The organism is Myxococcus sp. AM009 (genome assembly GCF_013372605.1).
In the GTDB taxonomy this organism is placed as follows: domain Bacteria; phylum Myxococcota; class Myxococcia; order Myxococcales; family Myxococcaceae; genus Myxococcus; species Myxococcus vastator.
Genome location: NZ_JABXEP010000053.1, coordinates 1 through 49,465, shown reverse-complemented (window position 1 = coordinate 49,465; position 49,465 = coordinate 1). Strand labels below are relative to the sequence as shown.

Genomic DNA, 49,465 nt, shown 5'->3' with positions numbered 1-49,465 from the left:
GCTGACGGGCCCACCCATCCCCGTCCCGACCTGCAAGTCCACCCCGCAGACGAGCGCGACCACCATTCCCTGGAGCAGCAGCTCGGTTCCCGCGAAGACGCCCGCCGCGCAGCATCCGGCCCAGGGAACGCCTCCAAGCTCCCGCCGGAGCGCCGACGCCAGGTCATTCGCGTCATATTGGTCCGTGCAGAAGACCAAGGCGAAGGTGGGCGCGTCCGCGCCTCGCAGCGCCTCCGCGCTCGCCTCCCGGACGGCGACTTCGCCATCGGGCGAGCTGCTCTTTCCAATCCGCATCCGCATCCCACTGGAATCGATATCCACGCGCGTGCTGGCGTGCAGGTGGCGCTGGCTTCGTTCGGCCGAAGCGGGCGCCTTGTGGGCCTGCCTCGGTTGACACCCCCTCGTTCGCCCGGTTGTATCCGCGTGCTCATCGAGTCAATGCCGTGTGTGCTTGAAAAGGGGGACCTCGTGAGAAACGGAACCGTCATCTTCGCTCTGGCCGTCGTGATTTCCGTGGGGTGTGGCGATGCCGCGGACCCGGACCCCGGCGGGTGCCCCGAGACGGGCACGGGGACGTTGGAGTTGTCGATTGAGGGACTGCCGGCCTCCGCCAGCCCTCACGTCCTCCTCCGCCGAGGCAGTGAGTCCCGGGAGGTTCGCGCGGGTGGCCGGCTGGCGGGGCTCGCGGCGGGCATGTGGACGCTCTCCCCGGAGCCGGTGGCGGTGAGCGGCGGCCGGGTTCGCGCCGCCTATGATGCGCCGGCGCGCCAGCTCTGCGTCTTGGATGGAGAGGTGGCGAACGCGGCCCTCCAATACGCGCTCATCCCCAGCAGCCAGCGGCTGTGGCTGTCCACGAGCAATGGGGCGGCCGAGGTGGAGGCCTTCGCCGCCGTGGACCTGGAGACCACGGGCGCGCCGTCGGCCGCCGTCCAGCTCGGTTCGAGCCCGGGCATTCCCCGGGCTTCAGGGCTCGCGTTCGACAGGCGTGGCAACCTCTGGGTGGCGCTGGGGTCGGGGGAGCTGCGGCGCTACCCCGCCAGCGACCTGGGCGCGTCTGGCGTCAAGAGCCCCGATGTCATCATGCGCGGCGGCGTGTTGAGCGCTGGGAGCCCGGGCCCCATCGCCATTGCATTCGATGCCGCTGGCGACCTCTGGACCTCCATCGGGTTCAGCGACACCGTCATCCGGTTTGGCGCGGCCCAGCTTGTCTCCGGCACCGCTCCGGCGCCGCAGGTCGTGCTGAGCGGGCTGGGAGCCCCCTCCACGCTCGCGTTCGACGCCACGGGCAACCTCTGGGTGGGAGACGTGACGGCCGGGGCGTCCCGCGTCCACAAGGTGGCCGCATCGAGCCTCCAGGCGTCGGGCGCCGTGACGCCCGTTGTGAGCATCGACGTGATGGAAGCCTCTCCGGGCAGGAGCTTCGCGGGCCCCGCGGGGCTCGCCTTCGATGGGGAGCGGAACCTGTGGGTGTCCTATGGCGCGAGCGGCGTCGTCGTGCGGCTCACGCCCGCTGACCAGGAGGGCTCCGGCGCGGTGAGCGTCGTCCCGAGCATCCAGATTGACGCGGGCGGCCCCAAGGAAGTCGCCTTCGACGAAGGCGGGGGCCTGTGGATGGCCTACGACTCCGGGAGGATTTCCCGGCTGAGCCCGAGCCAGCTCAGCGTCTCTGGCGCGCCCACGCCTGACGTCGTCATCTCCAGCCCCGACCTGGGGGCCACGCATGGCGTCGCGGTGTATCCGGCCCCCGCGAACCTGCCCTTGTTTCACCGGCTGCCGTGACACGGCGCGGGGAGGGCAGGGGGCTCGGCAACTTCCCGCGCGGAATCGATTTGGGAGCTGACGTCAGTGTAGGGGACGCGACGGCGATGGGGATGCAGGGAGTCCGTATAGAAGTCCAAGACGCCGCGTCGTTGTTGCGGGAAGGCGACGTCTTCGTCATCACCGGGCTGGTGCTGCTTCCCCAAAGCCACTTCCAGGAACGCTTCGCGAGGCCCCGGGCTGAGGAGGGGCATCGGCGGCAGACGGTGCAGTCGCGGTGGGGCTACGCCCGTGTTTCGGGATGACGCACTGTTGTTGTAACTAAGCAACGATTGCCCCTGCCCAGACCAACGCAGCGCGGACGCAATGGAACAGCATGCGCCCCGACTTCCGGCGCCACTGGGCAAATCGATTTGGCGCGTGGCCCACCGACACCACTGGGACACCCTACGAGGGGCATCACGTTCAGGACCTCTGGCACGGAGGCAATCCCACCGACTGGGACAACATCATTCCGTTTCCGCAGGACCTGCACCAGCAACTCCCGTCCGCGTACAAGCAGTGTTACGCGAACAACCCACCGTGGACCAGGACCGGGGTGGACTATCCCAATGGAGAATGCCCTTCCATGAAGGACCTTCTCGCGGAGGTGTCGCGCCTCCACTTCCCGAACCCTCCTGCGACGCCCGAGCAAATTGAAGCGTTCGAGCACAGCGCAGGTTGGCGTCTGGACCCGGACTTGCGCGCCTTCTATCTGCACTGCAACGGTGCGCGCCTCTTTGACCGCATGGACCCTGCCTTCGCCTTCGCTCCGCTGGCGGAGCTTCGTCGTGCCCGGCTCGTCATGCGTAACGACGACAGCGAAGATGCCGGGCCCGCGTCTTGGTATGCCCTCTGCCGTGTGCGGGATAGCAACTTCATCCTGCTTGACGTGAGCGAGCAGCATGACGGCCGCTCCCCCCTTCGTGACGGCTACAACGAGGCGTTTCCAGACCCGGGCTACTGCCCCAAGATTGCCAGGTCGTTTCGGGAGTTCTTGATGGGGGCGCTCAGGTCGGAGGAGCGGTGGTTCTGGCTGTCAACCGAAGATTAGCTGTGGATGGGTCGGAAACCGCATGGCCTGGGCCAGCCGCGCCACGGCCGTCTTGAACTCGCGCCGCTCCACCTCCTGAGCGGCCCTGACAGACGGCTCTCGCCATGCGTGCCCAGTGGCATGCCAGCGACGAGGGTAGCAGGGCTGAGCGTCTTCCGTGCGCTTCGCTCATGACGCGCAACGAACCGTTGAGTGGCCGGGCGGGGGGCTTCCGTCCCCCGTTGCCAGGACGGTAGCGTTGCCCGCATGGCATCGGGCACCGTCTTGCTGCGACTGGGTGTGTTGGGAGGGCTGCTCGCGGGTTCCGGCTCGCAGGCGGCGGAGGCCACGGAGGCTCCCCGCGCCGAGGAGGCTCCCGAGGCCTACGAGTCCTCCTCCGTGCAGTGGCAGCTCCTGGTGGGCGGCCTCACCTCGCTGGACGGCTACGCCTCAACGGGCTACCAGGGATGGTTGCTCGGGGCCGGCTGGGAGTTTCCCCGGCTGCGCATCCGCTTCCAGTACCTGGCGGGCCTCCCGTCGAGCATGGTGGACACCCGCACCGAGGTGAAGCTGGAGCAGTATGTCTTCGGCTTCTGGCTGGACACGCCCGTGCTCCGCTCGGGTGAGTGGCGTTGGAGCGTGGGCGCGGGGGCGGGCTTCCTCCTCTTCGGCCGGACGGCTTTTGCCCGCGTGGGCGGGCTGGACACCGCGGGCCCCCGCTTCCTCCCCGCGTTCCTCACGGGGCCGGATACCTCCCTGCGCTGGCGCTTCTCCCGGTACCTCGCCGTGGAGGGCTCGCTGGCGATGGACGTCGCCTTCGGCCGCCCCCTCATCGGCTTCCAAGGTCCGCAGGGCTTCGAACCGCTCTATGAGGGCTGGGCCATCCGGCCACGGCTGAGCGTCGCGCTGATGGTCTTCCCGTGAAAGGTGGCCGTCCGATGAACAACCGTACTGACCTCGCATCGCACACGCTTCGCGGGCCCTTCCGGCACCTGCTCGTCCTGGCGCTGCTGGCCTGGAGCGGAGGCTGCGCCGTGGAGGACCCGATTGCACGACTGCGCGGCGCGGACAGTGGCACGGGCACCTTCTCCACCGACGACGAGGCCCTGCTCTTGGGTGAGGACAGCCTGGAGCTGGCGCTGCCGGATTGCGTGGAGGCCGAGCCAGCGGGGGACGCGGGCGTGGCCTGCGAGGACGCGGGGACGCCAGACGTTCCGTAGTCGCCTGGTGGCCAGCGTGGGTGGACCTCCCACGCGGTGGGACCCGACAGTGAATCGCACGCCCCGAGGTCCAGGAACTGGCGCGGCCGGAGTCTCGTGTCCATGTTGCGCGCGTCCATCCGGTGAACAGGAAGGTGCGCGTGTTCCAGCCAGCTCCTCGCGATGCGCGGGCCCAAGACGGGAGCTGGCCCGTGTTGCTGTGGGAGCCTGCTTCCACGCGGCCCCGCGCTGGGACGTCCCGGTCAGCGGAGAAGGCATCGACGCCCTGCGCCACGGCGCCCGTGGTGCTGGAGGTGCGCCCGCGGCTGCGCCCGGCGGATGGCGACGTGACGGTGGGCAGCGGCGCCGAGTGCGACATCGTCCTGGCCGAGCCCACGGTGTCCCGCCTGCATGCGCGCCTTCGTCGTGAGCCGCACACCGGGCTGTGGTGCGTGACGGACCTGGAGAGTGAGCGAGGGACGTACCAGGACGGGGTGCTCATCCTCCCGGGCCGCCCGGCGCCGCTGCTGTGCCGTTCCCGGCTCACGCTGGGGAACGTGGAGCTCCTGTTCCTCCGGACGTATGCCTTCGAGCAGTCCGTGCGCGCGTCCTCGCTGACGCCCCCGGTGCGCTTGACCCGCCGGAGGTGACCTCCTAGAAAGGGCGCGCCCTTGGGTGCCCATGCCGGGCTTTCAAGAGGGAAGCCGGTGTGAGTCCGGCGCGGTCCCGCCACTGTGAACGGGCAGCCCTGAGGTCAGGGCCGGGGGCTTCGGTTTGTCGCCACTCCAGCCGCGGCCGAGCGCCGCTCCGGGGGAAGGCGGAAGTCCTCTTCTGGCATGACGCAGCGTGCGCCAGCCGCCAGAGCCCGTCAGCCAGGAGACCTGCCCAGGGGTGCGGCCGAGCCTTTCGCGGGCCCGGGCGGTTGGCCTTCTCTCTTCGTCGGAGGGAGCGGAAGGCGGAGCATGCGGTGGAACTTCCTCGCCGGGCCTGTCGTGTGCCTGGCGCTCAGCCTTCCATGTCCCGCCGGGGCGCAGCCCTCCGAGGCCGAGCCCGCCCCCACGCGCACCACCGTGGTTCGCGGCAGGACACCGCCTCCGCCTGAGTCTCCAGAGCGGAGGGACCCGACGGGCGCCATCACCGTCATCGACGCGCGAGAGCGCGCGGGCGAGGCGCGCGACACGGCGGAGCTGCTCGTGGGCTCGGTGGGGCTCGCGGTGCAGGACTCCGGTGGCTACGGCCAGAGCAAGAGCCTGGTGGTGCGGGGCGCGTCATCCAACGGCGTGCTCGTGTTCCTGGATGGGATTCCGCTCAACGGCGCGGGCGGCCTGTCGGACCTGTCGCTCATCCCCTCCGCGCTGGTGGAGCGCTTCGAGGTGCTGCGAGGTGGCGCGGGCGCGCGCTATGGCTCCGGCGGCCTGGGCGGCGCCATCAACATCATCACTCGCGCGCCAGGGCCGAACCTGCGCACGAGCGGCGAGGTGACCTACGGGAGCTGGAACACGGCGCTGGGCCACGTCGCCGCCACGGGGCCGCTGCTGGGCGGGCAGGCGCTGCTGCTGGTGCACGCGGGCCGCTCGGATGGCGACTTCGCCTACGACGTGGACGACCTGCCCGCCGTGGACGGCAACCCCCAGGTCTCCGAGCGGCGTGCCCGCAACGACGCGCGGGGAGGGGGCGCGCTCCTGCGCTACCGGCGACGGCTGGCGGGAGGCTCGCGGCTGGATGCGCTCGCGGAGCTGTCCCTGGAGGACCGCGCCATTCCGGGCACCGTGCAGAATCCCCAGTCCACCGGAGACCAGGCGCTGGGGCGGCTGGCGCTGGGCCTCCGCTGGTCGGGCGTGCTCGACGGGCTGGGGCAGGGGAGCGCGCGAGGCTTCTTCCGGCGTGATGGCCTGGAGGTGACGGGGCGCATTCCCGGCGCGGGCGGCGCGCAGCGGCACTCGGTGGGCGGCGTGGAGCTGGAGGGCCGCGGGCCGCTGGGAGCGCGCCAGTCGCTGACCGTCACGGTGGCGACCTCGGGTGAGACGGTGACGCAGGAGGAGGGCGCGCAGGCCGCCTCGTGGTGGCGCGCCAGCGTCATGGCCATGGATGAGGTGCGGCTCTTCGGCGGCGCGCTGGACGTGGTGCCTTCGATGCGGTTGGAGCGGGTGGGGCCGTACTGGCTGCTGTCGCCGAAGCTGGGCGCCTCCGTCGAGCTGGGGCGCGGCTTCGGGCTGCGCGCCAACGCCGGTCAGTCCCACCGCGCGCCGTCCTTCCTGGAGCTGTACATCCGGCAGGGCACGCTGCTGCCCAACCCCGGATTGAAACCCGAGCGCGCCCTGTACGCGGACGCGGCGGTGAGGTGGCGCTCCGGCCCGGAAGACGGCGAGGACGCGGCGCCGCGCTGGGGCTTCACGCTGGGCGGCTTCGCGGCGCTGTATGAGAACCTCATCGCCTATGAGCTGTACCCGCCGCTGATGGCGCGCCCGTACAACTTCGACGCCGCGCGCGTGTGGGGCCTGGAGCTGGAGGGCGAGGCGCGGCCCCTTCCCTGGCTGCTGGCCAGCACGGGCTACACGTATCTGCGCACGGAGAACCGCTACGGGGACCCGCGCTTCTTCGGCAAGGACCTGCCGAACCGTCCCAGGCACAAGTGGGTGGGGCGGGTGCGCGCGGGGCCGGACTGGCTCAACGCCCGCGCGGAGGTGCTCTACCAGTCCGCGCAGCGCATCAACCGCACCGGCTCGCTCGACTTGCCCTCGCGCACGTGGGTGAGCGCGGGCGCGTCCAGCACCTTCCTTCACGGGCCGGACCTCACCCTGTCCGTCGAGCTGAAGAACCTCCTCGACGTCCGGACCTTCGACTTCACGGGCTTCCCGCTGCCGGGACGCGCCGTCTACGTGACGCTCGCGGTGGCGCTCGAGCCAGGCGCGTCACCGTCTTCCTCCTCTCCTCGGGAGCTCCATGACTCGCCCGCGTCCCCTGTCCCCTGAGCCGTCCCTTCCGACCTTGCTGCTGGCGGCCGTGGCGGCGCTGCTGCTCACCGGGTGCCCGGAGGAGGGCGCGGTGTGCACCTCCGGCCTGTCCGTCTGCGGCGAAGCTTGCGTGGACCTGGGCGGCGATGCCGCGAACTGCGGCGCCTGTGGCAACGCGTGCGGTGACGGGCAGACGTGTCAGGCCAGCGTCTGTGGCTGCCGCCCGGGGACGGAGTCCTGCGGTGGCGCGTGCGTGGCCACGGCGAGCGATGTCGCCCACTGCGGCGCCTGTGGCAACGCGTGCGCCGCAGGGCTCGTGTGCGAAGCCAGCGTGTGTCGCGAGGGCTGCTCAGAAGGCAGCTTGCGGTGCGGGGGCTCGTGCGTGGACGTGCGCGCGGACGTGCTCAACTGCGGCGCCTGCGGCAACGTGTGCCCGGACGTACAGACGTGTCACGAGGGCCGCTGCGGCTACGACGTGGTGGCGGCCTGCTACACCAACGGGCAGCTCGTGGGCATCCAGGCGGGGACGGACCAGCTCGGGCCTCGGCGTCAGTTCGGTTCGGGGGTGCAGACGCTCGCGTCCTGGGACGGCTACGTGCTGGCCGCGGACGCCACGGCGTCGAAGCTGCTCCAGGCGGCGGGCGGCGCGCTGGGGACGGTGGTGGAGGAGGACTCGCTGGGCGGGGTGTCGGGCTCGCCCAACGACATCCTGGTGGACCCGCCTTATGTCTACGTCGTGGACTCGGTGAACAACACCTTGCAGGTGCTCAAGCAAGAGGGCCCCTCCCAGGGCGCGGGGCTGGGGCTGCGCACCGTGACGCAGGTGAACCTGGGGGCGAACACCAGCCCGCAGGCGGTGGCGAAGTGGGGCACCACGCTGTACATCCCCTTGTTCGGCACGGGCGGCTCCATGTTCCAGTTTGGCAACGCCGTCGCGCGCGTGGACATCTCCAACCCCGAGCAGCCGCGCAAGGTGGACACGATTTCGCTCACCGGGCTGGACCTGAAGCCCTTCGACGGCGGCACGGTGTTGCCGCTGCCCTACTCCGTCGCGGCGACGGAGGCGGGGGTGTACGTGAGCCTCACCAACCTGAATCCCTACAACGGCTACAAGCCCAATGGCCCGGGCATGCTCGCGAAGATCGACCCCGCGAGCGGCGGCGTGAGCGCCATCGACCTGGGCGCGGCGGACTGCCTCAACGCGGGCTACGTGGAGGCCGTGGGTGACCAGCTCGTGGTGGCCTGCCTGGGCGAGGCCGAGTACGACGAGGCCAACGGGCACAGCGCCAGCGCCGTGCGCGCCTCCGGGTTGGTGCTGGTGAAGAACGACGCGCCCGTGGCGGCGTACGCGCTCACGGCGGGGTGTGCGCCCGGAGCGCCGGGCTGCAACCTCTCCGTGGCCAGCCGCTTCGCGGTGTCGGAGGGCGCGGTGTACCTGGCGGATACGAACGCGGGCCGCGTCTTCGTGGTGGCGGTGGAGGACGGGCGGTTGGTGGAGCGCCGCGGCTTCTCTTCGCCCCAGGCGCTGGGGCCCGCGCTGGAGGCGTGCCCCGTGGACCCGCGCCGGCCCGTGTCCAATGCCATTGACGTCACCGCCCTGCACTGAGGAAGCGCACGCCATGCCCATGAACCTGACTTCCACTTCGCGTCCCCGCTCGGGCACGTCCGTCCTGCTCGCCACGGTGCTGTGCCTGCTCTCCGGTACGGTGAGCGCGGCGGAGACCTCGAGGCTGAGGACGCTGGGACCGCCCGTGCCTTCCAAGGTGCGGCGCGTGGTGACGCTGGCGCCCTCGCTGTCGGCGATGGTGCTGTCCCTGGGCGCGGGGAGCACGCTGGTGGGCGTGTCCCGCTTCGACGAGGCGAAGGACGTGGCGAAGCTGCCCCGCGTGGGCGGCTTCACGGACCCTTCCGTGGAGGCGGTGATTGCGCTCAAGCCGGACCTCGTCCTGGTGCAGCCCGGGCCGGGCAACCAGCGTCCGGTGGAGAAGATGGCGGAGCTGGGCGTACCCGTGTTGCTCCTGCCGCTGCACTCCGTGGCGGACGTGCTCGCGGCCATGCGCGCGGTGGGGAAGGCGCTCGGACGGGAGAAGGCGGCGGAGGCGGTGGTGGTGGGCATCGAGGCCACGCGCGCGCGCATCCAGGAGGCGGCGAAGAAGCTGCCCGCGCCGCGGGTGCTGTTCGTCTATGGCTTCACGCCGCTCGTGGTGGCGGGGCCTGGCTCCTTCGCGGATGAGCTGCTCCGGGACGCGGGCGGCGTCAACGTGGCGGCGGACGCGGGCTCCGCGTACCCGGTGTACTCGGTGGAGCGCGTGGTGCGCGCCCGGGCCTCCGTGGTGGTGGATGCCGCGGACGTGGACGTGGGCAAGGACAAGCTGCGGGCACTGCCCGGCCTGTCCAGCGCGCGCTGGGTGGACCTGCCCTCCATGGCGCTGCTGCAGCCGGGACCTTCGCTGGGGCGGGGGCTGGAGGAGCTCTTCCGTTTGCTGCATCCGGAAGGAACGGGTAAGGCCGCGCCGTGAGCGAGCCGGCGACATCCCAGCGTGCACAGGGCGGAGCGGGAGGTTTTCGCGCCTCGCGCGCGGTGATGTTGTTCGGGGGCTTCCTCGTGGTGGCGGTGGGGTGCATGGCCGTGGCGGTGCGCTTCGGTGAGCAGTCCATCTCCCTCACCGCCGCGCTGACGGAGCCCACGTCCACGGATGCCGTCATCTTCTGGTCGCTGCGGCTGCCGCGCGCGCTGCTGGGGGCCATCGTGGGCGCGGGGCTGGCGGCCTCGGGCGCCACGCTCCAGGGGCTCTTGCGCAATCCGCTGGCGGACCCGTTCGTGCTCGGCGTGTCCGGCGGAGCGGCGATGGGGGCGACGCTGGCGCTCGCGGTGGGGCTCGGCACCGTGGGGGACGTGGCACCGGGCCTGGGCGGCGCCATGGCGCGGCTGTCCGCGCCCGCGCTCTTCTCCTTCCTGGGCGCGGGGGCCGCCATCCTCTTCGTCCTCTCCGCCAGCCGGGGCTCCGCGTCGCGCGCGCCCTATGCAGCGCTGCTCACCGGCGTGGTGTTCAACGCGTTCGCCTCTGCGGCCATCACCCTGGTGAAGACGCTGTCCGACCCCGACCGGCTGGGGGAAATCCTCTACTGGCTCGCCGGCGCGCTGGGGTACGAGCGCGGCGGTACGCTGGTGCTCTCCGCGCTGCTCCAGGCCGGCGCGATTGGCGTCATGTGGGTGCTCTCCGCACGGTTGAACCTGCTGTCGCTGGGGGACGATGACGCGGCGTCCCTCGGTGTGCCGGTGGCGGCGACGCGCCGCTGGCTGCTGCTGGCCACCAGCGCGAGCGTCGCGGGCGCGGTGGCGCTCACGGGGTTGATTGGCTTCGTGGGGCTCATCGTGCCGCACCTGCTGCGGCTGGCCTTCGGGCCGGACCAGCGGCTGCTGGTGCCCCTGTCGGCGCTGGGCGGCGCGGCCTTCCTCGTCCTGTCGGATTTGCTGGCGCGGCTGGCCTTCCCCTTGTTTGGGGCCGAGCCTCCCGTGGGCGTCGTCACCGCGCTGCTGGGCGGCCCGCTGTTCCTCGCGCTGCTGCGGCGGCGGGTGCGGCTGGGGGCCAGTCATTGACAATGGCTTGCACCCGCCATATCCCCGCCCGCGTCCTCGGTGTCGCCGTGATTCCACGGTGACTCAAGGGAACCCGGTGTGAATCCGGGACTGCCCCGCAGCGGTGAGCAGGAACGAACGCCGTCACGTGAAGCACTGGCCCGAAGCGGGCTGGGAAGCGACGGCAAGTAGGTGGGTGCTCCGTGCACCCGCGCCTGCGAGTCCGAAAACCTGCCGAAGACCCGTGCCTCTGGCACGGACATCACCGAGGCCTCCGAGGGGAGGCGGCGGGGGCGGTGCCGTCCGGCGCGTGTGATGTGCGCCGGGGCTCTGCCTTCGACCGTGTCCTCCTGGAAGCCCATCCGCCCGTGGGGGCGGAAGAGGGAGCGAGGACACCATGAAGTACGCCGATGTGAAGCGCGCGGGAGCCCGCACGAAGTCCCTGATGTTCGTCACGGCCAGCCTGGTGCTGGCGGTGACCACGGGCTGCGGCTCCGAATGCGTGGACGCCTTCGACTGCCGCAGTGAGAACGGCCCCGCGCCGGAGGGCCAGGCGTGGACGTGCGCCGCGGAGAAGTGTGAGACGCGGCCCATCCAGCAGGTCCCCGAGCCCGACGCGGGCACCGAGCCCGACGCGGGCACGGAGCCGGACGCTGGCACGGAGCCGGACGCGGGCACGGAGCCGGACGCTGGCACGGAGCCGGACGCGGGCACGGAGCAGACGTGTGAGACGGCGCCGCACGACCCCGTGCTCGGCACGCTCCAGCTCCAGACGGGCTTCGAGGCCACGGGCTCCGCGCCGCTGCCGGACGACGTGCTGGCGCTGGCCGCCTCGCCGGGCCCCACGTATACGGTCTACGCCGTGCGTGGCAGTGGCATGGGCATCGACGTCGGCATGTACTCGCTGGGCATCTGGCCCGACCTCCAGCCGGACGACACGAAGCTCTTCGACGTCGTCTCGCCCGCGGACCGCGCGGGGACGGCGACGGTGTTCTCGAACGGCTTCCTGGTGAACGACAGCCGGTATCTCTTCGCGGGCTACACCACGTCCGCGACGGGCGCGCTGGGCTCGGTGGCCGCGTATGACCTGGCGTCGCCCGCCGCGTCCTCCTACATCGATGCGCAGGCCAACTTCACCGCGGCCAGCTTCACCTCGGGGGAGGACTCCGTGCTGCTCGTCAACAGCGTGAGCCTGGGCAACGCGGGGGGCGGCCTGGGCGTCTTCGGCCTGGTGACCTCCGAGACCCCCTTCCAGACGGTGCGCCTGGCCAACTTCCCGGCGGGCGAAGCGGGCGCCAGTGGCTTCACGGCGGTGACGGACAATGGAATCGCGATGCTGGGCTTCTCCAGCAGCGTGGACTTCAGCAACAAGGCCCGCGTGGTGGCGCCGTCGGTGCTCGCGGCTGCGCTGCGCGGCGGAGCTCCCGTGGACCTGGGCACGCAGGCCGAGCTCGTGGTGGACAGCGACTTCAACGGGGCCTCCACCTTCGGTGAGGGCGTCGCCGTCAAGCGCGGCGGCTACAACGAGAACTGGCAGTTCGTCTCCACCGATGTGTCTCGCTACGCCCTGTCCCTGGGCATTGAGCCTGGCGCGGTCGTCATTGGCGAGCGCACGCCGGTGCTGTCGTTCGTGGACGCGTGCACCTCCGTGACGCAGCTGGCGCACCTGGGCTCGGACCTGCTGGTGGGCGTGGATGACAAGAACGGCCAGCGGCTGGTGCGCATCCAGGTGGCCCGGTGAGCCATCGCGGCCTCCAGCGCTTCGCCTGGGGCACGGCGCTCGCCGTGCTCCTGGGCGCCGCCGCGTGCGGTGACGCGTCCTCCAGCGTCGACGAAGACGCGGGAGCGCCGGATGGCTCCACGCCGCTGGAGCCCGATGCCGGACTGCCGCCCGAGGACCCCTACGCGGACGAGGTCGTCCTCTTCGAGCCGGGTGACAGCGCGGGCTTCGGGCAGGACCGCTTCCCGGACGTCGTGCTCGGGCCTCCTTCGGGGCTGGGGCCGGACAACGGCTCTCTGGACGTGCTCTCGCTGGGGCGGGGCGGCACCATCGTCCTGCGCTTCACCGACCTCGCGGTGGTGGATGGGCCGGGCGTGGACCTGCTCGTGTTCGAGAACACCTTCCTCGTCGCGGGCGGACCGGCCACGTACTCCGAGCGGGGCATCGTCTCCGTCAGCGACGACGGCGTCACCTGGTACGACTTCCCGTGCGCCACCACGGACGCCGCGGGCGGCTACCCAGGGTGCGCGGGCGTCGCCACCGTCCAGGCCAATCCGGCCAACGGCGTCAGCGCCACGGACCCCGCCGTGGCGGGGGGGGACGGGTTCGACTTGGCGACGGTGGGCCTGGAGCGCGCGCGGTACGTGCGCATCGTCGACGCGGGCAACAACCGCTACGGCGGCACCTCCGGGGGCTTCGACCTGGACGCCGTCGCGGTGGTGAACGGTGAGTCGCTTCGGAGCGGCACCCCGTGAAGCGGCTCCCGCCACGGCCATGTCCCCTGTCCATGACGGGGGAGGTGGATCGCCGCGCCGCGCTCGGCACGCTGCTCAAGGGCACCTGTGCCCTGGCGGCGCTCGGGGCGGGGTGCGGTGACGGGTGGCGGGAAGCCGTGGTGCTCGACCCTCCCGATTCGGGAGGGCCGGGCCCGTCCTGTGCGCCGCGGGCGTCCGAGGGCCCGCCCGGAGAGGACTGGGTGGAGGTTTCCTTGGTGGATCACCCCTCGCTGGAGGTCCCCGGCGGCGCCGCGGAGGTCCGTGTTCCCCAGGCGCTGCTGGACGTGGTGGTGGTCCACACGTCACCTGGCTGTTACGCGGCGCTCTGGCGCATCTGCACGCACGGTGATTGCGCCGTGGACTGGGTGCCGGCCGACGGCGTCATGGAGTGCCCCTGCCATGGCTCCCGCTTCAGCCAGGAGGGGCAGGTGCTGAATGGCCCGGCGTCCCGGCCGCTCGCGGCCTTCCCCGTGGTGAGGCAGGGCGCCTCCCTCTTCATCCACCGGCCCCGCTGAGCAGCCGCTCGAAGCAGCCGCACCGCAGGTGAAATGACGCGGTGCGGGGCGCCACGCCCTGGCGCCGGGTTGCGGAATACCCGCACTGAGTCAGTGTCTCCTTCTCTCAACAGACGGGAGAGTCGTGTAAGGTCGCGCCCTCGATGTGGCAGATCATCATCAATGGGCCCGGCTACTTCGACACGTCGTACGATCTGCCTGAGGGCGTGACGAGCCTCGGCCGTGCGGACGAGAACGATATCGTCCTGGGCGGCGACCTCGTGTCACGCCGGCATGCGCGGCTGTACGTCGACGGCGACGTGCTGCGAATCGAAGACCTGGGCAGTCGCAACGGCAGCCGCATCAACGGCGCGCCCTTGCAGGGCTCTCGGCAGCTCGTCGCCGGAGACTCGGTGGCGCTGGGCGAGAATGTCCTCGCCGTGCGCCAGCCCAACACCGTGGAGAACGCGGCCACGGAGATGGTGGACCTGGGCGCGGGCGGCGTCGTGCGCTTTGGCCACGGCCAGGACGTGGGCCCCTCCGTCCTGCTGGCGAAGAACGTGCGCGACGCGGACGTGCTGCGGCTCCTGGACAACGTGGGCCCGGTCTCCTTCGACGACAGCTTCTCCGCGTCCGCGCCGCTGCCCGCCGCGAGCCCGCGCGTGGGGCAGGAGACGCTGGTGCTGTTGTTCCGCACCGCGGAGGCGCTCTCGTCGGCCACCACGCTGTCGTCGTTCCTGGACACCACCATGGACCGGCTGCTGGAGGTCACGGACGCGACCACGGCGGTGGTGCTGCTCAAGCACGCCACGGGCGCCATGGTGCCCGCCGCCGTGCGCCACCGCGGCCGGCTGGCCCAGGGCGAGGTGCCTGTCTCGGATGCCATCGTCGAGGAGGCCCTGCGCCAGGGCCGCGCGCTCGCCGTGGGCGACGTGCGCGATGACCGCCGCTTCGCGGGCCGGGAGAGCGTCATCCTCTACGGCGTGGACCGCGTGCTGTGCATCCCCATCGGCGCCGAGCCGCCCTACGCGGGCGTGCTCTACGTCAACCTGTCCGCCAAGGGCGACGCCAGCGTGGAGTCGATGCTGGATACCTGCACCGCGGTGGCGCATCTGGTGGCCACCGGCGTGCAGAAGTTCTCCCCGCGCGAGGACAGCCCCGCGGCGGACAGGCTGCGGCGCAACCTGGAGCGCTTCCATCCGCCGGACGTCGCCGAGCGCCGCGCCGCCGAGGCCCAGAAGCAGGGTGGCAAGCTGCCCGGCCTGGAGGAGCGCAACCTCACCATCCTGCACGCGGAGCTCGTGGGCTTCTCCGTGTTGTGCATGCGCATTGGCGCCGCGCGCGCCACGCAGATGCTCAACGACTTCCACGCGCGGATGAGCGGCATCGTCTTCAGCTTCGAGGCCACCGTGGAGGGCTTCCGGGGCGAGTCCCTGCGCGCCCTCTTTGGCGTCCCCTACGTGAAGGGCGAGGACTCGGTCCGGGCCGTCCGGGCCGCCCTGGCGCTGCGCTCCGAGTGGGAGCGCTCCATGGCGCGCCGGCCCCTGGACGAGCGCTGCGAGCTGCGAATCGCCCTGCACAGCACCCGGGCCCTGGTGGGGCTGATCGGCACCGAGGTGCGTCCGGACTACACCGTGGTGGGGGACGGCGTCGGGGTGGCGGGGTGGCTCGCCGGCACCGCCAGCCCGGGCCAGGTGCTCATCACCGGCAAGGTCCTGGCCACGGTGGGGGCCCGCTTCGACGTCCAGCCGCTGGGCGAGCGCCTCATCCGTCCCCCGAAGGACAAGGTAGCGGCCTTCGAGGTGCTGGAAGAGGATGTAGGCCAGTTGACCAATCCCGGCTTCCGCTGAGGGGGGCGCGTCCGGTTGACGGGTTGCTGCGACGTACCGGGACAGGGTTCAATGTGGACCCCGTCGTGGTGAACCCCCGCACCGCATGAACTCGTCAACCCAACCCGCCCGGTTGAGACCTTTCCGGCCCCAGCCGTTTGGCCGGTACACGCTCCTGTCCCATCTGGCGACGGGGGGCATGGGAGAGATCTACCTCGCGCGGTTGGAGGGGGCGCAGGGGTTCGAGAAGCTCTGCGTCATCAAGAAAATCCTCCCGCAGCTCGCCGCGGACACGGACTTCGTCGAGCGCTTCGTGGGCGAGGCCCGCACCCTGGTCCGCCTGAGCCACGGCTCCATCGCCCAGGTGCTGGACATGGGCCTCCACGAGGACGAGGCCTACATGGCGCTCGAGCACGTGGACGGCAAGGACCTGCGCAAGGTGGCCGCGCGCGTCAGAGACAGGCAGATGCCGCTGCCCGTCACGTTCATCCTCTACACCATGGGCCGGGTGCTGGACGCGCTGGCCTATGCGCACCGCAAGACGGACGACGACGGGGAGGACCTGCGGCTCGTCCACCGGGACATCTCGCCGCAGAACATCCTCATCTCCTACGAAGGGGAGGTGAAGGTCATCGACTTCGGGCTCGCCAAGAGCCGGTTGTCGGCGGCGAAGACGAACCCCAGCATCATCCTGGGCAAGTTCCTCTACATGTCGCCGGAGCAGGCGCGGCACCAGCCGGTGGACCGCCGCAGCGACCTGTACGCGGTGGGGCTTTGCCTCTACGAGCTCATCTGCGGGAAGAACCCGTTCGACGGGGTCCACCCGGGTGAGCTCATGTCCCTGGTGGCGAACCCGCGAATCGCGCCGCTGGACCAGGTGGAGCCGCTCACGCCGCCCGCGGTGACGGCGCTGGTGGCCAAGGCGCTGGCGGTGGACCCGTCGCAGCGCTTCCAGACGGCGGAGGAGTTCCGCGGGCGACTCCACGCCTGCCTGATGGAGATTGATTCGAGCGCGGGCCCGGAGAGCGTCAGCCGCTTCATGCGCGAGCTGTTCGCGGCGGACTTCCAGTCCGAGCGGCGCCTCCTGGCGAGCCTCAAGGACGTGCCGCGCCTGTCCACGGAAGAGGTCCGCGCGCAGGCCTCGTTGTCGGAGGACCCGCTGGCGCCGAAGCTGACGCACGCGATGCTGCCGGCGAAGACCATCCGCCTGGATGGCCCGGTGGAGCCGCTGTCGTTCTTCCCCACGCCCCGCAGCCGCGAGGGCGGTGGTCCGGTGACGGACGGTGAGACGCGCCCGGGCGTCCCGATTGACGAGGCCACCCGCCCCGCGTTCCCCATCGAGGCGCTGGAGGAGGCGGCTCGGGCGCGGAGCGTGCGCCAGGACTCGGCGCCCTCGGTGGAGGTGGGGCCCGAGGCCTTCGTTCGCGGCGGCGGGGTGAGTCCTTCGGCTGCTCCGATGCCTCGCGCGCCAGCGATGACGCGCGAGGTCCAGATGACGTCGATGCCGCCCGAGGCGGTGCCGCCTGGCGTGGCCGCCGCGCGTGCGCTGCTTCCGTCGCACCTGCGGCCGACCGAGCTGGCGATGCCGAGCCTGGGCGGGCTGTCTTCTTCCGCGGCCGCGTCCGTCCAGGTGGAGTCGACGGACGCGAAGGCCGAGTCGCTTCGGGGCAGGGCGTCCGAGGCGAGCCCGAGCGTGATTGCCTCGCTGGGGGCGTCCACGCCCGCGGTGCCGCCGCGTGGGGCGCCGCGTCCGCCGCCGCCAGGGGCCGAGCCGCACGTGCCCGGAGCGGCGCTGCAGCGCACCGGCGTGGTGGTGATGCCCGCGGTCAACGTGCCCGCTCCCGCGCCGTTGCCGCGCACTTCGGCGCAGGCGTCGATGCCCGCCGTTGAGGTCTCGGAAGGGGCTGACGGATACGCGGATGATGACCTCGCGCTGTCCGAAGACGAGGACGCCGCTTCGGCGCGAGAGGACGCGTCCGGGAGCGCGGCCCCGGTCGAGGCGCTGTCGTCGCGGGAGGACGAGGCGGCATTCAGCGAGTCGCATCCTTCTGGCCCGATGCCTCGAACGGCTTCGGTGGTGATGGAGGCCGTCCAGCCGCCTCCGCCGGGCTCGACACCGTCTCGCGCCATTTCCTCCGTGGAAGTGCCTGCGTTGGATGCGCAGGACGAGGCGGCTTCGGGTCCGGTCTCTTCCGTGGACATGTCCTCGGAGGACGGGATGGCATCGCGCACGGAGATGCCCGCGGTGGACGGGCAGCTCGGTGATTCACCCTCGCTGGGCATGTCCTCGCTGGGGGCGCCTCAACCTCCGAAGGGGGCAACGCCCTCGCGAGCCATCCCCGCCGCACCTGCGCCGGGAGCGCTGGCTTCCCGCTCCGAGCCCGCGGTGGACGAGCCTGTCGTGGACGCCACGCCCGCTCATGGCGGGCAGGCCCTCTCCCCCGAGGACGACGCCGCGGCCGCGCACGCGTCCGACGCGGGCGTGTCCGAGGAGGAAGCCGGCCTTTCTTCGGCCGAAGCGCAGGCCCAGGCGGACGCCTCGTCGGAGCTGCCCGTGCTCTCCCCCGAGGAGGTGGGGCACGAGGACTCCGCGGCGCGCATCGCTGACGCCGACACGCATCCGCGCATCCACCGTCCGACGCGAACCGAGCGTCACGACGACACCCAGCCCCGCGTCGCGCATCACGCCGACACGGACCCTCGCGTCACCCGCCATGACGACACGCAGCCGCGCGTGGTGCTGGACGCGGGCCTCTTCAACGACGTGGAAGGCGCCGAGGACGAGGAGCGGTCCGGCGTCTCCCGACCCAAATCACGGCGTACCCGGTCGTCTTCCCCGGGGATGGCGCCGGTCAGCGCCGCGCGCAGGACAGGCTCCGTCTCCGCCGTGCGTCCCCCCGCGCCTATCCCCGTCGTGACGGACGAAGAAGACGACGAGAGCGACGACGATGTCCGCGTCTCCCTCACGCCCAACGAGGAGACGCGGCGCACGACGATGCCCGTCCGCCCGGAGACGCGCTCGGCCGAGCGCATCGCGAAAGAGGACACCCGCCGCACGGCGATGCCCGAGCGCCCCGAGCGCCGCCGTAAGGGCCCCCTCGTGTTCGTGCTGGTGTTGCTGCTCATCAGCCTGGCCGTGGCCGGCGCCTTCTTCCTGGGGCCCCCGGCGCTTCGCGCCCAGTTGCTGAGCCAGTTCATGCCGGAGCAGCCCGAAGGGCCCCCGCCCGCGCAGCCCCTGCGGCCCTCCGCTCCCGGCGAAGCGCAGGCGGGCAAGGCCGCCAACGAGGCCGGCCAGCCCCCCGAGGGCAACGCGGCGCAGGCGGGGCCCTCGACTCCGGGGGCGCCCGCGCCAACCGGGGCCACGCCTGGAACTCCCGCGCCCAACGCCGCGCCGCCCGCCGGTGCCACGGAAGGCGGGCTCGACGACTCCTTCCTCGCGCCGCTGGACGCGCAGCCGAACACCGTGGCTCCCGCGAAGCGCGCGCCGTCGGTCCGCAAGACTCGCTCCGCCCGCGCCCGTCCGCTCACCACGCTGGAGAAGGAGTGGCGCGACACGAACGCGCTCTTCAACCAGCTCAACGCGGAGCACTCGTGCGTGGTGCTCGGCCTCTGGTGTACGCGGTACGCCGAGGTGAAGAGCGAGGTGGAGGCCGCGGGCAGCAGCAACAACCCGGAAGCGCTGCGCAAGGTCCGGGCGATGAAGCGCTATCTGCTGCAGAAGCAGCGGGAGCTGTATTAGTCCCGTGGAGCCCCTGCTCGTCACCCGGGCGCTGGTCGCGGGCTACGGTCCTCGTCCCATCCTGCGAGGGGTGGCGTGCGAGGTCCGGCCCGGTGAGCTGTGGGCGGTGCTCGGCCCCAACGGGACGGGCAAGAGCACGCTGCTGCGCGCGGTGCTGGGCATGGGGCCCTGGACGCGCGGAGACGTCCGCCTGCTGGGCCGGGAGCGCGCCGCCTGGGAGCCCCGAGCGCTCGCCCGCAAGGTGGCGTGGGTGCCTCAGACGTTCGAATCCGCGGAGGGCTTCAGCGGCCTGGAGCTGGTGTTGATGGGCCGCAGCCCGCACCTGGGCCTCTGGGGCCTGCCGTCCGCGGGCGACGTGGCGCTCGCGCGGGAGGTGATGACGGAGCTCGGCATCGCGCACCTGGCCGAGCGGCCATCGGAGGCGCTCTCTGGCGGCGAGCGCCGGATGTTGATGCTGGCGCGAGGACTGGTGCAGCAGCCGGAGCTGTTGCTGCTGGATGAGCCCACCGCCTTCCTGGACGTGGCCCATCAAGTGGGTTCGCTCGACCGCGTGCGCGCGCGCGTGGACGCGGGGCTGGGCGCGGTGGCGGTGCTGCACGATGTGAACCTCACCGCCGCCTTCGCCACCCATGTGCTGCTCCTCCGGGACGGCCAGGTGCTCGCGCGGGGGACGGCGAGCGAGGTGCTGGAGCGTGCCTCCCTGGAAGCGCTCTACGGGGTGCCCATGGAGACCGCGCTGGCTCCGTCCGGCGCCCGGCTCTTCGCGCCCCGAGCACCCTCGCGCTGAACCTTCTTCCTGGACCGACAACATGTCCCGCTACGCCATCGCCATCTTCGCCAGCGCGTTCCTCCTGTTCGGCGTGCAACCCCTGGTGGGGCGCTATTCCTTGCCGTGGTACGGCGGAACGCCCGGCGTGTGGACGGCGTGCATGTTGTTCTTCCAGGCGGTGTTGCTGGGGGGCTACGCGTACGCGCACGGACTCGCCTCGCGGCTGGCGCCTCGCACGCAGGCCCGCGTCCACCTGGGACTCTTGACGGTGGCGGTGCTGCTGCTGGGCGCGCGCGCGTTGCTGGCGGGCTCCCCGGTGGCGCCCGGGCCTGAATGGCGCCCGGAGGGCACCGCGCTGGCCGTGCCCCGGCTGCTGGCGATGCTGGCGGCCACCATCGGCCTGCCTTTCTTCGTGCTGAGCACCACCGGCCCGCTGCTCCAGTCATGGTTCGCCCGCGCGAGGCCGGGCCGCTCGCCCTATCCGCTGTACGCGCTGTCCAACGCGGGCTCGCTGCTGGCGCTGCTCGGCTATCCCTTCCTGGTGGAGCCGTGGGTGGGGCGTGGCGCCCAGGCGTGGAGCTGGGGCGTGGGCTTCGTCTTCTTCGCCGTGGCCTGCGCGGTGTGCGCATGGGACGTGATGAAGCAGCCGGACACGGCGACTGTCGCCACGGCCGCGCCCGTGACGGCCACGCCGCTGACGGAAGCTCTCACGGCGGAGGTCGGCGCCGAGGTGGCCCGTCCCACCGTGCGCGCCACGATGTCGTGGCTGGGGCTGAGCACCTGCGCGTCGGTGCTGCTGCTGGCGACGACGAACCAGCTCTCCCAGGACGTGGCGGCCGGCCCCTTCCTCTGGGTGCTGCCCCTGGCCGTCTACCTGCTGACCTTCATCCTCGCCTTCTCCCGCGAGTCCTTCTACTCGCGGACCGTCTACGCGGTGCTGCTCATCGCCTCGGGCGCGGGCGTGGCGCACGCGCAGACGCAGGGGCCACAGTCGTCGCTCGCGCTCCAGTTGGCCGCGTATTCCGTGGCCCTCTTCGCGGGCGCCATGGTGTGCCACGGCGAGCTGTACCGGCTGCGTCCTCCGCCGCGCCACCTCAGCGCCTTCTACCTGTGGGTGTCCGCGGGCGGCGTGCTGGGCGGGCTGCTCATCAGCGTGCTGGCCCCCGCCGTCTTCAGCGCCTATTGGGAGTACCCCCTGTCGCTGGGCGCGTGCTGCGTCGTGGCGCTGGTGGGCGTGGCGAAGCAGGCGGGCGAAGCGACGCGGACGCAGCGGCTGCAGCGCGTCCTTCGCGGCGCCATGCTGCTCCTGGTGGCCGGGCACCTGACGTACACCATGGCCAGCGAGCAGGGCCGCGCGCGCTTCGCCTCGCGCAACTTCTTCGGCGTGGTGCGGGTGATGGAGCAGGGCGTGGGCTCGCCGGAGGACCACCGCTTCACGCTGCTGCACGGCGCCATCACCCACGGGCTCCAGTACGTGACGCCCGAGCGCAGGGGCGTGCCCACGACGTATTACACGCCGGAGGCGGGCCTGGGGCTGGCCATCGCCGAGCAGCGCCGGCTGCGCGAAGCCGTGGGGCTGCCCGCGGGGCTGCGCGTGGGTGTGCTGGGGCTGGGCGTGGGCACCAGCGCGGCGTTGCTCGAAGCGGAGGACACCGGGCGCTTCTACGAAATCGACCCCGCGGTCATCGCGCTGGCGCGAGGCGAGGGCGGCTACTTCTCCTACCTGGGAGACACGCCGGCGAAGGTGGAGCTGGTGGAGGGGGACGCGCGCATCTCCCTGGAGCAGGAGCTGGAGGCGGGCGGCGCGCAGGGCTTCGACGTGCTCGCGTTGGACACCTTCTCCTCGGACGCGGTGCCGGTGCACCTGCTCACCCAGGAGGCGGTGGCGCTCTACCGCGCGCACCTGGCGCCCCATGGCGTGCTGGCGCTGCACATCAGCAACGTCCACCTGGACCTGGTGCCGCTGACGCTGGCCCACGCGCGGGCGCTGGGGCTGCACGCGGCGCTGGTGGTCAACGAGACGCAGGGGGACGCGCTGCGCAGCAACTGGATGGTGCTGAGCCCGGACCGCGAGTTCTCCTGGGGGCCTTCCTTCACCCGGGCCTCCGCGCGCGTGCGCCGGCTGGGCCTTCGGGAGGACCCCGACTTCACCTGGACGGACGAGAAGAGCAGCGTGCTGCACGTGCTCCGCCGCGGCAGGCCCTCGGCGAGCGTCAGGGACGTGGAGGCCTCCTCCGGTCCGCCCGGGCCCGCGTCCGCCCAGCCCGGGACGGAGTGACTCAGGCGCGGGGCGTCGCCTGGGGGCCGGAGGTGGAGACGGCGCTCAGGTCGAGCGCCACCAGCATCACCAGCACCGTGCACGGAATCGCCAGGGTGGCCGCGCCGAGCCGGCCGAAGAGCAGGGGCCCCAGCGCGCAGCCGCCCAGGAAGGCGGCGCCGAGCCCCAGGTGCAGCCGGGTCCGCTCGAACTCGACGGCGGTGGGCAGCGCCCACAACCTGCGTCGCAGGCCCGGGAGGCCCTGGCCCCGCGTCCCCTCGCGCAGCCAGGAACCCAGCCGCACCAACTGGATGCCGATGTCGGTGATGATGCCGGTGATGTGCGTGGTGCGCACCACGGCGCCAGAGACGCGCGTGACGAGCGCGTTCTGGAGCCCCATGGCATAGGCCAGACCCCACATGAGCGTCGGCTCGCGCGTGCCGGGGTGGTACGACAGCCAGGTGCCGATGCCGCCAAGCGTCAGCGCCTCCAGCAGCAGCGCGGAGGCGTGGCGGCCCCGGGGGCGCTGGCGCGAGGTCTCCAGCAACACCGACGCGGAAATGGCGCCCAACAGGAAGAACAGCAGGAGCTGCGCGGCCAGCCAGGCCAGGGCCGCGTGGCCCGAGGCCAGGGACTCTCCCAGCATGGCCATGTTTCCGGACATATGCGACGTGTGCGGGCCCAGCGCCACGAAGCCCGTGGCATTCACCAGGCCCGCCACGCCCGCGAGCAGCAGCGACAGCAGCGTGTAGGCCCGCCGGTTCCCCGGAGACGATTCCGATGAGAAGGGCATCTCGGTGCCCGACGCTAGCACCGGCCCCGGGGCTCGGGGGACCCGCGGCGCTAGCCCGGCGGCCAGCCGAGCGGGCGGCCCGCCAGCAGGTGCAGGTGGATGTGGAAGACCGTCTGGCCGGCGTGCGCGTGGGTGTTCATCACCACCCGGTAGCCGTTGCTCGCGTCCGCGTGCCCGCGCTCCTGGGCCACCTTGGCGGCCGCGGTGAAGAGGTGGCCCACCAGGACGCGGTCCTCCGCCGTGATGTCATTCACGGTGGGGATGTGCTTGTGGGGGATGAAGAGCACGTGGGTGGGGGCCTGGGGATTGATGTCCTCGAAGGCCACGCACACGTCGTCGCGGTAGACCACCTTGGCGGGGATGAGCCCGTCGCGAATCTTGCAGAAGAGACAGTCGGACATGATTTCCGGCTTACCAGCGGCCGGAGCCCCACGGAATGGCCTCCGTGGCCTTCCGTTGCCTGCCGGAAGCCGCATGGGGCCTCCCGGTGGGGCGGCCAGGCCCCGGCTCCTGCCTGGGATGCCGCTCGTTGAGGGCCCAACGACGGCTGTCTGTCCCCCTCAAAGGGCCCCACCGGTGATATCCACGCCCTGACGATGAAATCCATCCGCATCTCCCAGCTCCTCGAGGACCGCGACTACGACATGCGGCTGATGCTCGTCGCTGGCGGCGGTGGGCTGTCGCGCACCGTGGTGTCCTCGCGCATCCAGAAGCCGGGGCTGGCGCTCGCGGGCTTCACCGAGCACCTCCACCCGCACCGCGTCCAGGTGTTCGGCAACACGGAGATTTCGTACCTGGCCACGCTGCCGGAAGAGCAGCAGCGCGAGTCGCTGGCGAAGCTCTTCGGCGAGGAGGAGCTGGCGTGTGTGGTGGTGACCAAGGACCTGGACATCCCCCAGGCGCTCGTCTCCGCGTGTGAAGGCGCGGGGCTGGCGCTGATGAAGACGCCGCTGCTCTCCAGCGACTTCATCATGCGGGTGCAGACCTTCCTGGAGGAGGCCCTCACCGAGTCCAGCAGCCTGCACGGGGTGTTGATGGACGTGTTCGGCGTGGGCATCTTGCTGCTGGGCAAGAGCGGCATCGGCAAGAGCGAGATCGCCCTGGACCTGGTGATGCGGGCCCACCGCCTGGTGGCGGACGACATCGTGGACGTCACCCGCCGCAAGGGGGCCGTCTACGGCGCTGGCAACCCGGTCATCAAGCACCACATGGAGATTCGCGGCCTGGGCATCATCAACATCAAGGACCTGTTCGGCGTCGCCGCGGTCCGCGAACAGAAGAAAATCGAGCTGGTCATCGAGCTCCAGGAGTGGGACCCCCACCAGGAGTATGACCGGCTGGGCGTGGAGGACCGGCATCTGCAGATTGTGGGGGTGGACATCCCCCTGTCGGTGGTGCCCGTTCGTCCGGGCCGCAACATGGCGACCATCATCGAGGTCGCGGCGCGCAATCAGTTGCTAAAGCTACAGGGCCACCACTCGGCGAGAGAGTTCGCCGAGCGGCTCAATCGGGCCATCGCCGAAGGGGCGATGCGCCGCACCCTGGGAGAAGAGGTCGAGTGACCGCCCCCGCGAAACAAATCGTCATCATCACCGGCATGTCCGGCTCCGGTAAGTCCACCGCCATCCGCGCGCTGGAGGATTCGGGCTTCTTCTGCATCGACAACCTGCCGGTGCTGCTCTTGCCCAAGCTCACGGAGCTGGCGGGAGGCGGCCACTTCGAGCGCATGGCGCTGGTGGTGGACGTCCGTGAAGGCGTCTTCCTCAAGGACGCGCCCCGCATCCTCGCCGAGGTCCGCCGCGCCGGGCACCAGGTGGAGGTCCTCTTCCTGGACTCCAGCGACGACAGCCTCATCCGCCGCTTCAGCGAGACGCGCCGCCGCCACCCGCTGGCGCCCAACGGCACCGTCGCCGAGGGCATCAAGGCGGAGCGCCAGGCGCTGCGTGACTTGCGCGAGCTGGCCGACCAGGTCATCGACTCGTCCACGCTCAACGTGCATGACTTGAAGCGCATGGTGCAGGCGCGCTTCAGCCCGGAGCCCGCCGCGGGCCCCAGCCTGTCCATCATGTCGTTCGGCTACCGCTACGGCGTGCCGCCCCAGGCGGACCTGGTGCTGGACGTGCGCTTCCTGCCCAACCCGTACTTCGTCCCGGAGCTGAAGGGGCTCACGGGCAAGGTGCCGAAGGTGGCGGCCTACGTGCTGGAGCGCGAGGAGACGCAGCATTTCCTCGAGAAGGTCGTGGACCTCTGCCGCTTCCTCTTCCCCCGCTACCAGAAGGAGGGGAAGGCGTACCTCACGGTGGCCCTGGGCTGCACCGGTGGCAAGCACCGCTCCGTCGCCATCGCCGCCGAGCTCACCCGGCGCCTGACGGACGACGACACCCGCGTCCAGCTCTGGGATAGGGACATGGAGAAGGAATAGCGCCGCCAAATTGCAATGCGGCTGCGTCGCGGTTTGCTCCCGTTGAATGACAGACAGAATGTCTGTCGGGTTTTGGAGGGATGGGGTTGAATCCCCATCCCTCTTTCAGCAAGGGAGCCCCCGCATGCGCTTCATCAAGTCCGCTGTCTGGTTTTGTGCCGCTGCGTCATTCGCCGCCTGTGGCGCCGCCGACGAGTCTCCGGAGCAGACCGGGCTGGCCCAGCAGGAGGCCGCGCTGACCACGGGCACCACGCAGGGCTGTACGTACTCCATCACCGCCGCGACGGTCCCCGGCACCGTGCCGCCGAAGTACAGCGTGTCGGTGGCGCGCGCGGCCTCCAGCACCTGCCCCTGGCCGGAGGCGAGCGTGACGTTGGACTCGGGCTCCTACGCCTTCCCCGCCCGCGCGCTCCTGGCGAACAGCTACGGCCTGGCCGTGACGTACACCGGCAAGTACTCGCCCAGCGGCAGCTCGCCCACCTCCTGCAACGTGCGGCAGATTGACCCGGAGACCCTGGCGGTGGTGCGCAGCTCGGGCATCGCGGTGTTTCTGGGTTCAGGCAACATCTACAGCTGCAACCTGGACCAGACGGACGGCGGCGCGACGCTGGTCGTCTACGGGACGAAGGGCGGCCGCATCTACGGTGAGACGGGCAGCGGCAACAACTACGTCGCCACCTACTACGACTTCTTCACCACCACCACGGCGCCTGTCTTCTACGCTTACTGAGTCATCACGCGCTCGGTGGCGAAGGACCCAGGGTCCTGGCTGCGTCAGGGGTTGATGCTGTCAAATTGCAAGGCGGTTGTGACATGGTTTGCTCCAGTTGAATGCTGGACAGGGACTCTGTCAGGTTTTGGGGAGGTGGGGACCTGTCCCCATCCTCTCCGCAACGGAGTTTCCGCATGCAACGCTTCAAGTCCGCCGTCTCGTTTTGTGCCGCCGTGTCGCTGGCCGCCTGTGGTGCCGCCGAGGAGTCCCCGGAGAAGGAGGCGCTCGCGCAGCGGGAGGCCGCGCTGACCACGGGCACCACGCAGGGCTGCACGTACACCATCACCTCCGTGGCGGTCTCCGGGGCCATGCCGCCGCGCTGGGACATCGTCGTGACGCGCGCGGCGTCCGGTACGTGCGCCCACGGCGCGGGCAGCGTGACGCTGGGGACGTCCTACAGCACCCCGTACCTCGCGCTCCTGGCCAACAGCTACGGCGTGGCCACGGCGTTCTCGTACAAGCCCACGCCCAGCGGCAGCTCGCACACGCGCTGCCAGGTGGACCACCTGGACCCGGCGACGCTCGGCTCGGCCCGCAGCACGGACATCACCGTCATGTACGGCACGGCCAGCGTGTACAGCTGCAACCTGGACCAGACGGACGGCGGCGCGACGCTGGTGGCCTACGGGACGAAGGGCGGCCCGCTGCCGGGTGAGGTGGGCAGCCGCCCCAACTACGTGGCCACGTATTACAACTTCTTCACCAGCACCACGCCGGCTGTCTACTACACCTACTGAGACACGGGCGCGCGCCTCAGCTCGACTCGCCCAGGCTGAGGCGCTTGCTGCCCACGCCATTCTTGTCCGCGAAGGACGCCGTGCGCTCGCGGTTGAGGTGGGCCAGGGCGTCACGCTCCTGCTGTCCGCCCACGTCCGTGCGGTTCTCCAGCGCGAAGATGCCGCCGCTGCCGTGGTGCTCCTTGCCCGCCTGGACGGCGCGCTCCAAATCCCTGGCGGACACCCAGTACTCGCCGTTGACGGGGTCCTTCACGCGGAACAAGTCGTCTGACGTGTCGGCCGTCCCGTTGCTGTTGACGCCGTCGATGGTGACCCAGTGGAGCTGGCCCGGCCCGTCGCGCCGCTGCTCGGGCGCGAGCGCGCCATTGAGGATGGCATTGGAGTCCACGAGCGCCAGGCCGAACTGACCGGCCTTCAGCACCTTGCTCGTCGCCGCCGCGTCGAAGTCGGCGAAGCCGTCCGTGACTTCGATGCCCAGGCCCCCCAGCGCGGTCGCCACCTCCGTGGGCGTGGCGCCATCATCCAGGTTGACGTCCACCTGGGCGTGGACAGAGCGGGCGCCGCTGACCTGCGACGCGCGCTCGCGGACCGTCTCCCGCTCCTGCTTCGCGCACAGGCTGCCCTTCGTCACGCTGCGGCTCGCCCGGCTCAGGAAGGCCAGCGTCGCCTCGCCGCAGCCCGTGTCCGAGTCCTGCGCGATGACCGACGCGGTGGGCGCCCAGCCCTTGTCTGCCTGGGCCTGCGCCGCTTCGTTCTCCGGCGCCAGGTCCCGCAGGTAGGGCAGCTCACTGGTCCCCGTGGCGTCCGGCACCGACAGCCGCGGCACGCCCTTGGGCGCGGGCTTCGTGTCCTGGAAGGTGTCTCGCTCCGGACGGGAGGGCGCTGGCGCCGGACTGCTCACCGCGCAAACCAGCGGGGCAATCACGGGGGCCTGGGCGTCCTTCAACACCGAGGGCTGGATGGGCTTGGACAAGGCCTGACGCGCTGAGGTGAACACGGTGGTGACATGCTTGGTCATGGCGGACCCTCCCGGACTTCCTTCGCCTGTCCTGATTATCGGCGACGTGTGTGTCTTGTTGCGCGCGAATCCTTCATGCGCGCAGGAAGGAGGCTCGCTTCCCGGTACACTTGCGGCATGGCCAACACCGATGACCGGGGTTCGGGGGCGGACGCTTCGCCAGAGCTGTCGACGCAGGTCGTGTCAGCGGACGAAGCGAGCGCGGCGCCTCGGAGCGCGCCGCACACGGGGGGCGGTGGTGCGCGAGGGCAGGCCTTGGCGCGCGGTCCGCTGGGCCAGCGGGTGGGGCGCTTCATCCCGCTGAAGCTGCTGGGGCAGGGCGGCATGGGCGCGGTGTACGCGGCCTATGACCCGGACCTGGACCGGAAGGTGGCGCTCAAGCTGTTGAGCGTGGAGGCCCGCTCCGCGGACGAGGAGGGCGGGCGCGCCCGGCTGCTGCGCGAGGCGCAGGCCATGGCGCGTGTCTCCCATCCCAACGTCATCCCCATCTACGAGGTGGGCACCTGGGACGCGCAGGTCTTCTTCACGATGGAGCTGGTGGCGGGTGGCACGCTGGCGGACTGGCGGCGGGAGAAGCTCCGCTCCTGGCGCGAGGTGCTGGAGAAGTACCTGCAAGCGGGGCGCGGGCTGGAGGCCGCGCACGCGGCGGGGCTGGTGCACCGCGACTTCAAGCCCGCCAACGTGCTGGTGGGACGTGACGGGCGCGTCTGCGTCACCGACTTCGGTCTGGCGCGTCCCGTGGACAACCTGCCCCTGGACGAGCAGCCCACGCTGGCGCGCGTGCGCGGCGCCTCGGAGACGTCGCGTCCGCTGCACGACCCGCTCACCGAGACGGGCGTCGTCCTGGGCACGCCGCCGTTCATGTCCCCCGAGCAGTTCCGCGGCGAGCCCCTGGACGCGCGCTCGGACCAGTTCAGCTTCTGCGCGGCGCTGTACCGGGCGCTCTACAACCAGCGCCCCTTCGACCCCGACGAGCTCTCCCGGGCCGCGAAGGCGCTGCGGTCCGCGCCCGCGAAGGTGACGGCGCCGTTGGAGCGGGCCGGGCGGGAGCCCTCGCCCATCCACGAGCCGCCGAGCGACGCCCGCGTCCCCGCCTGGGTGCGGCGCGCGGTGATGCGCGGGTTGTCGCTGGAGCCCCAGGCGCGCTTCGACAGCATGGGGGCGCTGCTGGAGGCGCTGTCTCAAGCGCAGCAGCGCGCACGGGCGCGCAAGGCGGGAGGCCTGGCCGTGGCCACGGCGGCGCTGGTGGGCGCGGTGGGCGGCGGCCTTTGGTTCCAGTCCAGCGTCTGCGCGGGCGCGGAGGGGCTGCTGGCGGACAGTTGGGGGCCCGAGGCCAGGCAGCGGTTGTCCTCGGCCTTCGCCGCCACGGGCAGCCCGCTGGCGGGGGACATGGCGGGCCGGGTGGGGCAGGTGCTGGATGCCTATGCCAGCGGCTGGGCGCGGCAGCACACCGACGCGTGCGAGGCCACGCGCCTGCACGAGGCGCAGCCGGAGGCGCTGTTCACCCAGCGCGTGGTGTGTCTGGAGCGGCGGCACAAGGATTTGCGCGCGCTGGTGGGCGCCCTGTCCCAGGTGGACCAGGCGGGCGTGGAGAAGGCGTTGGACGCCGCATACGCGCTGCCTTCGCCCGAGGACTGCGCGGACGTGGAGGCCCTGGCGAGCCAGCAACCCCGACCCGCGGACCCGGCGCTGCGCGCGGAGCTGGAGTCCTTGGAAGGCGCGCTGTCGGAGGTGAAGGCGCTGGTGGACACCAGCCGTTATCCCCAGGCGCTGGCGGCGGCGAACGCGGTGGAGGCGCGGGTGCTGGCCGCGCGGTACACGCCGCTGACGGCGGAGCTGCGCTTCCACCAGGGCTGGCTCCACGCCGTGCTGGGAGAGAAGGAGAAGGGGGCGGGGCTGCTGGAGCAGGCCGTCTATGACGCGACGGCGGGCCGGGCGGACCGGCTGGAGGTCTCCGTCCTCAACAAGTTGTTCTACGTGGAGGGGGAGCGCGAGCGCTTCGAGCACGCCTCGCGATGGGCGCGGCTGGGCCAGGCGACCCTCCAGCGGCTGGGCGGGGACGCGGTGCTGCGGGGCGACTTGTTGGTGAACGGCGCCAACCTGGCGTTGATGCGTGGGCAGACACGCGAAGCCCGGGCGTTGCTGGAGGAGGCCAACACCGTGCTGGCGGACGCGCTGGCGCCAGGCCATCCGAAGCGCGCGCGGGTGACCTTCTTGCTGGGGCGGGTGCTGCTGGAGGTGAGGGACTTCGCGGAGGCCGCGCGGGTGATGGAGGCGGCGCTGCGCCAGACAGAGGAAGCGGTGGGGCCGCGGCACCTGGACGTGGCTCGGCGTCACCAGGGCCTGTCCATGGCGCTGCGTGAGCAGCGGGAGTTCGCGCGGGCCCTGGAGCATGCCCGGGCCTCCGTGGCGCTGCACCGTGAGCTGCTGGGCGACAGTCACCTGAAGCTGGCGGAGGCGCTCGACGAGGAGGGCATGAGCCTGCTCGCGCTGGGGCGCCATGAAGAGGCGCTGAAGGTCTACGAGGCGGCGCTGGCGGTGAAGCGCGGCCAGCTGGGGCCCGACGACGAGGACCTCCAGTACTCCTACGACGGCGTGGGGCAGGCCCTGCTGGGGCTGGGGCGCACGCGCGAGGCCCTGGTGCCCCTGCGCAAGGCGGTGGCCTTCACGGGCGCGCAGGAGGACTCGCTGGGAGAGTCGGGCTTCGCGCTCGCGCGGGCGCTGTGGAAGGAAGGGCAGGGCTCGGAGGCGCGGGCCGAAGCGGCGAAGGCGCGTGAGCGCTTCACGGCCTCGGGCCGGACGCGGCAGGCCGAGGCGGTGCGGGCCTGGCTGGAGGCGCTGCCTCCGGAGGCGAAGGCGGCGAAGCCCGCCCGTCCCCAGCAGCGCAGGCGCCGCTAGGGACGGGGGTTGCTGGGGCCTACGGCGTGCTGAAGAAGGAGCTGGTCGTGTCCGCAGAATAGATGGGCAGGAGCTCGTGCGTGGAGAACGGCCTCCGCGTCACCTCGGCGTTGGGGCTGTCGATGGCCATCACCCGCACCGCGTAGACGGTGTCGGGCTCCAGGATTCCGGGAGGCAGCCGGACCTCGGTGGCAGTGCCCGGCAGGTAGAAGAGATTCTGACCCATCAGGGTGTAGTACTCCTCGGAGTAGCGCTGGAGCATCACACGGTAGGCGGTGGGCGCGCCGTTCGCGGGGGGCTGCCAGGAGATGATGGGGCTGGTGTTGCCCACCACGCGCTGGGAGGACGCCGGGATGCCGTCGATGGCCAGCCCGCGCGGCGGCGTCAGCCGAGGAGCGATGGGGGCCGCGACCAGGTTCTCCACGTAGTCCGTGCTTGAGATGAAGCCGGACAGCGGGCGCAGCAGCCCGCCGCTGCCGGGCGGCGCTTCCATGGCGCGGAACGAGTAGCTGGCACTGCCCACCAGCCGCCAGTGGGCCGGATAGGGGTTGCCGTACGGCAGACGGTCCGTGAGGGTGAACGACGCGCCCTGGGGCAGCAGGAAGCTGAAGACCTCTCCTGAGTAGCCAATCCAGCCCTCCTCCGGGCCATGGGCGGAGACGTCGATGTAGAAGGACGGGGTGCGCGGCACGGCGGCGGGATGGACGTCCGACGCGTAGGGTGTGAACGCGCCCAGGCGCCACTCGAGGGAGACGTTCGATTGGGGCACCTCCTGCATTTCGCCGCTGATGGTGAGCGGGGTGAAGCCATCCGCGGTGAAATCAAAGGGCGGCACATGCATGCTTCGGACAAGGCTGTTTGCGACCAGCGGCGCGCCCGTCGTCGGCAGCGGCTTTCCAAAGACGTTCGTGAGCTGATTCACATACATCCCGTCGCCCTTGGCAGCCTCGAAGACAGGGATGAAGTTCGTCAGGTTGCTGGCCTCCGTGTCCGACGTCTCCAGCTCGGTCGTGCCGGTGGGGATGGTGTTGCGGAAGTACGCCTCGCCTGCGAAGTCCACACTGCCTGAGACGAACTGCAACCGACTGCCATAGGCGAGCCCACCGGCCTGTTGCCAGGGCGCGAGGTTCGTGAGGCTCACGGACAGCGGCGTGTGGTAGGTCGAGGTGAAGGCGGTGTCCTGCCGTCCCAGGTAGTTCCGGCCAATCTCCACGTGCCGTTCGTCGGTGAGGACGTAGGCGCTTCCACTCCTCAGGTAGTACTCTCCTTGGGGAACATTCAGGAAGCGGTAACCTCCGTTGTACGGCGCACCGGCGATGCGGGTGAAGCCGCTGTGGGTCCGGAGCAGCACCTCGGGGGGGTTGGACGACATGTCCTTGCCCCGGACCGCGACGCCCACCGAGGTGAAGAAGCGTTCGGTGTTCATCACGAATACCGCGTCCTGACCGGTGATTTCGCTCTCGTCGGGCTCCTTGGCGTCGCCAGGGATTTCCCCCGTGACAATCCCGTCGCCCGTGGGGCCGCTCGGCGTCGCGGGAGCCGGGTCCGCTTGTAAGTCATTGGGCATGTCGGGCCCGCCATCGGCACAGCCCGTCAAGACGGTACACATCGAGACACACGCCAATCCAAGGCGACGCAATCGCATGAGCTTCCCTTTTCTGAGAATGATGACAGGGACGTCCCGGGGGAGGGACGTTGGCTCAGGAGTTTGGGGAAGTCATGCGGATGCCGCAACCCAGGCAGGCCGGGTCCGCGGAATTGCTTCTCAAATGAGGGTCATCTCTCCTCGCCACTGTCTGGCTAGAGCGGCAGGGCACTTCATTTGTCGAAAGTCAGGCTTTCACGTCTCAGCTGCCTGTAAAGGCATCCAGCCCGCCATGACAGCTCCGTGGCGCCCGGCCCCCCGAAGCGGGCCGGGCTCCACGTCAGGACGCGCTCAGTCCGCGGTGAAGTACACGTTGTCCAGCAGGAGCGTGTCCGCGGCCGGGCCCGCGCCAGCGATGAAGACGAACGGCGCCCGCACCGCGTTGAGCTGCAATCCGCCCGCGACGAAGTCCGCCAGCGGAATGGCCAGGTGGTGCCACTGCCCATCATTCGTGTAGCCGTACTGTGCCGCGGGGAGCTGGACGCTCTGGTCGTCGTTCATACCAATGGACACGTCGGCGAAGCCCGGGTCAGCCGAGTTGAGGCTCACGTGCAGCGTCGTCCAGCCATCCAGGTTGCGCGCCGTGTCCCAGTGCACGCCGAAGCCCAGCCACGCCTTGCCCGCGTGCACCACCAGGTCGGACTGGCGGCCCTCGATGCGCGTGGTGGCGGGCTCCAGGGAGAGGGTGCCGTCGTAGAGGTAGATGTGCACGGTGGTGTTGTCCACCGGGATGTCCTGGGAGCGGCCCCCTTCGTAGAAGCCCACGCCCAGGCGCCGCTGGCCCTCGACATAGGGATAGGGGCCCGGGAGCGCCTCGTCGTTGGGCTCCCCGCCCGCGTCAGGCCGGTTGTAGCCCTGGTCCGTGTAGTCCGGCACGCCCGGGTCGGGACGGCAGCCCGCCAGGAGCAGGAGCGCTGTGAAGCCCGCGCGCCTCATGGCCGCACCGCCCGGTCTCCGCCGCCAGCCGTGCTCATCAGCACCCAGCCGCCTTGCACCGCGCCGCCCATCTCCACGATGCCCTTGTACGCGGGCGTCGCCAAATCGTAGGCGTAGGTGCCCGTGGCGTCGTACGTCACCGCGTCCGGGAAGGAGTCGAGCATCGTCTGGTATGCGCGGATGGCCTGGAGCCGCACCTGCGGCAGGTCCTCCTGACGCGCCTCACCGTTCTGGTAGATGGCGAGCAGGTTGTTGCCCACGTAGAACTGGGCCTCGCCGCCCGGCTCGCGGGCCAGCACCGTGGCCCACGAGTAGAACGCCGCCACGTTGCCGGCGCGGGATTCGATGTCCCACTTCGTCTCCGCGCCGGGCGTGCTGGCGCGGAACGGATTGTTCGGGTCCTCCAGCACGGACTGGTCTGGATAGATGCCGACGTCCGGGCCGTGGAACTGGAGCGTGAGCCCGTCCAGGGATTCGCCATACACGAAGCTGGCGGGCTCGTAGCAGCCGGTGACGCCCCCGGCGCAGGCCAGCAGAAGCCACGTCTTCATACGTCCTCCGTTAGAGAGACAGGATGGCATACGCGCCCACCTCGAATTCGCGGCCCTCGAGCCCCTGGTCGAGCGCCGTCGCGCTGAGCCCTTCCGAGTACTGGTCCAGCATGCGCACCAGGCCGCGCAGGCCGAAGCGCGTCGTCACCGTCCCCATCACCGGACGCTTGAGGCCGTAGGACAGGTCTCCGCCGAGCTGGATGGGATAGGTGAGGTTGAAGACGCGGTGGTAGTCATACGGGCCCCAGTTGTTGAAGTGGAGCTGCGTGGTCAGCATCAGCGTGTCCCACAACACGGAGGCATCCACGCCGAAGCGCCGCACCTGCCGGTCGTCCTCGCCAGAGGACTGGTTGCTGCCGGCGAAGGCGGCGCCGAAGATTTTCAGCCGCTGCATCGGGTTGGTCACCACTCGCAGCGTGGCCTCCCATTCGTCCCGGGCGGACGGCGCGTTGCCGAAGGCCACCATGCTGCCGTCCGCGAGGATGGCGATGCCCGCGTCGCGCGACGTCGGCTGCCGCCGGTACACCAGGTCCAGCCCCGCGGCGAAGGGCGCGTCCTCGCGCATGTCGCGGTCCCACTGCCAGAACCAGGTGCCGGGCGTGGGGTCGAAGGTGAGGAGCAGCTCGGCGCCCAGCGTCTCGCGGTTGTCCAGGACGGTGAAGGCATCCACCAGCACGTTGCGCGGACGCACGCCAGCGAAGTACCGCCCCGACTCCGGGTCGAACGCGTCCTCGATGCGCGGGTTCGGCCCGATAAGGGGCTTCTGGTACAGCAGGTTGGGCGACACCTGGAACGCGCTGCCGACCTGCACCACCGCGCCGGCCTGTCCGCCGAAGTGGTTGCCACGGCCGCTCTCGCGCAGGCTCCAGCCCGTCAGCAGGATGCCCTGCTCCGGACCACCGTCCGCCACCAGGCCTCGGTAGGAGCCCTGGAGGAACGTGCGCACCGCGCCCAGGTCATACGTGAGGCGGGCCTTGGCGCCCAGGGTGTCGAGCACCTGGATTTCGTCCCGCAGCACCTCGTAGCCGCTGTCGAGGTAGCCAGGGCCGGCGGTGGGGCGCGACCAGGTGAACGCCTCGCCCACGCGCTGCGGGGCCGCGAGGATGCCGCCCACCTCCAGCGACATGGGCCCCTTCGTCCAGCCCAGGGACAGCGTCGACCTGCGCGCCACGCGCTCGCGGATGACGGAGGCGGTGAGCTGGGTGGCGCCCCGGGCGATGTCCTCCTGGTGCATCAGCGTCAGCGTCACCGGCCCCACGCTCCGCCGGTACTTGGCGACGATGGACGGGTTGGCGCCCCAGTAGAGCTCCGGGCCCACCGCCACCTTGAGGCCCTCCAGGTGGTTCTTCCCGGTGAAGACGACGCCGAAGGGGGCGTTGCCCTTGTAGATGTCCAGCGCGGGGCCGTAGTTCGCCTCGCGGTACAGGCCGAAGAAGTCGCCTTCCTCGCCCCAGTGGAAGTGGGCGGTGCGGTAGAAGCCCTCCAACTGGAAGTCCGCGCGGTCCAGCTTGAACTCGGCCTGGTACAGCGCCAGCCGGTCCAGCCCCAGCGGCTGCTGTCCCGCCGGGTTGCCCACGCCGGGCACGGGGGCCTGGCCCACGCCGCCGTTGGCCGTCGCGGGCGCGGGGGGCGTGCCGCGGTTCTCATAGAAGATGTTGTTGAGGCGGTTCTGTGCCACGTTGCCCACGACGTTGAACGAGGCGCGTCCGTACACGCCCGAGGTCGGCTGGAGCGCCAGGTCGAAGAAGACGGACTCCGTGTGGTCCGCGGACACCTGGTTGGGCCGCACCGTGGCGATGCTCCCGCGCGACAGCGAGCTGTCCATCATCAGGCGCAGGTTGGAGACGCGCACCGCGCTGAGGTCATCCGCCCGGGCCAGCGCGATGGACGACTCATAGCCGCGCGACAGCTCCGTGGGGCGGATGGACGCGAAGTGCTCGCGGATGGTGTCGGGGTTGGTGGTGGGGGCGTACGGGTCCATGCGGAAGGCCGCCTGGAGGACGTAGTACGCGGTGCGCGGCTGGAGGCGCGCGATGCCGGCCTCGTCCTCGGGGCCCAGCGCGCAGATGCCGAACCACTCCTCGTTCATGTTGTTCTGGCCGGCCACGAAGTCGGACGCGTAGCCGCCGTTGGGCCAGGACGCGGTGGTGTCGTGGATGGAGAGGTTGGCCTCCTGGTTGTACTTCCACCAGCCGTCCACCCACTGGAACACGAAGCCGCCCAGGGCGTTCTGCGCGCGGCCCTGTCCGTAGGCCTGGGAGTAGATTTCCTCCCACTGCTTGCGCAGGTACTCGGCCTGCGCCAGGTGGTCCTCGCGGCCGGCCTTGGCGTCGTAGGCATCCGCGCCGAACTCGGTGAACATGACGGGCTTGTTCAGCTTGCGCAGCACCTCGTCGAACAAGTCCCGGGCGGAGGGGCCGCGGTAGACGTTGGAGCCCAGGATGTCCAGCTCGGGCATCAGCCGCGCGATGAGGTCGATGTACTGCAAGTCGCCATTCGCGATGGAGACGGGGTGCAGTGTGTCGCGCTGCTTGATGGTCCGCACCGCCTCGCCCATCAGCGAATAGAGGTGCTCCGCGCGGGCGGTGTCCTCCTGGCCGGGCAGCGCCTCGATTTCGAAGCTGGTCCAGTGCAGGCCGTAGTTGTTCTCATTGCCCAGCATCCACATCAGCACGCCGGGCACGTCCCGGTACTTCTCCACCTTCTGCGCCAAATCCGTGAGCAGCGCGCGGCGGTGGTTCGGGTTGGAGTAGTCCGTGTTCGGCACCATGACGCCGTCCACGTTCGTGCCGTAGCGGCCCATGAGCGGGTTCACCACGGTGTAGATGCCGTAGTTCTCGTGGATGTACGTCACCCACCGCGGCGGGATGTCGTCGAACTGCCGGATGGCGTTGACGCCCATGTCGCGCAGCAGCGTCATCTCGCGGTGCAGCACCGCGCGGATGAAGTCCTCCTGCTGCGTCCACAGCGAGTACCGGTAGTTCTCGCCAATGGGCGTGTAGCCCCAGTTCATACCGAGGATGGGGAAGTCCCGGCCGTTGACCTGGAGCTTGAAGCCGCGCTCGTCCTGGTGGACGCGGACGGCCTGCGCCGCCGCGTTGACGGTGACGGGCGGCACCCGCACCACCGGGGCGTCCGGCGCGGGCGTCTGGGGCGCCACGGGCTTGTCGGCGGCCGGCTCGGTGGCGGAGGGCTCCGCGGGCTGGGGCCCGGCCACCGTCGGTGTCTGCGTGGGGGGGACGGCGGTCTCCGGTCCGCTGGGCGGCGGCACCTGACCCAGCGTGAGCGCGAGGCTGGTGACGAGGAAGAGGGCGTTCACGCGGCGAGCTCCACATCCAGCCCGTTCTTCGCCACCAGGGCCTTGTAGAGGTGCGCGCTGTCCTTCGGGATGCGGCGCTGCGAGTCGTAGTCCACGTAGACCATGCCGAAGCGCTTCTGGTAGCCGAAGGCCCACTCGAAGTTGTCCATCAGCGACCAGGCGAAGTAGCCCGCAAGCGGCACGCCCTGGCGGATGGCCTCCAGGGACGCCTCCAGGTGCGAGCGCAGGTACGCCACGCGCTTGTCGTCATGCACCTTGCCGTCCTCACTGGGGCCGGTGGCGTAGGCGCACCCGTTCTCCGTGATGTAGAGGGGGCCGGGCCGGTAGTGGGTATGCAGGTGCACGAGCAGCCGGGTGAGGGCGGGGGCGTACACCTCCCAGTCCATGTCGGTGCGCTCGGGCTCGGGGTGCACGGTGCGCGGCGCGTTCCGCGACTCCGGGATGCGGTCGCTGCGCATGATGGCGCGTGAGTAGTAGTTGATGCCCAGGAAGTCGGTGGGGACGGCGATGGCGGCCAGGTCGCCGTCGCGCACGAAGGGCAGCGTGGACGAGGCCAGGTGCCCGTCCTTCACGTAGTCCTCCACCACGTCCTCCGGGTAGCCGCGGCCGTAGAGCGGATCCAGGAACCAGCGGTTGAAGCTGCCGTCATGCCGGCGGCACGCCTCCGCGTCCTCGGGGCTGGGAGACGCGGGCTCCGCGGGCGACAGGTTGAGGGTGATGCCTACCTCGGCGTCCTTCACGTTGGCGCGGATGACGGGCACCGCCTGGCCGTGGGAGAGCAGCGTGTGGTGCGCGGTGGCCAGCACCTCGCCCCAGTTCTTGTGGCCGGGGGCATGCTCGCCGTTGCCGTAGCCGAGCACGCTGATGCACCAGGGCTCGTTGTGGGTAATCCACCGCTTCACGCGGTCACCCAGCTTGCGGCTCATCACGTCGGCGTACTCGACGAAGGCGCTCGCGGTGTCACGCGCCGGCCAGCCGCCCTTGTCTTGAAGGGCCTGCGGCAAATCCCAATGGTAGAGCGTGACGAAGGGCTCGATGCCCGCGGCCAGCAGCCCGTCCACCAGCCGCGAATAGAAGTCCAGGCCCGCGGCATTCACGGTGCCGCGCCCGGTGGGGAGCACGCGGGGCCAGGCCACGGAGAAGCGGTAGGACTTCACGCCGAGCCAGCGCATCAGCTCCACGTCTTCGCGCCAGCGGCGGTAGTGGTCGCACGCGACCTTGCCGTCCGAGCCGTCGCTGATTTTTCCAGGAGTGGCGGCGAAGCGGTCCCAGATGGACTCACCGCGGCCGTCGGCGCTGGTGGCGCCCTCAATCTGGAAGGCGGAGGTGGCCACACCCCACAGGAAGTCATTGGGGAACTGCCGCATTGTCGGAGGCTCCTTTCGAGGATTCGAGGTGGCAGCGGACCGTGTGGTCCGCGGCCTGGACATGAGAGGGGGGAAGGGTGTCGTGGCAGCGCGCCTCCGCATGGGGACAGCGGGGCGCGAAGGGGCAGCCGAACACCGGCATGGGGCCCGTGGCGGGCCGCACCGGCAGCGGCGTATCGAGGAAGTCCGCGCCGTCCGGCACGGCGGACAGGAGCAGCCGGGTGTAAGGGTGCCGGGGCGCGGCGAGCACGTCCGCTGTCCTGCCGGACTCCACGACGCTGCCCGCGTACAGCACCAGGACGCGGTCGGCCAGATGGCGCGCGCTGGCCAGGTCGTGGGTGATGAAGAGGATGCCGATGCCGCGCTCGCGCGTCAGGCCACGCAGCAACTGGAGCACGCCCCGGCGCGTGGACACGTCCAGCATGGAGGTGGGCTCGTCCGCGATGATGACGTCCGGCTCCACGGCCAGCGCGCGCGCCACGGCCACGCGTTGCCGCTGGCCGCCGGACAGCTCGTGCGGGTAGCGCCGCGCCAGCTGCTCCGCGGGCGTCAGGCCCACGGACTCCAGCAGGGCGTGGACGCGGTCCTTGAGTCCGGCGCGGGTGGCCCGGCCATGGCGCAGCAGGGGGCGCTCCAGGTGGTGGGCCACGGTGTGGACGGGGTTGAGCGAGGCGAAGGGGTCCTGGAAGACCATCTGCACGCGGCCCCGGTACGCGAGCGACGCGCCGCCGCGCTCCAGGGTGAGCACGTCCTCGCCGCCCAGCCGCAGGCTCCCGGCGTCCGGCGTGTCCAGCCGCGCCAGCACCCGGGCCAGGGTGGACTTGCCGCTGCCGGACTCGCCCACCAGCGCGACGATTTCGCCGCGCTCCAGGGTGAAGGACACGCGGTTGAGCAGGGTGCGACGCGAACGGGAGAGGAAGCCGCCCACGGGCACCGTGCGCAGCAGCTCCGAGACCTCCAGCAGCGGGGCGCTCATCGGCCACCTCCCAGGTGAGCGTTGGGTGTCGTGGCGCGCATGGGGGCGGCCTTGTGGCCGCGGGGCGCGGGCGTCGGCGCGGTGGCGGCCCGCGCGAGCCGCTTCATCGTCCACCTCCCCGCGCGGAGGCCGGGGCCGTCGTGCGCTCCGAGGCCGCCAGCGCCACGTCCGCGGGCGCCTGCGCGTCCGACGGGCTCAGGTGCGGGAAGGAGGACAGCAGCAGGCGCGTGTACGGGTGACGCGCGCCCGTGCGCAGGCGGTCGGCGGTGTCCACCTCCACCAGCTTGCCGCCCTGGAGGATGCCCACGCGGTTCGACAGCGCGAGCAGCAGCGGCAGGTCATGGGTGATGAAGAGCACCGCGAAGCCCAGCCGCTGCTTCAGCTCCAGCACCCGCTGGAGCAGCTCCTTCTGCACCACGACGTCCAGCGCCGTGGTGGGCTCGTCCATCACCACCAGCTTCGGCTCCAGGGCCAGCGCCAGGGCGATGCCCACGCGCTGCCGCATGCCACCGGAGAGCTGGTGCGGCCACGCGTCCACCAGCTGCGGCGCCAGCCCCACCATGGTCAGCAGCTCCCGCGCGCGCGCATGGGCCGCGGCGCGGGTGGTCCGCCCGTGGGCCGCGAGCGTGTCGTGGAACTGGTCCCCCAGCGTGAGCACCGGGTTGAGCGCGCTCATCGCGCTCTGGAAGACCATGGACACCTGGCTCCAGCGGTACGCGCGCAGCGCGGTTTCATCCAGCGCGGTGACGTCCGTGCCATCCAGGAGGATGCGCCCTTGCGTGATGCTGGCGGCCGGAGGCAGCAGGCGCAGCAGCGCGTAGCCCAGCGTGGACTTGCCGCTGCCGGACTCACCCGCCAGGCCGAACACCTCACCGGGCGCGATGTCGAAGGACACCGAGTCCACCACGCGCGAGGGGCCACGCTCCGTGGTGTATTCGATGCACACTTCGCGGAGGCTCAGCAGGGCGCCGGACGGCGGCGCCGCGTCCGCCGCGGAGGACTGCGCCGAGCGAACCGGCGTGGTCGCCACCGGCGGCGCCTTCAGCGCCGGGTTGGTCACCTCGTCGATGGCGGAGCTGAGCAGCGTCAGGGAGAAGCCGACCAGCGCGATGCAAACGCCGGTGGGCACGAAGACCCACCAGGAGCGCGTGAGCAGCGCCGCGTCGTTGCCGGCCCAGTAGAGGTTGGTGCCCCACGTCACCGCGCCCACGTCGCCCAGGCCGAGGAACTCCAGGCCCACCTGCGCGCCCACCGCGTAGAGCGTGTTGCCGATGAACGACGAACCCAAAAGCGACGCCATGTTGGGCAGCAGCTCCCGGACGACGATGCGCGCGCGGCTCTCCCCCGCGACGAAGGCGGCGGAGACGAAGTCCCGGTTGCGCAGCGCCAGGGCCTCGGCGCGGAAGACGCGCGCGTTCCAGGCCCAGCCGGCCAGCGACAGCACCACCACCATGCGGAAGGGGCCGGAGGGCAGGTAGGCGCCCAGGACGATGGCCAGCGGCAGGCCGGGGATGACCAGGAACACGTTGGTGGTGAGCGTCAGCACGTCATCCACGCGGCGGCCCAGGTACCCGGACGTCACGCCGATGAGCGCGCCCATGAGCGTGACGAGCGCGCCCACCGCGAAGCCGATGGCCAGCGTCTCGCGCGCGCCCACCACCGTCTGCGCCAGCACGTCCTGTCCCTGGCCTGTCGTCCCGAACCAGTGCGCGGAGGAGGGTGGCTGGTGGGGGCGGCCCACCAGGTCCGTGGGGTCCATCACCAGCCAGGGCCCGAGGAGCGCGAGCACGATGAAGCCCAGCAGGATGCTCCCGCCCACCGCCGCCTTGCGTTGGCGCAGCAGCCGTCGAAGAAGCTCACGCATGGGCGCGGGTCCTCGGGTCCAGCCACAGGCACAGCAGGTCCACGGCGAAGTTCGCGGCGAGCACGGCGAAGGTGATGGTCAGGAAGAGCCCCTGCATCAGCGGGTAGTCCTGGTTGCGCACGGCCAGGATGAGCAGGTAGCCGGTGCCCGGATACGAGAAGACAATCTCCGTCAGCAGCGAGCCGCTCAGCACGAAGCCCAGCGCCATGCCGAAGCCGGTGACGTTGGGCAGCAGCGCGTTGCGCGCGGCGTAGCGCAGCATCACCTGCCGGGGCGGAAGCCCCTTCGCGTGCGCCAGCCGGAGCGTGTCCGTGCCCAGCGTGGCCACCATGGTGTTGCGCATGCTCAGCATCCACCCGCCCAGCGTGGCCACGATGATGGAGGCCGCGGGCAGGAAGGCGTGCCGCGCCACGTCCGCCGCGAAGGTGAAGGACAGCGCCGGCTCCAAATCATGGGAGTACGCGTGCCGCAGCGGGAACCAGCCCAGCCCGAACCCGAAGAGGTACAGGGCCAGCATGGCCAGCCAGAAGTAGGGGAAGGCCCCCAGGAAGGCGAGCGCCGGCGCCACCGTCGCGTCCAGCCACCCGCCGCGGTTCCACGCCGCCAGCACGCCCAGCATGGAGCCCACCGTGAAGCTGATGATGACCGCGCACCCGGCCAGCCCCAGCGTCCACAGCAGGCCGGTGCCAATCACCTCGGACACGCGCGCCGGGTAGTACGCGTAGGACAGGCCCAAATCGCCGCGCAGCAGGTGCTTCAGGTACGTGGCGTACTGCACGTACCAGGGCGCCTCCGTGAAGCCGAAGGCGGCGCGCAGCGCCACCATGGCCTCGGGCTGCACGCGGCCCTCGAAGCGCGCGAACATGGCGGACGCCGGGTCACCGGGCGCCAGCCGGGGGATGACGAAGTTGAGCGTCAGCGACGCCCAGGCCGCCAGCAGGTAGAAGCCCAACCTCCGCAGGACGTAGGCCATGGCGTTATGGCTCCCTCGGGGCGAGCGTCGTCAGCACCAGCAGGCTGTCGGGCTCGGCGTGGGGGGACAGGCGCGCGTAGGGGTTCTGCTCGGTGGGAAAGCCGGTGAAGCGCCGCGAGTTGGACTCGCCCCAGGACGGGTTGGGGAAGAGCGGGATGGACGGCGCCAGCTCGGAGTAGCGCCGCTGCACCGCCGCCATCAGCGCGTGCTGCGCGTCCTCGGCGTCCGCGCGCTCGAAGCGCGTCAGCAGCGCGTCCGCTTCCTCATCGCCGAAGCGGTGCCAGTTGGCCGCGGCCACCTCGCCCACCGGGCGCACCGTGCGCGGGGACAGCTGCCACTTGTAGAAGGTGTATGGCGTGGGGCCGTCCAGGGACCAGGAGATGGCCAACTGGAACTCGCCCTTCTGGAGCCGCGCGTACCACGCGCCGAACTCGTAGGTGCGCAACTGCGCCTGCACGCCCAGCTTCCGCAAATCCCTGGCGACCACCTGCCCGGCGCGCACCCAGTCGGACCAGCCGCCCACCACCTCGATGTCCAGCGACAGGGGCTGGCCGTCCGCCTTGCGCCGCAGCCCGTCCGGGCCTTCCTTCAAGCCCGCCTCGTCCAGGAGCCGCTTCGCCGCCTCCAGGTCGTGCTTCACCCAAGCGCCCTGGGCCGCGTCCGCGTCGCGCCACGCGGTGTACGCGTCGTTGAGCGCGGTGGCGTCCGCCGGCCGCGTGTAGCCGTACATGGCGATCTCCACCAGCCGCTCGCGGTCCAGCGCCATGCTCAGCGCCTTGCGCACGCGCACGTCGTCCAGCGGCGGCAGGGTGGTGTTGGGGTAGAGGAAGACGGTGCTGCCGTAGAGCGGGAACCAGCGGCCGTGGTGCTCGGGGTCCCTGGCGACGAAGGTGCGGTCCACGGCGGGGACGAAGTTGCCCGCCCAGTCCACTTCCCCCTCCACCAGCGCCAGGTTGGCCTGGTCATTGGTGGGGAAGGCCAGGAAGCGCAGCGCGGAGACGGCGGGCTTGCCGGGCTGCCAGTAGTGCGGGTTGCGGCCCAGCTCGTAGACCTGGTTGCGGAAGACGGTGACTTCGGTGAAGGGCCCGGTGGCCACCGGCTGTGGGTTGGTGAACGTCACCGGGTCCGCCACCGTCTCCCAGACGTGCCGGGGGACGATGGGCTGCTGCGCCAGCTCCGCGAAGCCAGGGATGTAGACGCGGGAGAACTGGAAGGCCACCGTGTGCGCGTCCTCCGCGCGCACCTCCTCCACGAAGCGCCACACGCCGCCCGCGTCCAGCGCCGCGTGCTGCTTCAGCAGCTGGAAGGTGAAGGCGACGTCGCCCGCGGTGAAGGGCCTTCCGTCCGACCAGCGCACGCCGGAGCGCAGGGTGAAGCGAAGCGTGCGGCGGTCCTCGGACCACGCGTGGCCGGTGGCCAGCCAGGGCGTCCACCGGCCCACCGCGGGGCTGAAGATTTCAAGGCACTCGTAGACGCCCGCGCGCGTGGGCCAGCGCGAGCCGGCGCCCGCGAACAGCGGGTTGAAGTTGCGCACCCAGGCGCTCTGTTGCTCCACGGAGACGAACAGCACTCCGGGCGGCCGTGGGCGGGGCTCCACCTTGCAGGCCACCAGCAGGAGTGTCAGCGCCCAGAGCGCGGCCCTCACGTGGGCCTCGCGTAGACGCGGACGTAGTCCACCTTCATCTCCTGGGGGAACACCGTGTCCCGGCCCACCGGGCCCACGAAGGTGCCGCCCACGGCGACGTTGAGGATGATGAAGTGCGGATGGTCGAACACCCAGCGGGCGCTCGCGGGGAGCTGGGCGGGCGTCGCCTCGAAGAAGGCGGTGCCGTCCAGGAACCAGCGGATGCGGTTGGGCTCCCACTCCACCGCGTAGACGTGGAAGTCCTCGTTCAGCCGGGCGCCGCTGACGACGTAGTCCTGGCCGATGTTGTCGCCACCGGAGTACCCCGGCCCGTGCAGCGAGCCTCGGAGGATGGACGGCAGCTGACCCCGGTACTCCATGATGTCGATTTCGCCGCACTCCGGCCAACCGACGGTGCCGATGTCCGCGCCCAGCATCCAGAAGGCGGGCCAGATGCCGCGGCCCACGGGCAGCTGGATGCGCGCCTCGATGCGGCCATACGTGGGCTCGTAGCGGCCCTGGGTCCGGATGCGCGCGGAGGTGTAGTCCCGGCCGCTGTAGCGCTCGCGGCGCGCGGTGATGACCAGGTTGCCGGCGCCGTCATGCGCGGCGTTCTCCGTGCGGTCGGTGTTGAACTCCAGCTGCTCGTTGCCCCAGCCATGTCCTCCCACGTCATGCACCCACCGCTCGGGTGAGGGTGGCGTGCCCTCCGTGCCGTCGAACTCGTCCTGCCACACCAGCTCCCAGTCCGTGCCAGGCTGCGGATTGCTGTGGGGCGGCGGGGAGCCAGGGCGGTTCACCCGGTTGGCGGCCGGGTCACAGGCGAGGCCCGTCAGGGCCAGGGCCACGGGGAGGAGGCGCTGGAGCGTCATGCAGATTTGCCTAGGTGTTGGAGGGGGAAGAGGGTTCGGTCTCTCAGTGCGGCCTGGAGCACCAGAGTGGCCGCGCCCACGGCGATGGCGCGGTCTCCCAGCGCGGAGGTGACGATGCGCGTCTCCGCCATGGAGGTGGACAGCGCCCGCTTGCGCACCGACGCGCGGAGCGGGTCCAGCAGCAGGTCTCCCACCGACGAGATTTCACCGCCGAGCACGACGATGGCGGGGTTGAGCAGGTTCAGCAGGCCGGCCACGGCGATGCCCAGGTAGTGCCCGAGCCCGTCGATGACCTGCCGCGCGGCCGGCTCTCCCGCCCGCGCGCCTTCCACCAGCTCGCGCACCGTGAGGGCGCGCTTGTCCTTGCGGCCCATCAGCTCCCGCGCCCGCTCCAGCAGGGCCGCGGACCCGATGAGCGTGACGAGGCAGCCGCGCAGGCCGCACACGCACTGCGGCCCGGAGGAGTCCACCGCCATGTGGCTGATTTCGCCCGCGGTGCCGCCCGCGCCACGGTAGACGTCGCCGTGGATGATGTGGCCGGAGCCGATGCCCGTGGCCAGCTTGATGTACGCCAGGTCCTCGCCGTTGACGCCCGCGCCCCAGTAGCACTCCGACAGCGCGCCCAGGTTCGCGTCGTTGTCCACGAACACCGGCAGGCCGAACGCGCTCCGCAGGGACTCCTGTACGTCGTAGTCGCGCCAAGCCGGCACCAGCAGCGGTGACAGCCTCCCGGGCGCGGACGGGTGGACGGGGCTGGGCACGGCGACGCCCATGCCCGCCACCGAGCGGCGCGGTACGCGTTCAGCGTCCAGGACCGCATGGACCAGCTCGCGCACCTTTTGGAGCGTGCCCTTGGGGTCCTCGCGGACGGCGTGGCTCGCGTGCCGGTACGCGCGCACCCGGCCCCGCAGGTCGGTGAGCGCGGCCGTCACGTGGGTGGCGCCCAACTCCACGCCGATGAGGCTGAACGCGTCATCACAGAAGCCGATGAGGGTGGGGCGACGGCCGCCCCGGGACACCCCGGCGCCAATGCTGCGCACCAGGCCGGAGCGCTCCAGGTCCACCACGATGGCGGAGACGGTCGACGGACTCAGCTTCGTCCGCCGGGCGATTTCCGCCCGGGAAATCTGACGCTCGCGCCAGATCATGTTGAGCAGCAGGCTGCTGTTCTGCGCGCGCATGCCCGCCGCATCGACCGTCGTCACCGCCGTTCCCACTCGCATCGTCCTCTCGCTCCGTTCCGCCGCGAGGATGGGGTGGGTGTCAGTGCCAGTGGATGTCGTCGATGAAGAAGACGAGCGGAGTCGTCCTCCCAGCAGCGGTCCACCCGAAGCCACCCACCACCGTCCCATACCGGACGCGGCTGATGTCGATTGTGTACTGGGTCGGGGTGGTGGTGAGCGCCACGTTCTCGACTTTCGCCTCGAAGCCGTCGGGGGCGTTCATTCCCACCATGAAGGAGACGACCTCTCCGCCCTCGGTGCCCCAGGCGTAGAAGGACACGGTGTTGGCGCCGTCCGGGACGCTGAAGCCGGGCTGGTCGCCCCAGTTGCCTTCCGGGTACTGCCAGTACACGCCCGCCCAGCCATCGTTGCCGGGCGTCCAGGTGAACTTGTGGCAGGCCCCCAACTGCGTGCCCGCCCGCCCTGGCAGGCATTCGGTGCCGTCGTAGGTGACGCCGCCCTGCGAGCCGTCGCCCATGTAGCCACTGGGAATCCAGGTGCCGTCCACGGCCAGGGGCAGCGTGGGGCCGGTACCGGCGTCTTCCTCGGTGCCCGCGTCCGGCTCCGTGCCGGCGTCCGGCTCCGTGCCCGAGTCGGGCTGCGTGCCGGAGTCAGGCTGGGTGCCTGAGTCCGGCTGCGTGCCTGAATCCGGAGTTTGCTGACCTGCGTCAGGCGTTGGCGTCGGGGCCTCTTCCGGGTCACAGCCCGCCACCAGACCAGACACCGCGAAAACGCCCGCCGCCACCCACGCCCACGCGAAACGCTTGTTCGGATGCATGCGCTCCCCTCCACAGCTGGAAGACTTCGTTCTTACTGCGAAGAAACCAGGGTGCTTCGAGAGTCGTCGTTCACTGGCACGGCGCGTCGCAACTCCCTGCGCAGCCACGGACGAATAGAAGTTCTTTCGAGTGGCGAAGAAAGTACCAGCGAGATTCCGGTGATTGCAAGTCTGTGACAGTCCATTCCCCGTGACGCGTTGCTCCAAAGCCAGACGGCCCACCCTCCGGAGGGAAGGTGGGCCGTGGCGGACGCCGGGTTGAGAGGCGCTGCTATTCGTCGCTGACGGGGTCCAGCAGGTAGCTGACGCGCACCATGAACTCGCGGGAGAAGACGGGCATGGGCGCGTGGCCGCCGTTGTAGGGCTGGGCGATGCGGAAGTTCGTGCCGGTCAGGTTGTAGACGCCCGCGCCAATCTCCAGCCCGCGCGTGCCCACGTCCTGCGCGCGCACGAAGAGGTTGAGCAGCAGCTGCGTGGGCAGCGCCTCCACCGCCGCGTTGCCTTCGTCGTCCGGCACGTCCACGGCGTAGCGCTTGCCCACGAGGACGGCGGTGGGGCTGACGGTGAGCCAGGGCAGCACCTTGATGCTGCCGGTGAGCGCGGCCTTGTGCGTGGGCATGCCGGTGAAGGCGTTGGGCTGTCCGGGGACCTGGTAGTCCTCCACGTCATTGCGGCCTGACGGGGTGTAGAACGAATAGTTGAGGGCGGCGCGGCCCCAGCTTCCGCGCACGTGGTAGTCCAGCTCGACGCCGCGGCTGCCCAGGCGCCCGAGGTTGCGGTAGGCCTCCGTGTTCGTCGCCGCGTCGTACGAATAGATGATGGGGTCCGCCACGCCCATGTCGAAGGCGTTGGCGCTCAGCGCGTGGCCTTCTCCCAGGCGCAGCGTGCCCTCCAGCTCGAGGACGGTGGTGCGCTCGGGGCGGATGTCGTCGCCCAGGCTGATGTTTTCAATGCTGGGGGCGCGGAAGGCGCGGCTGAACAGGGCCTTGCCGCTGAACGGCCCGAAGCCGCGCAGCAGCACCAGCCGCGGCACGAAGGACTCCCCGAAGGCGCTGTGGTTCTCCACGCGCGCGCCCGCCACCACGTTGACGAAGGGGTTGGCGGAGAAGGCCTCCACGAAGCCCGCCACATTCACGTAGGAGACGCGGTCCGCCTCCTCGGGACCGAAGCCCGTCTGGAGGCCCACGCCCACCGGGCCGTTGACTCGCCCCTGGTCGGACGTCACGTCCACGCCGCCGGTGAGCTGCAGCCAGTCCAGCGCCGCCCAGCGGGCCAGCGTCCGTCCTCGCAGGCGCAGCACCTGCTTGTCGTAGAAGAAGGGCGACTCCTGGTCCGAGTCACTGAAGGGCTTGGAGAAGGTGAGGTTGAGGCGGGGGACGATTTCCACCCGCGCGTCCGGGCGGAACCGGTCGCTCAGCTCCGCGTGGAAGGACTCGAAGTTCGTCGGCGCGGGCGCCTCCAGCACCTCGTCGAAGGCGATGATGGCGGAGGTGCCATAGCGCTGGTACAGCACGCTGAGCTGCAGGTCCTTGTAGCCCACGCCCGCTTGCACCATCGTCGGGTCCAGCCGCGAGTTGCCGCCCAGTTGCGCGGAGTTGCCGAAGAAGTCCTGGAAGACGCCGCTGCTGCGCTGCGCCTGGGACAGCCCGGCGGACGCGAAGATGCTCAGGCCCGGCGCGGACTCGAACACCTTGCGGCCGGAGACGGTGAGGCCCCGCCGGCCGTGGACGCCGCTCATCTGCCCGTACATGCCGGACACCATCAGGTCCGTGCTGCCCTGGACGCCGCGGGTGACGACGTTGATGACGGCGAGCTCCGCGTTGCCGCCGTAGATGACGGAGCCGGGGCCGCGCACCACCTCGATGCGTTCGATGAGCTCGATGGGGAACTCGTTGCCCAACTGCATCGTGGAGTAGAGCTGCTCGTTCATCTCCTTGCCGTCCACGACGAGCAGCACCTTGCCCTCGTAGCCCCACAGGCCGCGGAAGCCGGGGCCCACCGCGCCCTGGATGTCCACGCCGAAGAAGAAGCCGGGAATCTGCAACAGCAGGTCCATCAAGTCCCGGGCGCCGGTGTTGCGAATCTCCTCCGCGTTCATCGCCGTGACGACGGCGGGGGACTCCTGGAGCGGGGTGACGGCGAAGGAGGCCACCTGGCTGTGGACCTCCGGCTCCTCGTCGCCCAGGTACCCCGCGTCGGTGTCCTGGGCGAGCGCGGGACTGGCGCACAAGAGGAGCAGGGCTCCGAGTGAAGGTTCGGACCACCTACGACAACGGCGCATATCGACCTCGATGAGGAAAAGGAGCGCGGCTCTCCGCGCGAACGGCTTCACGTCAGCGGATTCGGACGGCGGTGCTCTGGTCCGCCACGACGTCGACGGTCAGCTTCCGCTTCACCACGCCATTGACGCGGACCTCCAGGCGGGCGGGCCCCGCGGGGAGTCCCTGGGCGACGAGGGGTGGGAAGCCATAGGGCCGGCTGTTGATCCACACCTCGCCGTAGAGCCCGGGAGACGTCACGTCCAGGCGGCCCTTGCCCGTCGCCGTGGGG

38 protein-coding genes, 1 pseudogene and 2 riboswitches are annotated in these 49,465 nt (G+C 71.0%); of the genes and pseudogenes, 21 read left to right on the top strand and 18 right to left on the bottom strand.

What is annotated here, in order from left to right; genetic code table 11:
• Nucleotides 1-300: FIST N-terminal domain-containing protein (locus HV824_RS15530; protein ID WP_303623422.1), on the bottom strand; the 300-nt coding region annotated here is incomplete at its 3' end.
• Between the two features lie 168 nt (nt 301-468).
• On the opposite strand from HV824_RS15530, the gene HV824_RS15525 reads away from it, so the two are divergent.
• The 16 genes from HV824_RS15525 (at nt 469) to HV824_RS15450 (ending at nt 22,168) form a co-directional block, all read left to right on the top strand.
• Nucleotides 469-1,779, top strand: coding sequence for a hypothetical protein (locus HV824_RS15525; protein ID WP_176423620.1), 1,311 nt, complete (start codon nt 469-471; stop codon nt 1,777-1,779).
• A gap of 607 nt (nt 1,780-2,386) precedes the next feature.
• The gene (locus HV824_RS15520) at nt 2,387-2,851 is read left to right on the top strand and encodes an SMI1/KNR4 family protein (RefSeq protein ID WP_176423622.1); all 465 of its coding nucleotides are present in this window, start codon (nt 2,387-2,389) and stop codon (nt 2,849-2,851) included.
• A 246-nt stretch (nt 2,852-3,097) separates the two neighbouring features.
• Nucleotides 3,098-3,754 (top strand): hypothetical protein, encoded by a 657-nt coding sequence (locus HV824_RS15515; protein WP_217917428.1) that lies wholly within the window; start codon nt 3,098-3,100, stop codon nt 3,752-3,754.
• Nucleotides 3,755-3,768: 14 nt separating this feature from the next.
• Nucleotides 3,769-4,050 (top strand): hypothetical protein, encoded by a 282-nt coding sequence (locus HV824_RS15510; protein ID WP_176419743.1) that lies wholly within the window; start codon nt 3,769-3,771, stop codon nt 4,048-4,050.
• A gap of 140 nt (nt 4,051-4,190) precedes the next feature.
• Nucleotides 4,191-4,679 (top strand): FHA domain-containing protein, encoded by a 489-nt coding sequence (locus tag HV824_RS15505; RefSeq protein ID WP_368670994.1) that lies wholly within the window; start codon nt 4,191-4,193, stop codon nt 4,677-4,679.
• Between the two features lie 6 nt (nt 4,680-4,685).
• Nucleotides 4,686-4,933: riboswitch (cobalamin riboswitch) on the top strand.
• 58 nt (nt 4,934-4,991) lie between these two features.
• Nucleotides 4,992-7,001: a TonB-dependent siderophore receptor gene (locus HV824_RS15500; protein ID WP_176423619.1), complete on the top strand. Its 2,010-nt coding sequence runs from the start codon at nt 4,992-4,994 to the stop codon at nt 6,999-7,001.
• Entirely contained in the window at nt 6,973-8,589 is a 1,617-nt protein-coding gene (locus tag HV824_RS15495; RefSeq protein WP_176423618.1) for an MXAN_6577-like cysteine-rich protein, read from the top strand. The genes HV824_RS15500 and HV824_RS15495 overlap by 29 nt, the downstream gene beginning before the upstream one ends.
• Nucleotides 8,590-8,608: 19 nt before the next feature.
• Nucleotides 8,609-9,502, top strand: coding sequence for an ABC transporter substrate-binding protein (locus tag HV824_RS15490; RefSeq protein ID WP_255208064.1), 894 nt, complete (start codon nt 8,609-8,611; stop codon nt 9,500-9,502).
• On the top strand, nt 9,499-10,584 hold the full coding sequence (locus tag HV824_RS15485; protein ID WP_176423616.1) for an iron ABC transporter permease: 1,086 nt from the start codon (nt 9,499-9,501) through the stop codon (nt 10,582-10,584). Before HV824_RS15490 ends, HV824_RS15485 begins: the two co-directional genes overlap by 4 nt.
• A 20-nt stretch (nt 10,585-10,604) precedes the next feature.
• Nucleotides 10,605-10,817, top strand: a riboswitch (cobalamin riboswitch).
• Between the two features lie 143 nt (nt 10,818-10,960).
• Nucleotides 10,961-12,304: a hypothetical protein gene (locus HV824_RS15480; protein WP_176423615.1), complete on the top strand. Its 1,344-nt coding sequence runs from the start codon at nt 10,961-10,963 to the stop codon at nt 12,302-12,304.
• Nucleotides 12,301-13,038: a cell surface protein gene (locus tag HV824_RS15475; RefSeq protein WP_176423614.1), complete on the top strand. Its 738-nt coding sequence runs from the start codon at nt 12,301-12,303 to the stop codon at nt 13,036-13,038. Before HV824_RS15480 ends, HV824_RS15475 begins: the two co-directional genes overlap by 4 nt.
• Before the next feature lie 32 nt (nt 13,039-13,070).
• Nucleotides 13,071-13,574, top strand: a complete 504-nt coding sequence (locus HV824_RS15470) for a ubiquinol-cytochrome c reductase iron-sulfur subunit (RefSeq protein WP_176423621.1) — start codon at nt 13,071-13,073, stop codon at nt 13,572-13,574.
• A gap of 143 nt (nt 13,575-13,717) precedes the next feature.
• Nucleotides 13,718-15,403: an FHA domain-containing protein gene (locus tag HV824_RS15465; protein ID WP_176419751.1), complete on the top strand. Its 1,686-nt coding sequence runs from the start codon at nt 13,718-13,720 to the stop codon at nt 15,401-15,403.
• A gap of 85 nt (nt 15,404-15,488) precedes the next feature.
• Complete coding sequence (locus tag HV824_RS15460) at nt 15,489-19,121, top strand: serine/threonine protein kinase (protein WP_176423613.1); 3,633 nt, start codon at nt 15,489-15,491, stop codon at nt 19,119-19,121.
• Between the two features lie 4 nt (nt 19,122-19,125).
• A complete protein-coding gene (locus HV824_RS15455; RefSeq protein ID WP_176423612.1) occupies nt 19,126-19,908 on the top strand; it encodes an ABC transporter ATP-binding protein in 783 nt (260 codons plus the stop codon).
• 22 nt (nt 19,909-19,930) lie between these two features.
• Nucleotides 19,931-22,168: a fused MFS/spermidine synthase gene (locus tag HV824_RS15450; protein WP_176423611.1), complete on the top strand. Its 2,238-nt coding sequence runs from the start codon at nt 19,931-19,933 to the stop codon at nt 22,166-22,168.
• 1 nt (nt 22,169) lies between these two features.
• Here HV824_RS15450 and HV824_RS15445 read toward each other — a convergent pair whose 3' ends face one another.
• Nucleotides 22,170-22,940, bottom strand: a complete 771-nt coding sequence (locus HV824_RS15445; protein ID WP_217917427.1) for a YoaK family protein — start codon at nt 22,938-22,940, stop codon at nt 22,170-22,172.
• Nucleotides 22,941-22,990: 50 nt separating this feature from the next.
• Nucleotides 22,991-23,341, bottom strand: a complete 351-nt coding sequence (locus HV824_RS15440) for a histidine triad nucleotide-binding protein (protein ID WP_176419756.1) — start codon at nt 23,339-23,341, stop codon at nt 22,991-22,993.
• 195 nt (nt 23,342-23,536) lie between these two features.
• Between HV824_RS15440 and hprK the strand changes: the two genes are divergently transcribed.
• The 4 genes from hprK to HV824_RS15420 all read left to right on the top strand — a co-directional run bounded on the left by hprK (nt 23,537) and on the right by HV824_RS15420 (nt 26,871).
• Nucleotides 23,537-24,502 (top strand): HPr(Ser) kinase/phosphatase, encoded by a 966-nt coding sequence (gene hprK / locus HV824_RS15435; RefSeq protein ID WP_176419757.1) that lies wholly within the window; start codon nt 23,537-23,539, stop codon nt 24,500-24,502.
• Entirely contained in the window at nt 24,499-25,362 is an 864-nt protein-coding gene (gene rapZ / locus HV824_RS15430) for an RNase adapter RapZ (RefSeq protein WP_176419758.1), read from the top strand. Before hprK ends, rapZ begins: the two co-directional genes overlap by 4 nt.
• A 124-nt stretch (nt 25,363-25,486) precedes the next feature.
• The gene (locus HV824_RS15425) at nt 25,487-26,092 is read left to right on the top strand and encodes a hypothetical protein (RefSeq protein WP_176423610.1); all 606 of its coding nucleotides are present in this window, start codon (nt 25,487-25,489) and stop codon (nt 26,090-26,092) included.
• 176 nt (nt 26,093-26,268) lie between these two features.
• A complete protein-coding gene (locus HV824_RS15420) occupies nt 26,269-26,871 on the top strand; it encodes a hypothetical protein (protein ID WP_255208063.1) in 603 nt (200 codons plus the stop codon).
• A gap of 16 nt (nt 26,872-26,887) precedes the next feature.
• Here HV824_RS15420 and HV824_RS15415 read toward each other — a convergent pair whose 3' ends face one another.
• A complete protein-coding gene (locus HV824_RS15415) occupies nt 26,888-27,889 on the bottom strand; it encodes a hypothetical protein (RefSeq protein WP_176419761.1) in 1,002 nt (333 codons plus the stop codon).
• A gap of 117 nt (nt 27,890-28,006) precedes the next feature.
• Between HV824_RS15415 and HV824_RS15410 the strand changes: the two genes are divergently transcribed.
• Nucleotides 28,007-30,787, top strand: a complete 2,781-nt coding sequence (locus HV824_RS15410) for a serine/threonine-protein kinase (RefSeq protein WP_217917426.1) — start codon at nt 28,007-28,009, stop codon at nt 30,785-30,787.
• Nucleotides 30,788-30,806: 19 nt separating this feature from the next.
• On the opposite strand, the gene HV824_RS15405 is transcribed toward HV824_RS15410, so the two are convergent.
• From HV824_RS15405 to HV824_RS15340, 14 genes and pseudogenes are all read right to left on the bottom strand, one after another.
• Nucleotides 30,807-32,354: a fibronectin type III domain-containing protein gene (locus HV824_RS15405; RefSeq protein ID WP_255208062.1), complete on the bottom strand. Its 1,548-nt coding sequence runs from the start codon at nt 32,352-32,354 to the stop codon at nt 30,807-30,809.
• A 369-nt stretch (nt 32,355-32,723) separates the two neighbouring features.
• The gene (locus HV824_RS15400; RefSeq protein ID WP_176423608.1) at nt 32,724-33,368 is read right to left on the bottom strand and encodes a hypothetical protein; all 645 of its coding nucleotides are present in this window, start codon (nt 33,366-33,368) and stop codon (nt 32,724-32,726) included.
• On the bottom strand, nt 33,365-33,919 hold the full coding sequence (locus HV824_RS15395) for a hypothetical protein (RefSeq protein WP_255208061.1): 555 nt from the start codon (nt 33,917-33,919) through the stop codon (nt 33,365-33,367). The genes HV824_RS15400 and HV824_RS15395 overlap by 4 nt, the downstream gene beginning before the upstream one ends.
• Before the next feature lie 10 nt (nt 33,920-33,929).
• On the bottom strand, nt 33,930-37,238 hold the full coding sequence (locus HV824_RS15390; protein WP_176423606.1) for a glycoside hydrolase family 2 TIM barrel-domain containing protein: 3,309 nt from the start codon (nt 37,236-37,238) through the stop codon (nt 33,930-33,932).
• Nucleotides 37,235-38,605, bottom strand: a complete 1,371-nt coding sequence (locus tag HV824_RS15385) for a GH1 family beta-glucosidase (RefSeq protein ID WP_176423605.1) — start codon at nt 38,603-38,605, stop codon at nt 37,235-37,237. The genes HV824_RS15390 and HV824_RS15385 overlap by 4 nt, the downstream gene beginning before the upstream one ends.
• The gene (locus HV824_RS15380) at nt 38,586-39,581 is read right to left on the bottom strand and encodes an ABC transporter ATP-binding protein (protein WP_176419766.1); all 996 of its coding nucleotides are present in this window, start codon (nt 39,579-39,581) and stop codon (nt 38,586-38,588) included. The genes HV824_RS15385 and HV824_RS15380 overlap by 20 nt, the downstream gene beginning before the upstream one ends.
• Nucleotides 39,582-39,684: 103 nt before the next feature.
• A complete protein-coding gene (locus HV824_RS15375) occupies nt 39,685-41,445 on the bottom strand; it encodes a dipeptide/oligopeptide/nickel ABC transporter permease/ATP-binding protein (RefSeq protein WP_176423604.1) in 1,761 nt (586 codons plus the stop codon).
• Nucleotides 41,438-42,418 carry an ABC transporter permease gene (locus HV824_RS15370; protein WP_176423603.1) on the bottom strand — a complete coding sequence of 327 codons (981 nt, stop codon included), beginning with the start codon at nt 42,416-42,418 and terminating at the stop codon, nt 41,438-41,440. The genes HV824_RS15375 and HV824_RS15370 overlap by 8 nt, the downstream gene beginning before the upstream one ends.
• A gap of 4 nt (nt 42,419-42,422) precedes the next feature.
• Nucleotides 42,423-44,063: an ABC transporter substrate-binding protein gene (locus HV824_RS15365; protein ID WP_176419768.1), complete on the bottom strand. Its 1,641-nt coding sequence runs from the start codon at nt 44,061-44,063 to the stop codon at nt 42,423-42,425.
• Nucleotides 44,060-44,914, bottom strand: a complete 855-nt coding sequence (locus tag HV824_RS15360; protein WP_176423602.1) for a family 16 glycosylhydrolase — start codon at nt 44,912-44,914, stop codon at nt 44,060-44,062. Before HV824_RS15360 ends, HV824_RS15365 begins: the two co-directional genes overlap by 4 nt.
• A complete protein-coding gene (locus HV824_RS15355) occupies nt 44,911-46,137 on the bottom strand; it encodes an ROK family transcriptional regulator (RefSeq protein ID WP_176419770.1) in 1,227 nt (408 codons plus the stop codon). Before HV824_RS15355 ends, HV824_RS15360 begins: the two co-directional genes overlap by 4 nt.
• A 40-nt stretch (nt 46,138-46,177) precedes the next feature.
• Nucleotides 46,178-46,915: a hypothetical protein gene (locus HV824_RS15350; protein WP_176423601.1), complete on the bottom strand. Its 738-nt coding sequence runs from the start codon at nt 46,913-46,915 to the stop codon at nt 46,178-46,180.
• Nucleotides 46,916-47,186: 271 nt separating this feature from the next.
• Complete coding sequence (locus tag HV824_RS15345; protein ID WP_255208060.1) at nt 47,187-49,145, bottom strand: TonB-dependent siderophore receptor; 1,959 nt, start codon at nt 49,143-49,145, stop codon at nt 47,187-47,189.
• Between the two features lie 103 nt (nt 49,146-49,248).
• Nucleotides 49,249-49,465: pseudogene (locus HV824_RS15340) on the bottom strand (PEGA domain-containing protein); the annotation flags it as partial.

Excerpts from the sequence above, each read along its gene's own strand:
- HV824_RS15510 (WP_176419743.1), top strand. The coding sequence starts at position 3,769 with ATGAACAACCGTACTGACCTCGCATCGCACACGCTTCGCGGGCCCTTC.
- HV824_RS15405 (WP_255208062.1), bottom strand. The coding sequence starts at position 32,354 with ATGCCCAATGACTTACAAGCGGACCCGGCTCCCGCGACGCCGAGCGGC.
- HV824_RS15470 (WP_176423621.1), top strand. The coding sequence starts at position 13,071 with ATGACGGGGGAGGTGGATCGCCGCGCCGCGCTCGGCACGCTGCTCAAG.
- HV824_RS15410 (WP_217917426.1), top strand. The coding sequence starts at position 28,007 with ATGGCCAACACCGATGACCGGGGTTCGGGGGCGGACGCTTCGCCAGAG.
- HV824_RS15400 (WP_176423608.1), bottom strand. The coding sequence starts at position 33,368 with ATGAGGCGCGCGGGCTTCACAGCGCTCCTGCTCCTGGCGGGCTGCCGT.
- HV824_RS15370 (WP_176423603.1), bottom strand. The coding sequence starts at position 42,418 with ATGGCCTACGTCCTGCGGAGGTTGGGCTTCTACCTGCTGGCGGCCTGG.
- hprK (WP_176419757.1), top strand. The coding sequence starts at position 23,537 with ATGAAATCCATCCGCATCTCCCAGCTCCTCGAGGACCGCGACTACGAC.
- HV824_RS15460 (WP_176423613.1), top strand. The coding sequence starts at position 15,489 with ATGAACTCGTCAACCCAACCCGCCCGGTTGAGACCTTTCCGGCCCCAG.
- HV824_RS15425 (WP_176423610.1), top strand. The coding sequence starts at position 25,487 with ATGCGCTTCATCAAGTCCGCTGTCTGGTTTTGTGCCGCTGCGTCATTC.
- HV824_RS15520 (WP_176423622.1), top strand. The coding sequence starts at position 2,387 with ATGAAGGACCTTCTCGCGGAGGTGTCGCGCCTCCACTTCCCGAACCCT.
- HV824_RS15360 (WP_176423602.1), bottom strand. The coding sequence starts at position 44,914 with ATGACGCTCCAGCGCCTCCTCCCCGTGGCCCTGGCCCTGACGGGCCTC.
- HV824_RS15355 (WP_176419770.1), bottom strand. The coding sequence starts at position 46,137 with ATGCGAGTGGGAACGGCGGTGACGACGGTCGATGCGGCGGGCATGCGC.
- HV824_RS15375 (WP_176423604.1), bottom strand. The coding sequence starts at position 41,445 with ATGCGTGAGCTTCTTCGACGGCTGCTGCGCCAACGCAAGGCGGCGGTG.
- HV824_RS15500 (WP_176423619.1), top strand. The coding sequence starts at position 4,992 with ATGCGGTGGAACTTCCTCGCCGGGCCTGTCGTGTGCCTGGCGCTCAGC.
- HV824_RS15440 (WP_176419756.1), bottom strand. The coding sequence starts at position 23,341 with ATGTCCGACTGTCTCTTCTGCAAGATTCGCGACGGGCTCATCCCCGCC.
- HV824_RS15445 (WP_217917427.1), bottom strand. The coding sequence starts at position 22,940 with ATGCCCTTCTCATCGGAATCGTCTCCGGGGAACCGGCGGGCCTACACG.
- HV824_RS15385 (WP_176423605.1), bottom strand. The coding sequence starts at position 38,605 with ATGCGGCAGTTCCCCAATGACTTCCTGTGGGGTGTGGCCACCTCCGCC.
- HV824_RS15415 (WP_176419761.1), bottom strand. The coding sequence starts at position 27,889 with ATGACCAAGCATGTCACCACCGTGTTCACCTCAGCGCGTCAGGCCTTG.
- HV824_RS15350 (WP_176423601.1), bottom strand. The coding sequence starts at position 46,915 with ATGCATCCGAACAAGCGTTTCGCGTGGGCGTGGGTGGCGGCGGGCGTT.
- HV824_RS15395 (WP_255208061.1), bottom strand. The coding sequence starts at position 33,919 with ATGAAGACGTGGCTTCTGCTGGCCTGCGCCGGGGGCGTCACCGGCTGC.
- HV824_RS15495 (WP_176423618.1), top strand. The coding sequence starts at position 6,973 with ATGACTCGCCCGCGTCCCCTGTCCCCTGAGCCGTCCCTTCCGACCTTG.
- HV824_RS15380 (WP_176419766.1), bottom strand. The coding sequence starts at position 39,581 with ATGAGCGCCCCGCTGCTGGAGGTCTCGGAGCTGCTGCGCACGGTGCCC.
- HV824_RS15515 (WP_217917428.1), top strand. The coding sequence starts at position 3,098 with ATGGCATCGGGCACCGTCTTGCTGCGACTGGGTGTGTTGGGAGGGCTG.
- HV824_RS15420 (WP_255208063.1), top strand. The coding sequence starts at position 26,269 with ATGCAACGCTTCAAGTCCGCCGTCTCGTTTTGTGCCGCCGTGTCGCTG.
- HV824_RS15490 (WP_255208064.1), top strand. The coding sequence starts at position 8,609 with ATGAACCTGACTTCCACTTCGCGTCCCCGCTCGGGCACGTCCGTCCTG.
- HV824_RS15480 (WP_176423615.1), top strand. The coding sequence starts at position 10,961 with ATGAAGTACGCCGATGTGAAGCGCGCGGGAGCCCGCACGAAGTCCCTG.
- HV824_RS15450 (WP_176423611.1), top strand. The coding sequence starts at position 19,931 with ATGTCCCGCTACGCCATCGCCATCTTCGCCAGCGCGTTCCTCCTGTTC.
- HV824_RS15465 (WP_176419751.1), top strand. The coding sequence starts at position 13,718 with ATGTGGCAGATCATCATCAATGGGCCCGGCTACTTCGACACGTCGTAC.